This window comes from Halomicrobium sp. HArcel3 (genome assembly GCF_058933135.1).
In genome coordinates, this window is sequence record NZ_JBZYDN010000006.1 from 109,716 (window position 1) to 162,989 (window position 53,274).

The window sequence follows — 53,274 nt, forward strand, 5'->3', positions numbered from 1 at the left end:
GTCCTTCGTCTCGAACGTCTGGTAGGGCGCCAGGACGGGATCTTTCGTCCCCATCCGCCGGGGCTCCTCGCCGGCGAACACCATCCCCGCCTGTTTCGTGAGCCAGGGCAGCGTCGCCTCCAGCATCCCGAGGTCGATGTATTCGCCCTCGCCGGTCTGTTCCCGCCGATACAGGGCGGTCATCGTCCCGAAGGCGGCCCACATCGCGGTGATCAGGTCCGTCATCGGCAGGCCGACCTTGACCGGCTGGCGCCCCTCCTCACCGGTGACGCTCATGATCCCGCTCATCCCCTGGATGAGCAGGTCGTAGCCCGACCGTTCCCGCCAGGGGCCGGTCTGCCCGAACGCCGAGATGGCGAGGTAGACGAGGTCGTCGTTGTACTCCGAGAGCGTCTCGTAGTCGACGTCGAGGCGCTCGGCGGTCCCGGGCCGGAAGTTCTGAACGAACACGTCGGCTTCCGCGACGAGGTCGTAGAGGGCTTCCTTCGCCGCAGCGTTCTTCAGGTCCAGTTCGAGGCTCTGCTTCCCGTAGTTCAGCGACCAGTAGTACGGCGACTCGCCCTGGATGAACGGCGGGCCGGTGTGGCGAACGGCGTCGCCGTAGCCCGGCTGTTCGACCTTCACGACCTCGGCGCCCTGGTTCGCCAGCATCGCCGAACAGAACCCGCCGGTGACGAACGTCGAGAGGTCGACTACCTTCACGCCGTCCAGTATCTTGCCCTGGTCAGTCATCGTCGGTCCTCGACCCGTTCCTCCCGTGCCGCCCGCCCGTCTCCCGTGGCAGCGACGAACGGCCGCGTCTGTCGCCCGGTCGGCATTCCTCCATGATCGTTCATGGACTTACCATCTGGTAAAACTATCGCCGAATCGTCGGTACGGACTATTCGCTCACGCTCGTCTGTCGGTGCCCGTCAGGCGTCAAAACGGGTGCATGTACAGCCTCTACCCAGGAAAACTGCGAACCGGACGCGCTGGGACTCTTCGCGCGTGAACGGCTGGGGCCGCAAACCGCTTCATCGCTGGTCCAGTCTGGCGGGACGACGCCCGATCTCTCCCGACTATATAAATTATAAGTACCTGGGCGAACTGTCATGCCGTATGGGGTGTAGTAGATCGACGAAAACGGGACCAGCGGAATCCGAGCCGGGGGGTGGGGTGTCCATCGACCTCGCGCTACCAGTTCGGGAGTCCAGCTTGTTCAAACACAGTGCAAGCAAACACGTTCTCAACTTCCTCGGCGATAACCCCGACGTCAACGTATCCATTCGACAGCTCGCGCGAGTCACGCCCGTGAGCGAGCGCTCGACGCGCGAAGCCGTCGACGTCCTCGAGGCAAACGAACTCGTCGTCACGTTCCACGAGGGGAACGCCCGTCGCGTCCACATCAACAGGTCGAGACTCGACAAGCCTGACGACCCGATACGGAGTATCTCACAGACCGAGTTCCAGACTCCGACACGCGTCGCACGGCAGTACATCGAGGACGAACTCGACGACGTGAGGGGAATCATCCTGTTCGGTAGCGTCGCCCGTGGCGACGCAGACCGGCAGTCCGACATCGACCTCTGGGTACTCGTCGAGGGAGACCACGTGCGACAACGACACGAGGCCAACAAACTCGCACAGCACCTCGGTGGCATCCGGATTCCCTCCTCCATCGCCGTCGCGGACGCGCTGAACACCGATTTCGAGAGCGGCTGGGACAGTATCAGGGAGACGCTGGAGAGTGACGACCAGACCTGGTCCTCGGCCCAGCGCCACTCGTTCGAGATACTCGTCGAGACGCCACAGTCGATCCTCAATCAGGCCGACCGGGTCGACGCCGAAGCGTTGTTCGGCGAGGGAATCACGATCCTGTCGACCGAGCTCCTCGACCGAACCAAGCAGGAGGTGCTCGGAAATGAGTGATCCCAGCGAGTTGCTCGACGCGATCGCGGCGGCCGAAGACGCGTTCGGTCACGCACACGGGCAACCGACGTTCGAACCCGAGATCAACTCGGCCCCCGATGCGAGCGACGGTGAGGTGCAGATACAGAAGGCGTGCCGGCTCCTCGCACGGTCCGAGAACTCGACGACGTCGGCGACTACTACGGCGCAGTCCTCGAGCACTCGTTCATCGCTATCGAGCACACGCTCCAGGGGTATCTCCTGGCGATGACCGGGACGGACGCTGCCGACTTGCAAGACCACTCCTCACCGTACGAATTCGCGAAGGGGCACGTCCCGCTAGCAGTCGACACTGTCGAGACGCTACAGATGCTCTACGACGCCCGACGAACCGAACACTACTACGGGACGACCGTCACGACGCGGGAACAGGCCGAGCAGATGCACGCTGTCGCGACGCTGGTTCACGACCACGTCGTCTCGTTCGACCACGAGACCGAACGGTACTGTCTGTGCTCACATGACGCGTGATCCGTCTCGTATGGCGGTAGCACTGTCGGCGGCCGGTTCGTTCGCCGCCCGTTCCACCGGCTCCTGGCGGTGTGGCCCTGGTCTGTGGCGGGGAAATTGCGACTACGGGGGGCGATCCCAGTCCCCTTTCACAACCTGGTTTCTAGTAGTAACTCCTAACGTACCCAGGGTCGATCGACTGATATGGACGACGTAGCGGACGACCCCGTCGAGAAACTCGAGGTCTGGTGTGCGGGGAACGACTGGTGTCCGGTCACGACGACCGCCACGTTGATCGGGAAGAAGTGGCACCCCGTGATCGTCCACCGGTTGCTCGAACACGGCCCGAGCGGCTTCAACGAGCTCAAGGCAAACGTCGACGGCATCTCCAGCAAGGTCCTCTCGGACAGCCTGGACGACCTCGAAGCGAACCAGCTCGTCGACCGCGAGATCATCAGCGAGAAACCGTTCCGCGTCCACTACTCGCTGACCGACCACGGGGAGTCACTCCAGCCAGTCATCTACGCGATGCGCGACTGGGGGACGGAACACCTGAAGCGGCCCGGGCAGGCCGAGGACGCGGCCTCCGGTCGCTGACCGGCACAGTTCGCGAACGCACCGAGGGCGATCGGCCTCTCGGCCAGAAGGGGTTACGACGGGAGAGGGTGGTCTGCGACGGGAGGGCAGGCGTGTGCCCTACGCGGCACAGTTGTTCGGGCCCAGTTCGAGTTCCGTCGCCTCGCGCTCGCCGTCGACGGTGTCTCTACCGGTGTTGACGGCGATGACCGTCTCGTAGTTCGGGGGCTTCTCCGGGGCGTCTCCGGCCAATCGTTCGACGAACGCTTCGTGGTCCAGCCCGAGGAAGTCGAGTTCGTCGCGGAGGTCCTCGAGCCGGGCCTCGAGGGGGTCGCCCGGCGACCCGTTCTCGTAGCGTCCGTCGCTCGTGACGGTGAGGTGGCCCGGCAGGATGGTCGTGTCGTCCGGGAGGTCGAGGATCGTCTCGTGGAGCGAGTCGTACAGCAGTTCCGCGCCGCGCGAGGCGTCGTCTTCGCCGAACTGGAGTTCCGTCCGGCCGACGGAGTCGACGAACAGCGTATCGCCCGTCAACAGGAGTTCCCCGTCGACGAGGTAGTTCGTCATCTCCGAAGTGTGGCCAGGCGTGTGGAGCGCCTCGATCTCGACGTCGCCGACCTCGACGACGTCGCCGTCCCAGAGCGGTTCGTATTCGTACTCGACACCGCGTTCGCTGGCTGCCTCGCCGAGGTGGTAGGGCACGCCGACCTCGTCGGCGAGTGCCGGACTGCCGGAGATGTGGTCGGCGTGGACGTGCGTATCGAGCACGCGTGTGATGGAGAGCCCGGCGTCCTGGGCAGCGACTTTGAACTGGTCGGTCTGTCTGGTCGCGTCGACTACGGCTGCCTCTTCGGCGGCTTTCGAGCCGACGACGTAGCCGAGACAGCCCTTCGCCCGGCGCTGGACCTGCCGAACGACGAGGTCGTCGCTCGCCGTCTCGATGGGGACGACCTCGTAGCGCTTGCTCCACGCCTCCATCCCGCCAGTGACGACCGAGACGTCGTCGTAACCGTGTTCCTCGAGGTCGAACGCGAACGGCGTCGACGTCAGCCCCTTCCCGCAGATGGCGACGACCGGTCCGCCGTCGACCAGTGCGTCCACCTCGTTCAGTTGGTCCTCGCTCAATCCCTCGTCGGGGTCGTATGGAACGTTCGCCGCGTCGCGCACGTGCCAGGCCTCGAAGCTGTCCTCGGGACGCACGTCGATGAGCGTGAACTGTTCGCCGGCGTCGATCTCGTCCGCGAGTTGTTCCGCAGTGATGTTTGTGACCATCGTATCTCACCTGTGTGGTGTCGTTCGCCGTTCGTGGGATCTATCGGGGCCGCCGTCGCCGCCTAGCGCGTTCGATTACGCCCTTCGTCGGGAAACGTGTTCCTGCGTGGAATCATGGACGTCTCGCAGTACGCTTCGCCGGCCGCGTAGTCGACGCCGGGCTGGATGAACGGATACGCCCCGTCTGCGGGCGTGTTCTGGGCTCGGCCGCCGTCGTCGGCGGTCTCGACCAGTCCCATCACCTCGTAGTCGACGGGCGAGTGGTCTTCGAGATACTCGACGACGACGTCGACCGGGATGGTCCCGTCGTCGACCTCGACGTCCTGGAACGGGAACCCGCAGTTGCCGAGGTCGCGTTCGGGATCACCGGGCCGACGGAACGTCGCCACCGAGTACGTCTCCTCGGGGTCGATTGGTTCGCCGTCGATCCGCATCTCGACGAGGCGACGGCCGCGCTTGGCGGTCGGGTCGACGGTCACCGCGACGTTCGAGGAGAAGCTACGGACGCGACCGTCCTCCTGGTCGTAGGGGTACGGCGTGAAGTTGTCCTCGAGGAACGCCTCCACGTGGCTCGTGAGTTGCTGGCCGTAAGCGACGCCGCGGGCGACGGGCGCCGTCATCGGGAAGAACGTGTATAGATCGCCGAGCGTGATCTCGCCGGGCGGGATAGCGGTCCCGTACCGGAACCCGTGCGAGACGGCGAGGTCCGTATCGAAGTGTGCCCGCAGCGCGTCGTTGAACAGCGTGTTCCACGCACTCTCGAGGAACGACTGCCGGTAGAGTGGGTTTTCGGTCCGGCCGACGACCGTATCCAGCGGACGGTCGAGCGTCCCGGCCCCTCGCTCGAATCCTGGCTCGTCCTCGAGGAAGGGCGCACGCTCGGCTTCGACCGTCTCCGCCGCCTCGGCGTCCGGTTCCGGCGTGTGCTCGCCGTCCTCGGTCAGACAGTAGAGGTGGTGTCGGAACTGCACCTCGCCATCGCGAACGCGGAGGTCCACGCGGCCGAGCGCCTCGCCCATTCCTGACTCGACGACGACGGTTTCGGTCTCCGGGACGACGATGGGGTCGTAGGTGTACTCGTGGGTGTGCGCGCTGAACAGCACGTCCACGCTCGCACAGTCCTTGGCGGCCTGGACCATCCACGGGAGGCCGATCTCGGTGACCGCGACCACGACGTCCGCGCCGTCCTCGCGGGCGGCCTGTGCTGACGCTTCGAGGTGCGCGGGGTGCTTGCCGAAGCGGTACTTCCCCTCGGAGAACGCGGGCGCCATCCGGTCGACGTAGACGTTCGTCATGCCGACGACGCCCACAGAGAGTCCACCGACGTCGAGGATCCGGTACGCGTCGTACAGTCGCTCGTCGGTCTCCCAGTCGTAGAGGTTGTTCGCGAGAACCGGGGCGTCGAGTGCGTCCATCAGTTCCACGAAGTTGCCGTCCTCGGCGGCTTCGTTCGAGTAGTCCCAGTTCCCCGGGACGTAGACGTCGGGCGCGACGTGTTCGTTGATGGGGTCGAGCATCGCTCGCCCGTCGGTGTAGGTAGTCACGGCGGATCCGTGGAACGTGTCGCCACTCATGAGCGTACAGACGTCGTAGTCCTCGCGGAGTTCGTCGAGTTTGGCCGCCAGAATCGGTACGCCACCCGCACGTTCGATGACTCGGTCGCCTTCGCCGAAGTCGAACGCCGGACCCGACGTGGGGTTGTCGTAATAGACCTGGTGGCGCGGCGTCAACTGTCCGTGGAGGTCGCTCACGTGAGCGAAGACCACGTCGGCGTCCTCGTCGTCGTCGCCGCGACCGACGGGGGCGCCGTCGAGGGATCGCCACTCGCCGGTGACCCTTTCGTTCCCGTTCATGGTGGCACGACTGTCCCTACGGACGTCGAGCGTTCATGAGTTGTGGTTACAATTACAAATACTGCACACGACCGTCGAAGAACGCTTGAACGAGTACCTGGGACGCAACCGCGCCCCTCTGGACCGCGATCGGATAACGAAACAAATTCGAATCGACACGCTGTCTCGGATGCGAAACTCGATTCGGCGTTTCGCTTACGTTTCATAGTGGCAACTTCCCTAAGTGATGCGGTCGTAGTCTCGGCCAGACAGATGCGTCTGCTACCGTCGCAACGGAGGCGGTATCGATGACGACTAACTGGGTAACGACGGGGCTGTCTGCGGTCGTCATCCTCGTCGCGTCCGTCGTTCACGGGATCGCCGGATTCGGTTTCGCGCAGGTGTCGATGGGGCTGATGCCGCTGTTTCGGTCGCCCTCGAGTGCGTCGATCATCTTCACGGCGACGGCGGTCGTGAGCAACGCTCGCGTCTGGTGGAGCGTCCGGGACGCCTTCGACTGGGAGAAGTGGATCGTTCCCGTCGGCGGACTCGTCGTCGGGTTGCCGCTCGGTATCTACGTGTTCAGTCGGTTCGACGCGGCACAGATGCGCGTCGCCATCGGGGCAGTTCTCGTGCTGGCGGTCGTCGTCGTCGGTGCGACTCAGCAACTCGACGTCGTCACGGACTGGATCGAGGAAAAGGACTACAGGCCGGGGAAAATCGTCGGCGTGACGGCCGGGCTGCTCGCGGGGATTTTGGGCGGCGCCGTCGCCGTCCCCGGCCCGCCGATGATCGTCTACGGGGCGTTCATGTCGGCGAGCGGGTTCTGGAGCGACGAGGAGATGAAGGCTACGTTCACCGCCTTCTTCGGGACGCTCATGTTGTACCGTCTCGGGAGCCTCACCTATACGGGAGCCGTGACGACGCCGCTGATGATCGAGGCTGTCGTCGCCATGCCGATGGTGTTTCTCGGTGCCTGGTTCGGCGTGTACATCTTCGACCACATTCCCGAGCGTATCTTCCAGTGGCTCGTACTGGTACTCCTCGCCGTAAACGCGGCCGTCCTCCTGTTCACGGCGGTTCCGGAACTCTAACGCGTCGTGCTACCGACCGTAGCGCTCCGTAGAGATACGACGTCGGATGGCCGTGTCGTTCGTGGGTCACGAGATCGACGTATCGACCGCTCCGGGTCTGTTCGACCGCGTCGACGGCCTCAGCGACGGTCAATCGCCGGTCGGCCGCGTGGGCTTCGCTCTCGAGGTCGGTCGTTTCGCGCAGACTGTCGAGTGGTTTCGGCCGAATATATCCAGGTAGGGCTGGATAACGACGACGCGGTCGACGAGCGCCGCGTGTGAGTCGCCGGCCACCGCGCGTCTCCCCCGTCGCTTTTCGACGCCCGCTCCCGGGGAAGCGACGATGCCGTATCACTCCCCGCTCGGTTCGTACGTCGCCGTGAAGGCCTGTGCACGTTCTTTCGCGGCCTCCACGTCTTCGACGGAAACGCGAGTCCGTCGAATAGAACCTCAAATCTGGTAGACGGCTTCGCTTCAGAACGACACGTTCCGGTCGTCGCGCGGGAAGTCCCTGTCCATCTCTTCGAGGGTCCCGCCCCGGTCGTCGTAGTACTTCCGTCCGATGTAGCGCTCGTCGAGCGTCCCGTAGATCGACGCGAAGAGGTCGTCGAGGTTCTCGAACGTCTCGTCGTTGTCCCGTTCGAGCATCGTGGCGATCGCCGCCGAATCGTCGTCGTCCGGGGCGTCGATCGTGACGTCCCCGACGCGTTCGACGACCCCCGACCGGTCGACCGGAAACTCGAACTCCTCGTCTAGATAGCCGCGCAGGTGTGGTGGTCTCATTGTGTTCACTGGATCGTTGTATTCACTCGATCGCTGGGTTCGTCCGTCCACTGTTCGTGGAGCGGCGTCGGCCGGTATTCTCTCGTGGAAGGATTCGGCCGTCCCCGGCAAAAGCGTGCTTCTCAGTTCGTTCCCAGTCGGTGGTCGCGTTCGATGTCCTGATGTTGTGGAATCGACGCTGACCCTCTTGCAACGTGGATGATCCCCGCGTCTAGAGTCGCGGGAGGAGATCGCGCTCCATCGCGGATTCGACCACCGGGAGGTTTTGGTCCAGCCCCTACCTGGCGGACGTGTTCGGACGGCGATTGAAGGGCTCGGGGAACCAACACCGACGTGATGCTCGAACCCGGCGACACCGCACCGACGTTCACCGCGACGCTCGGCACGAGCGACCACGAACCGTTCGACTTCGACGACCACCTCGGGGACGGTCCCGTCGTACTCGCGTTCTTCCCGGGCGCGTTCACGCCCCCGTGTTCCAGCGAGATGGTCGCGCTGCAGGACCACCTCGACGAGTTCCACGAGGCCGGGGCGACCGTCCTCGGCGTCAGCGCCGACTCGGCGTTCTCCCAGGGCGCGTTCCGCGACGAACACGGGATCGAGTTCGACCTCGTGAGCGACACGGCGGGCGAGGTGATCGACGCCTACGACCTCGAGATCGACATCGAGCCGCTCGGCCTGTACGGGGTCGCCAACCGCGCGACGTTCGTCCTCGACGAGGACGGCACGATCACGGATAGCTGGGTCGCTGACGACCCGACGAACGAACCGGACTACGACGAACTACTCGAGGCGGTCGAGTCGGCGTAATCGTCGTCGACCCGTCCGGACACTGCGAACTACCTGAAAACCCCAGAGAAATCCCGCCGTAGTGGTGACTTCGTCGCTGGGTCGAAGACCGGATTGTCGATACCTGGCTCCTCTGGAGCAACGCCCGCTTCACGCAGAGGCTTTCCCGACCGGAATCTACTCGCGGAAGCCGAGCAACCGTAGCCCGTTCAGCGACACGAGGACCGTCGAGCCCTCGTGCCCGACCACGGCGAGGGGGAGCGGAATCCCCCGGAGCAAGATCGTGCCGACCATGAGCGCGATCGCACCGAAGGCGATCGCGAGGTTGACGGTGAGCGTCCGTCGGGTCTTCCGTCCGAGCCCGAGGACGTAGGGGATCTTGCTGAGGTCGTCGCCCATCAACACGACGTCGGCCGTCTCGAGCGCGACGTCGGTTCCGGCGCCGCCCATCGCGATCCCCAGCGTCGCCGTCGCCAGCGCCGGTGCGTCGTTGACGCCGTCGCCGACCATCGCCACGTTCTCGTGGCGTTCGACCAGTTCTTCGATAGTCGCGACTTTCTCCTCCGGCAGCAGTTCCGCCTGCACTTCGTCGATGCCGACCTCGTCGGCGATCCGCTCGGCGACGCGCTCGTTGTCGCCCGTCAGCATGACGACGTGCTCCACGCCGAGCGAGCGGAGGTCGGCGACCATCTCGGCGGCCCCGGGACGGACCGTGTCGGTGAACGCGAGCCACCCCAGCACGGTGACGGCGCCGTGGTCCTCCCGCGCGACGACGACGCTCGTTTTCCCCTCTGCCTCCAGGGACTGGAGCCGGTCGAGCCCGGCGTCGATCCCGTCGATCGCCGCGTCTTCGAGGACGGTCGCGAAGTAACTTCGATTCCCGATGTGGATCGTGGCGTCTTCGACGTCGGCGCGGACGCCTTTCCCCGCGGCCGACTGGAACCGCTGTGCGTCGGGGACGTCGAGTGATCGTTCTTCAGCCGCTGCCACCGTCGCACGCGCGAGGTGATGCTCCGAGCGGGCCTGCACCGCGGCCGCGAGCGAGAGCAGTCCGTCGTCGGTCACCGTCTCGTCGGCCGTCTCGCGGACGGAGACGTCGGTCAACTGCGTGTCGCCCCGCGTGAGCGTCCCCGTCTTGTCGAAGGCGACCGCGTCGATGTTCGCCGCCGTCTCGACGTGCTCGCCGCCCTTGAACAGGACGCCCTGCTTGCCGCCGGAGGCGATCGCCGACAGCACCGCTGCGGGCGTGGAGATGATGACCGCACACGGCGAGGCCGCGACCATGAGCGTCATCGCGCGGTAGAACGTACTGTCGAACTCGCTACCGAGCGCGAGCGGAAGCGCGATCGCTGCGATGGTGAGTGCGAACACGCCGAGGACGTACGGCTGTTCGAGGCGGTCGATGAGCCGCTGTGTCGGCGCCTTCTCGCTCTGTGCGCGTTCGACCATGTGGATGAGGCGGCTGATCGCCGACTCGTGGGCCTGTCGCGTGACCTCGATTTCGAGACTGCCGCTCTCGTTGATCGTCCCGCCGAACACCTCGTCGCCGGGTTCCTTCGGCACGGGGACGGACTCGCCGGTGAGCGAGGCCTGGTCGACCGTCCCCTCGCCGGCCGCGACGACGCCGTCCAGCGGGATGTTGTCGCCGGGACGGACGACGAACACGTCACCGACGGCGACGTCGTCGATGGGGACGGTGACCTCTTCCCCATCGCGGAGCACCTGGGCTTCGTCCGGCCGCATCTCGACGAGGGACTTGATCGCCCGGCGCGAGCGCCCGATGGCGTAGTGCTGGAGCGTGTTCGACAGCGAGAACAGGAAGAGCAGCATCGCCCCCTCGAACGGCGCACCGATGGAGAGCGCACCGAGCGCGGCGACGATCATCAACAGGTCGATGTCGACCGCGCGGTGGCGGAGCGTCTCGACTGCGCCTTTGAGCCCGTACCAGCCGCCGAAGGCGTACGCGACGCCGTAGCTGGTCCACGTGAGGAGTGCGGGGCCGTCGAGCCATCCCGATACCAGGCCAGTCACCATCCCGAGCAACGTGAGTCCGACGAACGTCGCCTCCCGTCTGAGGTCCGAACGGGTGCTCACGTCGTCCGTCGCCGTCTCCTCGTCGTCCTGGATCGAGACGTCCCGGTCGCGGACAGCGTCTCGAATCGTCGCTTCGGACGTGACCGCCCCGTCGTAGGTAACCCGGGCGCTCCCCGTTCGGAAGGAGACGTCGACGTCGTGGACGCCAGAGACGCTCTCGAGGTGGCGTTCGAGTGCCCGCGCCCCCGCTTTACCACGACCGCCTCGCCGCTCGATGGGGACAGTACACGTCGACAGTGGGGGAGACTCGGTAACGGCCACGTTCGTTCTCTCATTGGCGTCCTCGGATTTGACGTTTGAGGTATGCTCGTGCCCGTCGACTATCCGGAATCCAGTTAGAACAGCTCGTCGATCGGCCGGTCTGCGTCCCCTTCGGTTTCGGCATCGGGGTCCGCGTCGACCGGTGGTGCGTCGAACAGTTGACCGCCCTCGATGAGTGTGGAGTGCTCTGTTTCCAGCAGTTCGCGGTTCTCACCGTCCATCTCCTCGGGCAGGTCGAACGCCTCCGCCACACTCTCTGGCAGGTCCGGGCGTCGCGCATCACGGTGGCGCCGGATCTTCTCGGTCACGTAGAGGTGGTCCTGAACCACCCGCAGAACGGGCACGTAGCGGAGGTAGTCGAAGTCGTACAGTAGTTCGACACCGAACTCGGTGAAGCCCCAGAACTCCGTCGGCTCGTTCTGGGCGCTCTCGTCTCCCGTGTACTCGTACTTCGCGAGGAGCTGTTTCTCTTCTAGCCGGTCTAGATGCTCGTCGATCGGTTCTTGGGGACCAGGTACTCGAGCTCGTCGAACGAGGCCAGGTGGTGTGGATGGCCCAGAAGGGCCTGGATGATGTAGTAGCGCGTCTCCTGGGTGAGAAACCGATGTGCCTGGCGTTGCCGCTCGAACGACAGGGTGTCCTCGTCGCCAAACGGGTTGTCGGACACCGGGGTCCCGGGAGGCTTCGTGCGCTCGCTCATGGGCGGAGATACGAACGTCCCCGCTGTAACTGTTTCCTCGAGAAACGTCGACAGGGGATGGACGAACCGCCCGCGAGTTACAGCTGGTCCCACCTCTCCTTTTTCCGACGGTTCGACGCGATGGGACAGTGCTACCCGTGCGACTCGGAAGCAGAACTCTACGATCACGTCGACGAGTTACCGGGGCCGGGCCGACCCGAATGGGAACACGAGTACGACCCAGCTGACCTTCCGGAATAGTGGCTGGCTGGCCGCCACTCGGCCCTCCGTCCGTCCCGGTATCCGCCGGTTCCGCTAGTACCCGAACTGGTCGCGAATGAGGACGACGGTCGTCCGTCCCTCTTCGAGTTCCTGTCGGAAGATGAGCTGTTTGGCGATCGCGGAGTCGACGCCGTAGGCCTCCTGGGCGCGCTCGTTCTCGAGAGGGTAGGCGACGGACTCCAGCCGGTCGAGCGCGTCGTCGACTGTCGGCACGATCTTGTTCACACCGCTGACGATGACGACGTTCTCGGCGGCGAACGGATACGCGCCGATGCGACTGCCCGATCGGTCGGCAGCGACGAGTTCGCCGGACTGTGCGATCGCGTTGATGCCGCCGAGGAAGAACTCGGCCGTCTGCGATTCACGGCGAGCGGCCTGTCGCTCCGCGTCGTCTTCGATGCTCCAGATTTCGTCGGGAAGGCTCTCCCACTCGTGGTCTCCCTCGCTCAGGTACTCGGCGAATCCGATCTCTTCGAGGGTCGTCGAGTGGCCGTTCATCACGGACGAGCCCGCCGGGATGAGCGACTGCAGTTCCGCGAGCGCGGCGTCGGCGGAATCGACGACGACGACCTCGAACCCGTTCGCTTCGAGGTTCTCGACCGTCTCTTCGATCGCGTCCGCCGCGGGCAGGTCGTCGAGCGATTCGTCGATATCGGCGTCGTCTACGTAGTCGGGTTTGCGTTGGGACATTTCGGGTGGTGAGTCGTCACCCACAGGTCGTCGTCCGTCGGCCATAAATTGCTTCGAGACACCGGTGTCGGGAAGTAACACCGGTGTCACTGGTACCGCCCCTCGGGGCGGCCGAATGCGAGTATCCGACCGGCCACCGATTGCTCGATAACGGTGGGCGGAGCGCTGCTCACTCAGACGGGGAGAACTCGTCGAACAGTGCGACGACCCGCCGTTCGATTTCGTCACGGATCTCCCGCACCCGATCGAGGTCCTGGCCGTCGGGGTCGTCGAGCGCCCAGTCGCGGACGTCGACCGCGTCACCGACGTCGCCGACGTCGAGCGTCGAACAGCCCATCGTCGCGACGTAGTCACAGGAGCGCAGTTCCTCCAGGGAAATCTCTCTCGGCGTCCGGCCCGAGATGTCGAACCCCGCCTCGTCCATCACCTCGACGACTTCGTCGTGGACGTGGTCGGCCGGGTGGGTCCCCCCGGTCAGGATTTCGACGCGGTCGTCGAGTCCGCGTCGCTCACGTTCACGTTCGGCGAAGGCCGTGGACAGCTGGGAGCGGCCGGCGTTCTGGACGCACACGAAGGCGATACGGATCGGGTCGGCTGTCTCAGTGTTGGGTGACATGGTTCTGTGGTCAGTCGTCAGTTGCCGGGTCGGGCGGGGACGAATCGAGACTCCCGGTATCGAAGCCGCCCCAGTCGTACCGTCGCTGGAAGTACAGCGCGACGTGGACCAGCGCGAGCAACACGGGCACCTCGATGAGCGGGCCGACGACGGTGGCGAAGGCGACGCCGGAGCCGACGCCGAACACCGCGACGGCGACGGCGATCGCGAGTTCGAAGTTGTTCGACGCCGCGGTGAAGCCGATGGCCGTCGTCGTCGAGTAGTCGGCGCCGATGCCCCGTCCCATCCCGAAGCTGACGAGGAACATCACGACGAAGTATATCGTGAGTGGGATCGCGATGAGCAGGACGTCGCCCGGCGCGGCGACGATGTTGCCGCCCTGCGTGGCGAACATCACGACGATGGTGAAGAGCAACGCGACGAGCGTCAGCGGGTCGATCGTCGGGACGAACTCGTCGTCGTACCACTGCTCGCTCTTCGCGCGCGTGCCGACGTAGCGGGAGAGAAAGCCCGCTGCGAAGGGAATCCCGAGGAAGACGACGATGGCCTCGAACACCTGCATCGGGGTGACGTCGAAGGTCGTGATCCCGGCGACGAGTGTCTCCATGCCCAGCAGCGGCGGGAGGAAGAGCGCGAAGAACCAGACGTACACCCCATAGGTGACGATCTGGAAGAGGCTGTTGAACGCGACGAGGCCGGTGACGTACTCCGTCGACCCGTCGGCCAGTTCGTTCCAGACGAGTACCATCGCGATGCACCGGGCCATCCCGATGAACACCAGCCCGAGGAAGTACTCGGGGCGTGCCGGCAGTCCCGGGACCAGGCCGCTGAAGAATATCACCGCGAGCCCGAACATCAGCGTCGGGCCGATGAGCCAGTTCTGGACGAGACTCAATCCGAGCACGCGCCAGTTACTGAAGACGGTCCGAAGTTGCGAGTAATCGGCCTTCGCCAGCGGCGGATACATCATCAGGACGAGGCCGATTTCGACGAGGTGGAGCTCCTGGATCGGCCGGGTCACCGACGGCGCGACGAAGCCGAGGCCGACGCCGATGGCCATCGCACCGAAGATCCAGACGGTGAGGTACTTGTCGAGGAAGTCCATCGACCGCGGGTCGCCACAGCTCTCACACTCGCAGTCGGGGCCGTGGTCGTGGGCGTCGCCGTTACGCATCGCTCACGCTCCCCTCGAGCACGGTGACGAGTGCGACCGCGCGATTGGTGGCGCGGTACATCTTCCAGCGCCCGTCCTTCCGGGCGTCGACGAGGCCGGCGTCGACGAGCGCCGAGAGTGCGTGACTGAGCCCGCTCTCGCTCACGTCGACGACCGCGTGCAGCTCGCAGACGCAGAGTTCCTCCTCGGCCGCGACGAGGACGCGGACGAGCGTGTACCGCGTCTCGCTGGAGAGCGCCGAGAGCACGCCGAGTTCGGCGTCGACCTGCGCCGTCCCGAGGGCCGCTTCGAGGGTGCCGAGTTCGTCGAGTCGGCGCTCGACGTCCTCGTTTCGACACTCCCCGAGTTCGTCGTCGAGATATCGCCGCAGTCGGTCCGTCGCTTGTGCCATCGACGAATAGTTGAATAGAACCTGAATTAATGGTTTCGATGTGGTTGGAGAGTAACGGTAGAATTCCGGATTATCGCCGACAGATTCGATATTTGGGAATAGGTCGGTGGGATATGGTTGAGCGTATTCTAAATCAATCTCCGGTGAGACACGCGACGAACGACGTCCATCTAGTCCGAGCCAGCGAACGCAGACTTCCAGAGGATGGCGACCGGTTCGGCTGCGCTGTCCAGGCGGCGCGGACTACTCCGCCGTGGCGACGAGGTAGAACGTCTCCGGACGGACCGCCTCGTGTTCGATGCGGAACCCGTTCGTCCGGAGCGTCTCCGCCGCCTCGGCAGCCGTGAACCGCTCGTCGAGCGGCGGCCCGTGCTCGCCGCTGCCGGTGGCGGCCCAGTCCACGACGACGAGGCGCCCGTCCGCCCGGAGTACCCGGTGCACCTCGGCGAGTGCCTCGTCGGTCGCGAACTCGTGGTAGGTCATCGTCGAGAACGCGGCGTCGAGGGCACCAGTCTCGAGGGGCAGGTCACCCACACCGGTCGTCAGCAGCTCGACGTTCTGCGGGACGCCTTTCTCGCGGTAGTAGTCGTGCATCTCGGCCTGGACGTCGACGGCGTACACCGTGTCCGCGTGCGGGGCGACGTCGTCGGTGTAAAAGCCCGTGCCGCTGCCGAGGTCGGCGACGGTCGCGGCCGGGGAGAGGTCGAGGCCCCAGACCAGCTCTTCGGCGGAGAGGAACCGATACCGCTGGCCAGCCTGTTCGAGTTTGTCGGCCCGGGACGCGTCGAACGTGTGGTATCCCATGTGGGGAGTATTGGGTCCACCAAGAATACTCCTTTCGACCGATTGGCGCCGGGACGGCGGCGATGGCGCGGACGGCCGGCTATCCATTCGGCGACGAAACAGCGGTGAAAACTGGATATCACACTCTACTGTGCACTCTATCCGGCAGAGAGTGGACCCACCTCGACGAGTGACCGTTCGGACAGTATTGTGGGGTTCGAGAACAACCTTATCGGCACCGGGCTGGAAACGATCGATCGGGATGACCGACGTGGTGACCGAGGACCTGCGACGAGAGCTCCGGTGTGTCGAGCTCCTGGCGTGTTTCCACGGGCTGAACGAGCGTGACGTGACGGTCTTCGCGATGCTCGCCGACGCCGGGGAACCGGTGACGGTCGACCGGATCGCCGACGGCCTTGACTGCGAGCGCTCGACAGCGTACCGGTCGGTCTCGCGCTTGCTGGACGCCGACGTGGTCGTGCAGACCCAGGTCAACAACGACCGCGGCGGCTACTACCACGAGTACGAGCCCCGGGACGCGGCGGCCCTGGCCGACCAGCTGCGACGACGTCTCAACGACAGGTACGCGCGCCTGGGCCGGATGATCGCGGCGTTCAGGGAACGCCACGTCGCGGACCGGGACTGTCAGTCCGCGGTGAGATGCGATCGGGGAGCGGGACGTGACCGTTCGAATGGGTAGCCCCGCGTTTCTTCCCACCGTGTTGCCCCGCGCATCTCCTCCGAGTGTATTGTACAAATCGTGCAAAACAACTAAGGGTGCCCGCGCCGAATTGACTGCCGATGACCGAGGACGAAGCCCTCGAGGAGATCCGCCAACAGAAGATCGAAGAACTCCGCGACCAGACCGGTGACGCGGACGGGGAGTCGACCGCGGAGTCGGCCCCGGCAGAACCCGTCCCGGTAAACGGGGCCGCGGAGCTGAACGACGTCGTCGGGAACCACGACGTGGTTCTGGCCGACTTCTACGCGGACTGGTGTGGCCCGTGTCAGATGCTCGAACCCGTCGTCGAGTCCATCGCCGCCGAGACGGCCGCGACGGTCGTGAAGGTCGACGTCGACGCGAACCAGCGACTCGCTTCGGAGTACGGTGTCCGCGGCGTCCCGACGCTCGTCCTCTTCGCCGACGGAGAGCCCGCCGAGCGACTCGTCGGGATGCAGGACGAGGCGCAACTGCGCACCACGGTCGAGAACTACGCCTGAGTAGGCGTCACCGGTCGGACTGGACGCTCGCGGTCGGACTGGCCGCTCCCGGCCGCCGTCTCTCGATCGGACCGAAAAACCCTTCGGTGGAGCGGGAATAGGATTGTCCATCGATGGACGAAGGGAGCAATATTACGCGGCGTCGAGCGCTCCTCGCGGGCGGTGGAACGCTCCTGTTCGGTGGCGGCGTCGCGTACGCCGCTTCGCGCTCCGGGTCGAACGAGCAGGCGTACGTTCCCTCGAACTTCCACACGAGCGAGGAGACGACCGGCTTCGGGGTCGAACTCGCCGGGCGACCGATCGTCGGTGAGCCCGACGCGCCCGTGGACGTCTACTACTGGACGGACTACCTGTGCCCGTTCTGCAAGGAATTCGAGCGGGAGACGCTCCCCGACATCGGGACGGACTACGTCGAGACGGGCGACGTCAGAGTCGTCTTTCTCTCCTATCCCAACATCGGGGAGTACTCGCTGCCGGCCGCCGTCTGGAGTCGCTGCGTGTGGGACCAGGTCGCCGAGACGCAGCCGGCGGCGTACTGGCACTGGCACGAGTCGGCGTTCGACGCCCAGTCCGAGTCCGGACACGACTGGGCCGACGAGGAGACGTTCGCCGGGATCACGGAGGAGACCGAGAACGTCGAGCGGTCGGCGGTGGACGACTGCCGCGAGAACCGCGGCGACGCCGTCCAGGAGAGCATCGACGTCGACCTCCAGACCGGCCGCTCGGCGGGACTTCAGGGAACCCCGGGATTCGTCCTCTACAACCGCGAGGCCGACGTCGCCGGGAAGATGGTCGGTGCCCATCCGTACGAGAACTTCGCGAACGCTATCGACCAGATCCGAGACGCATGAACGGACGGGCTGATACGGACGGACGGGCTGACCCTGAGGGGCGGACTGACCCTGAGGGACGCGCTGGTGCGGACGGACGCGCTGGTGCTGACGGGCGCCGCTGGCTCCGGGCGGTCGGCGACGCGGTCGCCTACCCACTCACCTCGAACGGTCGGTTACTCGTCGCCGGCGTCGCCACGGCGGTGACCTACGCCGTCCTCGTCCTGAGCAGTTTCCCCCAGTTCTCGCTGCAGCTCCTGACGAACGACCCCACGGACCTCCCGTACGCGCTGGTGACGCTCACGCGAGAGGCCTACCTGACGACCGGCTGGCTGGGCCTCGCGCTCCTCACGGCGTACGCGCTCCTGACGGGCGTCGCGGTGACGAACGCCGTCACCCTCGTCCGTCGTGCTCGGCGGCGGAGCGCCTCGACGCTCGTCGGGGTCGTCCCCGGTCTGCTGGCCGCTGGCTGTGCGAGTTGCGGTGCGGGCGTCCTCGGTGCGCTGGGCTTCGTCGGCGCGATGGCCGCGCTGCCGTTCGACGGCAATCTCCTTCGAGTCGGCGGTATTCTCCTGCTCCTGTTCTTCCTGGGCCGGACGGGGGACCCGCGGACCTGCGCGATACAGTGAGTCGAATCCATGTATGGAACACACCGACGAGATGACTGGGTGGTGACTCACTGATGTCCCTGCCCTATCCAGCCCTGCTCAAGAGCGTCGGCGCCGGCGTCGGTGCCTTCCTGCTGTTCGGGACGGTGACCGGCCTCGTGCCGAACCCGGTGTACGTTCGGATGGTCCCGAGTACGCCCGCCGACTACCTGTTTCTGGTCGCGACGTCGGCCTTCGCCGCGGCGTTCGTCTACCAGCGCTCCATCGTCGACCAGCCGGTCGGGGACCGGTTCGCGACCGGCGGGATCGTCGGTGGCTTCCTGGCCTTCGGCTGCCCCATCTGTAACGCCGTCTTGCTCGCGCTGTTCAGTTCCTCCGCGCTCATGACCTATTTCGACCCGTACCGGCCGCTGCTCGGCGTCCTCAGCGTCGCCGCCTTCGGCGCGATACTGTACTACCAGCGGAAGAAGGGGTGTGAGACGTGCTGAGTCCGTCTCGGAACGGCCTGTGCTGGGATGGACCGACGCCTCGGTCCCCGGTGCGACCCGAAGATAGATGGAACGTTCCCTCGTCAGGTGATCGTACAGATGCGTGACTCGGAGCCCAGTGAAACGGCCGAGCCCAGCGAAACAGTCGAGCCAGGTCAAACGACCGAGTCCGACGACGGGTCGCGGTGGTCGCTGCTCGGCGTCGGCGGTGCACTGAGTCTCTGCTGTCTCTTCACGGCGCCCGCCGTGACCGGTGCCGCGAGCGGCGTGACCGCGGGCGGCGCGACGGCCGCGCTCGGCGCGACGCTCCTCCAGATCGCGGTTGCGGCGCTGGCCGTCGGCGTCGCCGGCGCCGCCGTCCGGTGGCGGTCCGGTTCGCGCAGTTGCGACACCTAGCTTTCGTCCGAATCTCGCGGGCCTGAGCACTTACCACTGGCATCGGCCCGGTGTGGTCCCAGGAAGTTGGCGAACAGAGACACACCACATCTTCAAGTGAAGCTGAAAATTGCGCCTCTCCAACTCACAGACAGGAACCGTATGAAATTCCGAACATCACGAGAAGGTCAGCTAGACCGTCTTTTACGGTTAGATTGACGTCCAGGACCGATCGTAACATGTCACAGCTTTAGATGAAACAGTGGACTGTTGTCCGATCTAGTATCGCTGTTCTCACGCTTCACTTGCAAGAGTGGTGTCTGTCTGTACATTTCACTTGAAACAGTTGAGTTAATTATTTCAAATTCGAATATTACAGAACACATGTGTGAGGTGGAAGTTCGATCGGAAGCGGCGGATCTTCCGTAACAATGACGCTATGGGGTGAATCTTGCCGACCGGAGACGATCGAAGAGCGTGATTCACGAGCGGGATTCAGCACACTCGACGAGGTCGTCCTCGGTCGTCCACCGGCAGAGACGCCCGACGTCGTCGAGCATTTCGAAGATCGCCGTCTGCATTCCGCTGTAGGGATTGTCGACGTCGACGCTCGTGTCGATCGTGTCCGCATCCGCCGTGTCGTACTCGCGTTTGAACACGTGGGTCTTCGTGAAGTACTCCTCGAGGGCCGTGAAGTAGCCCTGCTCGACGAGGAAGCCGCCCTGAGAGTGTTCGGCGACGCCCACGATACAGTCCGTGTAATCCGCGAGTAGCCGGAATTTGAGGTAGGTGTTGGTCCACTCGCTCCGAATGTCGACCATCAGGAACGCGTACGCACCGGGCTGTCGGTTGAGACGGTCTTTCACGAGCTGGAGATGCCGGATTTCGTGTTTCCCGTAGCTGCCGAGAACGAAGTACGAGTTCTCAGCCGCGAAGATCGGTGTGAGCTCCGCCACACTCTGTTTCAGCGCTTCGTACTCCGCCGGCGTGAGTGAGGCCTCGTGCAGATACTCGTCGGCCTTCTCCGCGAGTTCGTCCACAGTGACCGGATCCCCGCTCATCTAGTCCGGCATTCTCCTGACCCTCGCTTCAATGTGGCGAACACATTGCCGACCGAATCGTATCTACACGCATCGCTTTCAACCGATTCGCATTTTAGCGAAACGCATTTGTACGTACTAAACGAACTGTAGTGTAATGAGTACCTCCGACCACACGCCGAGCGACCTGGAGTCCGTCCGGGAGCGGCTCAACGTCGTCACACAGGAGACGCGATTCGCGCTCCTCCAGGACATTATCGGGCATCCGTCGGAACTGCCGACGCTGAAGGAACTCGATTACGTCAACCCGAGCAAGAGCCAGACGACGATTCGGCAGCACCTCCAGCAACTCGTCGACGCAGGTGTCGTCGAGGAGGTGCTGCTCCCGGAGGACCGCCGGCAGAACGACTTGCCGTACAAGTTCTACGGAATCAGCGAGAGCGGGCGGCCGTTCCTCGAGGAGCACAACCTTCTCCGAGCACGGGAGACACTCCGAGAGGTGTACGGCCGGGTGGAGAAGACCGACGAGATCGAACGATACGAGACCGCTCCGCGACCTGAGCGCTAACAGGTCCTCTCTTTCGAATCGTGAAGCGTGAAAACCGTCGCTTCGATATTTGATCGTCGATGGTCGGTCGTCTCGATCCGACCCGAACTCTGGCGGCGTCGATACCGGTCGACTCGGACACGCCGAAGCCGCTGTTTCCGTCCCGATGCGTGTGTATAGTAGTGGGAATTTCCGGGAATACTTTTGGCGCTACTGCCCCTATCCCCACGTATGAGCGACACCCTCGTCGTCGTGGGCGGTGACGCAGCGGGACTGAGCGCCGCGAGCAAGGCCAGGCGCGAGGACCCGGAGATGGACGTCGTCGTCTTCGAGAAGGGCCAGTGGGTCTCCTACGCGGCCTGCGGGATGCCCTACTACGTGAAAGGCGACGTCCCCGAACTCGAGGACCTCGTCGCGCTGACGCCCGAGGAGATCCGCGAGGAACGGGGTATCGACCTCCGGACGGGCCACGAGGTCGTCGCCGTCGACACCGGGGGCCAGACGGTCACGGTCGCGGCCGACGGCGAGACGTTCGACCAGGCCTACGACCACCTCCTCGTCGGGACCGGCGCGAGTGCGGTCGTTCCGCCGTTCGACGGGACGGATCTGGACGGCGTGTTCACCATCCACGACATGGACGAGGCCGACGCCATCGAGCGCTACGTCACCGAGGAGACGCCTGAGAGCGCCGCTATCGTCGGCGGTGGCTACGTCGGTATCGAGATGGCCGAGGCGCTGTCGGCGCGCGGCCTCGACGTCAGTCTCTACGAGATGCTGCCCAGCGTCCTGCAACCGTTCGGGGACGCGGTCGCGGAGGTGGTCGAGGACCACCTGCGGGAACAGGGGGTCGACCTGCACCTCGAGACGGCCGTCTCGGGGTTCGCCGGCGAGGGCCGCGTCGACGAAGTCCACCTCGACGGCGGTGAGAGCCATTCCGCAGATATCGCCGTCGTCGGCGTCGGCGTGAAGCCGAACGTCGCGCTCGCCGAAGACGCGGGGATAGAACTCGGACCGACCGGCGCCATCGCGACGGACGAATACGGCCGGACGAGCGCGGCGAACGTCTACGCCGCGGGCGACTGCGCGGAGAACGTCCACGTCGTCACCGGCGAACCCGACCACGTCCCGCTGGCGCTGACCGCGAACCGCGCCGGCCGGGCCATCGGCCAGACTCTCACCGGATCGCCAACGGCGGTCGGCGAGACCGCCGGCACGGCCATCGTGAAGGCCTTCGACCTCGGCGCGGCCCGGACCGGCATCCTCGACGAGGCGCGGGCCGGCGACGCCGGCTTCGACCCAGTGTCGGTCACGATCACCGACGCGACGCGGCCCCACTACTACCCCGGGAGCGAGGAGATACAGGTCACGCTCGTCGCGGACCGCGAGACGGGAGCCGTCTTGGGCGGGAGCGTCGTCGGTCGCGACGGCGCGAAGCGGATCGACACCGTCGCGACGGCGCTACACGGCGGGCTGACCGTCACCGAGTTGCAGAACGCGGACCTGGCGTACGCGCCGCCGTTCAGCCCGGTCTGGGACCCGGTCCTCACCGCGGCGAAGGTGCTCGCCGGGAAACTGGAGCGATGACGACCGACGCGTCCCCCGTCGAGAACGGGGACGATGACGCCGGAGAAACCAGCGACGCCGGAGAGGCCGGGGGCGGGCGCCCGCCGGTCGATAGCGACGCGCTGGTCGACCTGGCACTCGATCTGCTCGCGATCGACACGTCGAACCCGCCAGGCGAAACCGGGGAAATCGTCGACCTGATCGAGCAGTACCTGTCTGCCCTGTCGGTCGACGTCGAACGGATCACGGTCGATCCGGCGAAGCCGAACCTTCTCGCGACGATACCGGGCGAGCGCGACCGGACGCTGCTGTACGTCGGCCACCTCGACACGGTGCCGTTCGACGCCGACGAGTGGTCGTTCGATCCGCTGGGCGAACGCGAGGGAGACCGAATCTACGGCCGCGGTGCGACCGACATGAAGGGCGCCGTCGCCGCGATGCTCTCGGCGATCCGCGTGTTCGCCGAGGCCGACGACGCCCCGCCCGTCGACCTCCAGTTCGCGTTCGTCAGCGACGAGGAGGTCGGCGGCGACGCGGGCCTCCCCGCACTGCTCGAGACCGACCGACTCGACGCCGACGCCTGCGTCATCGGCGAACCGACCTGCGAGGAGGGACGTCACTCGGTGACCGTCGCCGACCGGGGGAGCATCTGGCTGACGATGACGGCCACTGGCGAGGCCGCACACGGCTCCCGGCCGGTGCTGGGCGACAACGCCATCGATCGGCTCTACGGGGCGATCACGACCCTCCGGGAGCGGTTCGGGACGCGCGAACTCGACGTCGACCCGGTCCTGGAACCGGTACTCGCGGAGTCGGTCGAGTACTACGCGCCGACGATGGGCGCGGACGTCGCCCGGGAGCTCTTCGCGTCCCCGTCGATCAACCTCGGGACCATCGAGGGCGGCGAGGTGATCAACAGCGTCCCCCAGTCAGCCCGCGCCGAGGTCGACGTCCGGCTGACGGCCGGGGTGGACACGTCCAGGGTGCTCTCGGACGTCCGGGACTGCGTCGCAGACTGCGAGGGCATCACGCTGGCCGACGTCTCCTGGAGCGTCGGGACCGCCGAACCGATCGACAGCCCGCTCGTCGAGGCGGTGGCGTCCACGGCCGAGACGGTGACGGACGAGCGCGTCTACCGCCGGAGTGCGACGGGCGGCGGTGACGCGAAGAAGCTCCGGAACGCCGGAATCCCGACCGTCGAGTTCGCGCTCGGCACCGACACCGTCCACGCCGTCGACGAGTACACGACCGTCGGCGCGCTCACCGGGAACGCGACGGTGTACGCGCGGCTCCCCGGCGTCTGGGCAGACGCGTCCTCCGGCGCGTAACTCGGTCGCCGTTCGCCGCGAAAGAGTAATACGACGAACAGATACTATTGTGCGGTATGGAATTTACTATGAAAACACGAGCCGGCGAACGGTTCGAGCGCGTGCTCGGGTCCCCGTGAGCTCGCCGTCAACTTCCACCAGACGGCGCTTCCTGCAGGCGCTGGCTGGAACGGGCGCGAGTGGACTCGCCGGGTGTCTGGCGACCGAAGGGACGGGCCCAGGTGATTCGTCCCGTCCGACCCCCCGCAGTCCGCCGTCCGGCTCCGCCGACGTACGGGCCGCACTGGATGCGGCACCGGGCGAGGTCCAGCCCGGCGCGGACGCGACGACCGAGAACTGGCTGTACGACGGCGAGTTCCCGGGGCCCGAACTCCGCGCGAGCGAGGGGGACGTGGTCGAGGTCGAACTGGACAACGAGCTCGCAGACGGAACGACGATCCACTGGCACGGCGTCCCCGTGGCCAACGAGATGGACGGCGTCCCGGACGTCACGCAGGATCCGGTCGAGTCCGGCGGTTCGTTCACGTACCGGTTCCGGGCGGAACCCGCGGGAACGTTCTTCTTCCACAGCCACGTCGGGCTCCAGCTCGACCGCGGTCTCCTCGCCCCGCTGATCGTCGAGGAGGACGACCCGCACGTGGAGTACGACCGCGAGTACACCGTCGTCGTCGACGACTACCTCGCCGGAGAGCCCCGCCCGCTCTCCGAACTCGAGTCGGGGAGCGGGCCGATGGGCGGTGGCCCGGGCGGGAGCGGCGGCGGTGGTCCCGGTGGCCCCAGCGGCGGCGGTCCCGGTGGAGGCGGCGGGCCGATGGGCGGTGGCCCGGGCGGGAGCGGCGGCGGTGGCCCGATGGCCGACCGACGACCGCCGTACGCCGGCCTCCTGATGGGGGGACGCTTGCCGGACGACCCCCGGACGTATTCGGTCCGGGAGGGCGAGCGCGTCCGGTTTCGGTTCGTGAACGCGAGCAGTGCGACGGCGTTCCGGGTGCGCGCCGGTGGTCACCCCCTGACCGTGACCCACGCCGACGGACGCCCGGTCGATCCGGTGACCGTCGACTCGTTCGTCTTCGGCTCTGGCGAGCGATACGACGCGGTCGTCGAGGCCGATAACCCGGGCACGTGGGAGGTCCGTGCCGAGGCCGTCAACGGGGACGAACCCCCGGCGCGAGCCCTCGTGACGTACGAAGGGGTCGACGACTCCGCGGCACCGGGGGCGCCGTCGAACGGCGGACGAGCGCTCGCGTACGGCGACCTCCAGGCGCGCTCGCCGCTGGCGGGCATCGACGGGAGTCCGGACAGGTCGTTCGATCTGACGCTGTCGGGGCGCCAGGGCGGGACCGAGTGGCTCATCGACGGACAGGCCTACCCCGACGCCGACCCGCTCGACGTCCGACAGGGGGAGCACGTCCGGATCAGGATGGTGAACCGCAGTCCCGTGCTCCACCCGATGCACCTCCACGGCCACTTCTTCCAGGTCGGGGACGCGGTCAAGGACACCGTCCTCGTCCCCGGGCACATGGGCGAGGTCACGCTCGACTTCGTCGCCGACAATCCGGGCGACTGGCTGTTCCACTGCCACAACCTCTACCACCTGGAGTCCGGCATGGCCCGGGTGGTGCGATACGTCGGGTGACGCGCCACATCGACGAACCGCTCGGGACGGCCCACCGGGTCGGGGAACGCTTAACTCGTTATAGTGTGTTAAATTGGGCATGAAATACAATATCGGGGGAGCGGATCGCACCGTTCGACTGGCTGTCGGTGGACTGCTGGCGGCGATAGGCGGTGGCTCACTAGCGGGCGCACTGGAGACCGGGCCACTCGTCGGCGTGCTCGCGCTCCTGGTGGGCGCCGTTCTGATCGGGACGGGCCTGACCCGCGTCTGCCTGGTGTACCGGGTACTCGGGATCGACACCGCGGACGCCCGGTGACCATGAATCCCTTCGAGAACACCGGGCAACCGGACTGGGACTGGTGGGGACGGCTGTGGCCGGCGCCCGGGGAGACGCTACGCAAACTGGGCCTCGAGTCGGGGGACGCGCTCGCGGAAGTCGGCTGCGGGAACGGCTACTTCGCGCTGCCCGCCGCACGGATCGTCGATCCGGCGCCGGTGTACGCCTGCGACCTCGACGAGTCGCTCCTCGCGGAGTGCTCGACCCTCGCCGACCGACAGGGCGTCGACAACGTCGCGCCCGTCCACGGTGACGCCCGCCGCCTGTCCGATCACCTGCCGGAGCGGGTCGACGTCGTCCTGCTGGCCAACGCCTTCCACGGCGTCGACGACAGGGACGCGCTCGTCCGGGAAGTGGAGGCGTCGCTCCGTCCGGGTGGCCGGTTCATCGTCGTCAACTGGGAGGACCGCCCGCGGGAGGAGACGACCGTCGGAGGCGAACCGCGGGGACCGCCGACCGACCTCCGCGTGTCGGCCGAAGAGACCGAGGCGGCCGTTCGCGCGGCGGGCGACCTGTCCCTCGAGCGGCGGGTCGACCTCCCGCCGTACCACTACGGGCTCGCGTTCGAGCGATAGGATTCGGGTCGCCGGTCACCCGACCCGTCGATCGCGATGGACCGTCACCACACCGCGTCGAGCACCTATACTGCACGGTGATTTTCAGAATCTTGGAATTGGTATACAATACTAAAGTGATCCGGCCCGGAGGTTCACCTGTGACGATGACCGAAATTGACGTGGAAGCCGACGAGACCGTGGACGCCCGTGGGGCAGCGTGCCCCGGGCCGCTGATGGACCTCATCGGCAAGATGCGGAGCGTCGAGCCGGGAACCGTGGTCCGCCTGTTGAGCGACAACGACCAGTCGCTCACCGACGTCCCCGAGTGGACGGAGGAGGCCGGCAACGAACTCCACGGGGTCGAGGAGCGCGAGGACCACCACGCGTTCTACGTGGAGAAAGCATGACCGAGCACGTCGTGATCGTCGGCGGGGGCACCGGCGGGGCCGTCCTCGCCAACAACCTGGCCGAGCGACTGGCCGGTGAAATCGACGCCGGCGACGTCCGGGTCACGCTGGTCAACGACGACCCGGACCACGTCTACAAGCCGGTGTGGCTGTACGTCCCGTTCGGTCAGCGCGAACCCGGGGACGCCCGCCGGCCGCTGACCGAACTCGTCGACGACCGGGTCGACGTGCGTATCGACCGCGTGACCGCTATCGACACCGACGCACAGCGCATGCAGAGCATGGAGGGCCCCGATCCGATCGAGTACGACACCCTCGTCCTCGCGACGGGGTCGACGCTCGCGCCCGAGGAGATTCCGGGACTGGCCGACGCCGGCCACGACTACTACAGTGAGGCCGGCGCGACCGACCTCCGGGACGACCTGCTCTCGTTCACCGAGGGGCACCTGGTGCTCAGCGTCGTCGGGACGCCGCACATGTGCCCGGCGGCGCCCCTGGAGTTCGTGTTCATGGTCGACGACTGGCTCCGCGAGCGGGGCCTCCGCGAGGACGTCGACGTCACGTACACGTACCCGATCCAGCGGGTCCACGGCAACCCCCACATCGCCGAGTGGGCGCGGCCGATCATGGACGAGCGCGACATCGGGGTCGAGACGTTCTTCAACGCCGAGGAGGTCGACGCCGACGAGCAGGTCCTCCGGTCGATGGAGGGGACTGACATCGACTACGACCTCCTCGTCACGATCCCGCCCCACCGCGGCGTCGACCTGGTCGAGGAGGCCGGCCTCGGCGACCGGGGCTGGGTCGAGGTCGACAAGCACACGCTGGAAGCCGAGGCGGCGGAGCACGTCTACGCGCTGGGTGACACGGCCGATACCGGCATGCCCAACGCCGGGAGCGTCGCCCACTACCAGGCCGGCGTCGTCGCCCAGCGCATCGCGAGCGAGGTCCGCGGCCAGCCGGCGACGGCGACCTACGACGGCAAGACGCTCTGCTTCATCGAGACGGGGATGGACGCCGCCTCGTTCGTGGAGTTCGACTTCGAGCGACCGCCGTCGCCGGCACCGCCGTCCCGGAAGCTCCACTGGTCGAAACTGGCGTACAACGAGGCCTACTGGCTCACCGCACGGGGGCTGCTCTGACGATGGCCAGCGAAATCGACGCCGACGGCGACCCCGACGCCGAGGCCGACCCGCTCGCGGACGCCATCGCCGAGAACCCCGAAGCGGTCGCGACGTTCGTCCGGCGCCTCGACGGCGTCAACGAACTGCTCGACGTGCTCGCGCTCGGCGAGGGCGCGCTCACCGACGAGATGGTCGTCGAACTCGCCGACACGACGTCGACGCTCGCGGAGTCGGCCGACGGCATCGCGACGGACGAGACCGTCGCGCTGGCGGAGACGGTGGGACAGAACGGCACCGAACTGCAGGAAGCCCTGGAGACGCTGGTCCGCCTCCAGCGGACCGGGACGCTGGACGAACTCGCCGAACTGGCCGACGTCGTCTCGCTCGGTACGGCCGCGCTCGACGACGAGATGGTCACGTCGCTCGCGGGGACCGGCGCCGCGCTGGGCGAGATCGCGGACACGGCCGCGGACGAGGATACCCGCGACGGCCTGGAGACGATGCTCGAGGGCGTCGGCGCGGCCGAAAGCGGCGACACGGAACCGGTCGGTCCCGTCGGACTGGTCAGGGGGATCCGGGATCCCGAGATCCAGCACGGACTCGGCTACCTGTTCGCCGTGGCGCGGGCGATCGGACAACAGCAGTCCCCGCCGAAGTCAGACTGAACAGGGACGCGCCCGAACGGGACAGCACCCGAGCGGGACAGCACCCGAGCGGGACAGCACCCGAACGGGACAGCACCCGAACAGGGACCGTACCCGAACGGGGCCTTCCCGGACCTGCCGCTGTCGCCGACCAGTATTGTTTGGATGTCACAAAACTATTAACGCGACCGGCCGTACACTAACCACTACCACACTTTCGCTCATGAACCCCACAGAACTCCGCGCGGACGTTCCCGCGCTCCAGGACGACGTCTACCTCAACTTCGGGGCCCACGGCCCCAGTCCGCGGTACGTCGTCGACGCCGCCGACGAGTTCGTCCAGCGTCACGAGTACCACTCGCCGGTCCGGGACGACCCCTACGAGACGGCCTTCGACGCGTTCGACCGGACGCGCGAGACCGTCGCCTCGTTCGTCGGGGCCGACCCGGACGAAATCGCACTCACCGAGAGCACTACCGGCGGCATCAACGCGCTGGCGAACGCTATCGACTGGGAGCCCGGCGACGTCGTCGTGCGGACCGACGTCGAGCACCCGGCGGGGATACTCCCCTGGCAACGGCTCGAGCGGGAGGGCGTCGAGGTGCGCGTCGTCGAGACGGCTGCGGGACGAGTCGACCGGGACGCGTTCGCGGACGCCGTCGCCGACGCGCGGCTGGTCTGTTTCAGCGCCGTCACGTGGACGCACGGAACCAGGCTCCCCGTCGCGGACCTGGTCGACGTCGCCCACGACGCCGGCGCGCTCGCGCTCGTCGACGCCGTCCAGGTGCCTGGCCAGCTGTCGATGGACGTCGGCGAGTGGGGCGCCGACGCCGTCGCGGCCGCCGGACACAAGTGGCTCCTCGGGCTCTGGGGCGGCGGGTTCCTCTACGTCGACCGCGAGGTCGCCGAGGGGCTCGCACCCCGGGCCGTCGGCTACCGGAGCGTCGAGACGCCGACGGCGGACCCCTTCGAGTACGCGGCCGGCGCCCGTCGCTTCGAGGTCGGGTCGGCCAACCCCGCGCCGCACGTCGCACTGGGCGAGGCGGTGAACGCCATCGAGGAGGTCGGTCTCGGCCGTATCGAGGACCGCATTCACCGGCTGGCCTCCCGGCTGGTCGACGGCGTTCCGGCAGAGAGGGTTCTCAGCCCGTCGACGCCGGAGTCGGGACTCGTGACCATCGACGTCGACGACCCGGCGGCGACGGTCGAACGGCTGGCCGCCGACGGGATCGTCGTGCGCGACCTCCCGTGGCCGAACGCGGTCCGGGCGTCGGTCCACGCCGTCAACACCGAGGGGGACGTCGACCGGCTGCTCGACGGGCTGGCGCCGGAGCTGTAGGGCATTCGTACCTTTGTCGGGGACTCGTGTCTTTGTCGGGGGCTCGTGCCTTTGGCGGAGGCGCGTGCCTTCGGTGGAGACTTTGGGTGAGAAAGGAGTTACCGCAGGTCCACGTCGTCCGGACCGGTTGTGACGTCGCCGTCTGGGCCGATCGTGACGTCACCGTCCGGGCCGACCGTGACGTCGTGGCCGCGGTAGGTGAACTGGACCGTGACGTCGGCGCCAGACCGGTCCTGGCTGCCGGTCACGAGCGCGTTCAATGCGTCGGCGTCGACGACCTCACCGAGGGGGGGCTGCAGCGAGAGCGGGTCGGTCTCCTCGGCCGCGGCGACCGCAGCGAGGACGCGATCTACGGGCCGTTCCGTCGTTTGGGTGTGTAACATGGGCAAACTTGTTCGTCGGGGGTGATCAGATGAGGAGCTGGACGTCCGACTCGGCCATGTGCTGGAGCGCGGTGGCCGCGCCGACGCCGACGGTAACCTCGTCGTAGAACTCGGACTCGTCGTAGTCCATCAGTTCGATGGTCATCTGGCAGGCCTGGAGTTCGACGCCCTGGTCGAGGGACAGTTCGATGAGTTCGTCGATGCTGGCCGTGCCGTTCTCGTCGATCTTCTTCTGCATCATCTTCGTCGCCATGCGGTCCATCCCCGGGAGCGCGGCGAGCGCGTTCGGCATCGGCATGCTCGGGTTGCCGACCGCCGAGAGCTGGAGGTTCTTGGAGTTCTCCTCGTGGAGGATGTCGAGCCCCCAGAAGGTGTGGAAGACGACGACCTCCCAGCCGAACGCCGCGGCCGTGCTGGCGAGGATAAGCGGGGGGTAGGCCATGTCGAAGCTCCCCTTCGTGGCGACGATGGTCATCTTCTTCTGGTCGTCGCCGACGTCGGTCTCGAGCGTGGCGACCTTGTCCTCCAGTTCCTCGACGCGGGCCTGGAGCTGTGCCTCGGTCAGGGGCTCGTCGCCGTCCGACGACTGTGTGTCCGTGCTCATCTTACGCCGTCTTCTCCACGTAGTGTCTGTAGACGTCGCCGTCCTCGACCTGGTCGAGGAGTTCGACGCCGTTCGTTCCCTGGGCCCAGCCGTCGATGTCGCTCATGCTGCCGGAGTCTGTCGCCAGTACCTCGAGGACCTCGCCTTCCGCGAGCTCGTCGATGGCGGACTTCGTCTTGACGACCGGCATGGGACACGATGCACCTTTGACGTCGAGCGTCTCCGTGATGTCGAATTCTGCACTCATGATCTGTAATCTCTGTTGCTCTGTATTGGAGCTACCTCACAATATTATTGTCGGAGGTAAAAGGATGTCGATTCTTGTGGGATGTGCGAATTACTACGATGGGGGCGATCCCGGATCTACCCTCCATATTGTGGGGGGATGCGGTGTATTCGCCCATCCCGACTGGGTACGGCCCGACGGTATTGTACAGAATCCGAATTACTATGAAAACCCTTTTGTATGCCCGTCCGATAGAAGGCAGTGTACGAAATGAATCCAGAAGACTTCCCGACGCCGGACGCAGACGTCGAGACGGTCCAACCGGAAACGCTGAAGGAACGCATCGACGCGGGCGAGGACGTCACGCTCCTCGACGCACGGATGCAATCCGATTACGAGGAGTGGCGCATCGACGGCGACACCGTCGAGTCGATCAACGCCCCCTACTTCCACTTCCTCGAGGACGAGATCGACGACGAGGTACTCGAACAGATCCCCGACGACCGCCAGGTCACCGTCCTCTGTGCGAAGGGCGGCGCCAGCGAGTACGTCGCGGGCACGCTCGCGGAACGCGGGTACGACGTAAACCACCTCGAAGACGGCATGAACGGCTGGGCGCGCATCTACGAGGCCGTCGAGGTCGACGGATACGACGGCGCCGGCACGTTGCTCCAGTACCAGCGCCCCTCCTCGGGCTGTCTGGGCTACCTGCTCTACGACGACGGTGAGGCCGCAATCGTCGACCCGCTCCGTGCGTTCACCGACCGCTACCTCGCCGACGCCGACGACCTCGGTGTCGAACTGAAATACGCGTTCGACACGCACGTGCACGCGGATCACATCTCAGGTGTTCGTGACCTGGACGCCGAGGGCGTCGAGGGCGTCATCCCCGAGGCCGCCGTCGACCGCGGCGTCACCTACGCTGACGAGGTCACGACGGCCGCCGACGGCGACACCTTCCAGGTCGGCGACGCGACCGTCGAGGCCGTCTACACGCCCGGCCACACGACCGGGATGACCTCCTACCTCCTCGACGACAGCCTCCTCGCAACCGGTGACGGGCTGTTCGTCGAGAGCGTCGCCCGCCCCGACCTCGAAGAGGGCGACGACGGCGCGCCCGAGGCGGCACGGATGCTCTACGAGTCCCTGCAGGAGCGCGTCCTCTCGCTCCCCGACGACACGCTCGTCGGCGGCGCCCACTTCAGCGACTCGGCCGAACCCGCCGACGACGGCACCTTCACCGCGCCCATCGGCGACCTCGTCGAGGACATGGCCGCGCTCACGATGGACGAACAGGAGTTCGTCGACCTGATCCTCTCGGACATGCCGCCACGGCCGGCCAACTACGAGGACATCATCGCGACGAACCTCGGCCAGAACGCCGTCGACGACGAGGAAGCGTTCACGCTCGAACTCGGACCGAACAACTGTGCCGCGAGCCAGGAGTCGCTCGCCGGTGACTAACGCGGGTATCTACTAGTGATCGAACCAGTCCCACTGCAACTGACCGCCGAGCTGTTCCCGAACGGGATCAGTCGCTACGCCGTCGGTGGGTTACTCGTCGGCCTCGGTGCCGTCGTCATCTACCTCGGGACGGGGATCGCCGCCGGGGCGAGCACCTTCCTCGAGTCGACGCTGTCGTACGTCTCGAGCCAGTCCCGGTTCCAGCAGTACGTCTCCTCGCGTGACTGGCGAGTCGTCTTCACGCTCGGCATCATCCTCGGCGCGGCGGTGTTCGCGGCGACGGTCCAGTCCGGCGTGATCACGACCTCGCTCTACGAGGCCGGGACGACCGGACAGCTCTACGACGTCGCTGGCGTCACGCTCTGGATGACCGAGGTCCAGCCCTGGCGCCTGTTCCTGGGCGGCATCCTCGTCGGCATCGGTACCCGGGTCGGCAAGGGCTGTACGTCCGGCCACGGCGTCTGCGGCGTCGGGTCGGCCTCGAAGACGTCCATCGTCGGCGTGATCACGTTCCTGACGGTGGCCATCGGGACGGCTCAGGTCGTCTCGGCACTGGGGGTGAGTCCCTAGTATGGCACAGGATCGTCATCCCCTGTTCATGCCGCTGATACTCGTCGGCGGCCTGATCTTCGGCTTCGGGCTCGGCTTCAGCCAGATGGCCCGGCCGGAGGTCGTGCTGGACTTCCTCCAGTTCGAAGACTTCGGCCTGCTGTTCGTCATGTTCGGCGCGGCCATCGTCTCCGGCATCGCCTTCGCAGTGATGCCCCGGATACGCGACAGCGCCCCGCTGACCGGCGACCGCTACGAACGCCGGCTGAAGCCCTTCGACCGGAACGTCCTCGTCGGCGGCGCCATCTTCGGCGTCGGCTGGGGGCTGTCGGGCATCTGTCCCGGCGCCGCCTACGCCAGCCTCGGCACCGGCAACGTCGCGATCCTCTGGGCGCTCGCCGGGATGTTCGTCGGCGCGTACCTCCAGGGCCGCTGGCGGAGCCGGGCCACGACTGGTGAGCCCGCGACGGCCGGCGCGGACTGACCGACTGACTGACTCGAATTCTTTGAGGCTACACCAGTAATGGAACTCGCTATCGTCGGCCTGTTCGTCGTCGCCGCACTCGCAAGTCTGTTCATGGCGTGGGTCATCGGCGCCGGGTCGAGCGGTGCGACGCCGTTCGCGCCCGCCGTCGGGGCGAACGCCATCACGACGATGCGGGCCGCCTTCGTCGTCGGCATCTTCGGCTTCGCCGGCGCCGTCACGCAGGGTGCGAACGTCTCGGAGGCGGTCGGCCGCGGCCTCGTCGGCGGCGTCAGCCTCCCCGCGACGGGCGTCATCGTCGCGCTGGCCATCGGCGCCGGGCTGATGGCCGTCGGGATCAAGACCGGCTACCCCATCGCGACGGCGTTCACGGTGACCGGCGCGGTCGTCGGCGTCGGCCTCGCGCTCGGCGGCACACCGGTCTGGGCGAAGTACCAGCAGATCGGCGCCGTCTGGGCGCTGACGCCGTTCGTCGGCGGCGGTATCGCCTACGCTATCGCCAGCGTCCTCCCCCGGGCGGACGTCCCCGAACGGTTCAGCGTCGCCGCCCTGGCCGGCCTCGTCGGCGCCGTGATGGCGAACGTCGGGTTCTCGTTTCTGGGCACGAACGGGTCGGCGGGGTCGCTCGTCGACGCCAGCAAGCGCCTGCTGGGCGCCGACGGCGTGTTCGTCGCCGTTGGCCTGTCGGTGCTGGCGGCCGTCGCGGTCGCCACGCTCGTCTACGCGGACATCCGACGGGACGAAGCCGGCGGCCTGCGACGAGTACTGCTCAGTCTCGGCTCGCTGGTCGCCTTCTCCGCGGGCGGGAGCCAGGTCGGACTGGCCGTCGGGCCGCTGCTCCCCATCCTCGACGACGTCGGCGCGATATCGCCGTTCGTCGTCCTCGTCGGCGGCGGCGCCGGCATCCTGGTCGGCTCCTGGACCGGCGCGCCGCGGATGATCAAATCGCTCTCGCAGGACTACTCCTCGCTGGGACCGCGACGGTCTATCTCGGCACTCGTCCCGGCCTTTCTCATCGCTCAGCTGGCCGTCTTCCTGGGCGTCCCCGTCTCGTTCAACGAGATCATCGTCAGCGCGATCATCGGGAGCGGCGCCGCGGTCGGCGGCAGCGACGCGGTCAGCGCGCGAAAGATCCTCGTGACCGTCGGCGCGTGGGTCGGCTCGTTCGCCCTGGCGTTCGCGCTCGGCTACGGGTCGATGGCCGTCCTGCACGTCGCCTGACGTGTTCGAAGTGAAGGAACTGTGTAACGTCGCACGAAACTCGCTTATAAATATGTTTCCTGCAGTGTTACAGACAGCGACGTTGGGAACCATCGTCCCCCCGGTGAACCTCCCCATGGAGATAATCTTCGTGAAGTGAGGGAGGCGATGCCAATGTCGAGAAAGATCAGACGACCTCCCGGATGAAGTCTCGGCGAATGCCACAATCGAGACGATCAACGACAATTGATATTATTGCCAGTGGCGGGATTGGAATCTGGTGACGTCGAAGCCCGAGAGACCCACCTGAAGGAATGACTCGACCCGAGACAGGGAGACACCCACCCCACGTTTCCGTCGTATCAGAGAATGGATGGGGAGGGGGAGAGGCTATCAGCCGGAACCTCGCTCTCCCCATTTCCCACACCCCCCGAGTTTCCGTCGTTTCCGTTGTTTCTCCACGTCAGTTGATGAGCATAGCACGGGAATCGAACTGGAATAGAATCCAATGTAAAAACCCGCGATATAGTATGTCGTACTCAGACCATTATATTAAATATAGTGGGGTGTGAAATGACCACTAAACTTACTTCGTGAAGTGAGTGACGAGAGCGGTATTCGTTCACTCGGCTGAAATGTACCTTGACCGAGAAAATCGTTATAGCTTGTGCTTAGCCGATACATCGGCTTTCGTACGCGGTTTCGTCCCCGGACCGTTTCTTCACGTAGACTCCCTCCACCGTGACGGATTACGACGGAAACGTGGGGTGTGTGGGCTCGCCGTCCGAAAAGTCGGTCGCCGAGCCGTCCCTAACTCATATCTCGTTCGTCGGAAACACGGCTAAACCATCTAGAAAGTTACATTGGCGTTATACACCGTTTGCCGTCTGAATTTGGAGGACAATACGTCGGAAATGTGGGGTTGAAATTTCACAAGGCTTTTATTACTGACTTGTGAGGATGTAATATATGGCGCCGTCCGATTCTTCATCAGGTTCTGTGGACGACCCACTCTTCGAATCCGGCCATCGCATCTTCGCGAACAAGGATCTCCTCAAAATCGGTCACGTGCCCGATGCTGACCGGATCGTCGGTCGGGACCAGGAAATCTCGAAACTTGCGAAGCGTCTAAACGGCGCGGTCCACGGATACTCCCCGGAGAACGTCATGATCTACGGGAAGACGGGAACTGGAAAATCGCTCGTCTCGAAACACGTCTGTCAACGCGCTCAAAATGCAGCGCAGGAGGGCGTCGATATCGGGACCGCTTACGTCGACTGCGCCGAGGATAATACCGAGACCCAGGCTATCTCTTCACTCGCCGCGAAACTGAACGACGAATCGGCAACCGGTATCTCCGTTCCCCACACCGGACTCAGTACGTCGAAATATTACAAACTTCTCTGGAAGACACTCGACGCCCGATTCGATTCTGTGATCGTCATCTTGGACGAAATCGACTTGATGAACGACGACAGCGTGCTCATGAAGCTCTCGCGTGCCGAGGAGGCGGGGAAAATCGACTGTAGCGTCGGTCTCATCGCGATCAGCAACAAGATCCAGTACGTCGACAGCGTCGACGAACGGGTAAAAAGCAGCTTCCAGCACAAGGAGCTTTTCTTCAAGCCGTACGATGCCAACCAACTCCGGGAGATCATGTCCAACCGCGACGATGCCTTCCAGGACGGCGTTCTTTCCGAGGACGTGATCCCGTTATCCGCGGCTTTCGCAGCGCAAGAACACGGTGATGCTCGAAAAGCGATCGATATTCTTCGACATGCCGGGGAAGTCGCCTACGAGGCGGATACGGAACGGGTGACGGAGGATCACGTCCGTCAGGCGCAGCAACAGGCGGAAAAGGACCGGTTCAGGGAGCTCGTCAACGGCGCGCCCACACAGGCAAAAGCGGCCCTGCTCGCGATAACGGAACTGAGCGTCAACACCAACGACGATGCCTTCCTGACGAGCCGCGTCTACGATCAGTACAAACAGATCTGCGATCACCTAGAGATAGACTCTCTCTCCGTGCGACGGTTCCGTGACATCCTGAAAGAACAGGCCTTCCTGGGTATTGTCGAAATCGAGAAGATCAACAAGGGGAGTGCAGGCGGCATCCACCTCCAGAACCGGCTCATTGAAAATCCTCAGATCGTTCGTGAAACGGTACTCGAGGATACTCGGATGCACGACTGGACTCGCAAGTAAGAGCTCCTGCTATCAAGTGGGTGGGGACGACGGAACTTTGGAACGGGGCGTGAGGAGCTCTTTCAGCGTGTGGGGCGGGACCGAGACCGAGTTCACGAGACGCGTAACGAAATGTTCCCTCTCGGCTGATAGATCCGGAACCGGCGAGGGACACACCCCTCTATCGATGTGTTCGGGGCAACCGGTAACGGTCCACGACGAGGACGAACGGGCATGTGGGGGTGTATGCGTAGTGCGCATACGTATAATCGCTCGATTTCGCCTTCGGCTCCCTCTCGACCCGGTTGTTTCGGGTTATGGCAAACACATCGATAGAGGGGTGTCTTTCTCACCGAGGACTCACCGATCGATTTTCTCACGTGTTGGATACGCCTCGGGTTCTCTCATCCTGGACCAGTTTGCCGGAACACTTCGATAGAGGGGTGTCTCTGGATCACTTCTGGGCTGGTATATCCCTGTTTTCCACTTTCCCACCATCGAAGCGTAACCAACCCACCACGAGACCCCTCCTGTGTTGGTAAAGCTACTAGCAGTGGCGGGATGGAGATCCGTTGATATCGAAGTTGGAGTGCCCTACCTGAAGGAATGACTCGACCCGAGACAGGGAGACACCCACCCCACGTTTCCGTCGTATCAGAGAACGGATGGGGAGGGGGAGAGACGATCAGCCGGAACCACGATTTCCCCATTTCCCCACCCCCCACGTTTCCGTCGTTTCTCCACGACAGTTGACGATCATAGCGCGGGAATCGGGCTGGGGATAGACTGTAGTATATCCTTTCGAAGTGAGAAAATTCTGCTTAATATTGATATTTATTCACGTTGGATATGGTGGATCGATAGCCTTCAGCTCAGATACCTCCGAGAGGTGAGATCTTCGTAGCGTAGCGGGAGACACACCCGGACACGTCCACGACACCGTCGGCGAAACGCCGTTCAAACGAGGAGAAGAGATCCGACAGCGTTTCGCTCTGCGATAAGTGCCGAAGAGATCAGGCCGTCCGCGGCGGCGGCACCAGGTAGACGTTCCCGTCGGCGCGCGTGACGATCTCCTCGGAGACGCTCCCGAGCATCAGCCGGCGGAGGCGGCTTCGACCTCGTGACCCGACCAGCGTCGTGGTGGGCGTCACCTCCTCCTCGACGGCGAGGATTTCGTCGGCGGGGTCACCCTGGCGGACCCGGGTCTCGGTCTCGATGTCCCAGTCTTCGAGCGTCGACGCGAGGTCGGCGAGCTGGTCCTCGGGGTCTTCGGCGCCCTGGTCCTTCGGCGACTGGACGTGGACGAGCGTCGCCTCCTGGGTCGCGTGCCGGAGATACGAGAACGCGCCGAAGGCCCGCTCGGCGTTCTCGGAGAAGTCGGTGGCGTAGAGGACGCGCTGGAACAGGTGCTCGCGAAGCACCTCGGGTTCGTCCTCGGCGCGCTCGATGCGGTTGACCAGCAGCGGCACGACGGTCGACCTGGCGAGGTTCCGCGCCGTCGACCCGATGACGCGGTTCTCGAGCGGACTCTGGCCGCGCGACCCGACGATGGTCAGGTCGGCGCGGACGGTCTCGGCGATGCCGTTGATCCGGCGGTGTGGCGTCCCCCTGACGACGTGGGTCTCGACGTCGAAGCCGGCGTTCTCCATGACGTTCGCGTACTGCCGTAGCCCGCGCTCGCGTCGTTCCTCGAGGTTCATCCCGGGCATCCCGGCGTGTACGTTCGACGGGACGACCGTGACCAGGTGAACCGTCTCGACGCCGATGCGCTGGAGGCACTCGAGACAGGTCTCGTTCTCGATGGCCGCTTCGCTCGCCGCCGAGAGGTCGGTCGCGTAAATCGCTCTCATGATCGAACAGTCGCGCCCGCCGTATAATATTGTTTTGTTTCCACAATACCTGGGGCCGTCACTGGCGCCGCGCAGCCGGCCGACGTCACGCTCTCCACTCGCGTTCGACCACAACCCACACACCCTCGGCCGGCGTGCGGCGCGCGTTTCGAATCGCTCCTGGACGGCGCGCGTGACGAATTTTCGGTCTATTTCGCCCTCGTTTCGACGGGCCGAGAATCGGGCGTATTCACGTAACGTACGAGAATATCTCCGTGGGTTTCCCGTGCCATCCGTTGCAGTAATATTGTACGACTCTTCCAAAACTCCTATTACCACCCTCCGGCTAGCATCGAGCGAGCAGAACGGTATGATATTCACAAAACCACTCACATTCGGAGGTCGACAGCAATGATCGAGATCGGAACGCTCTCACCGGCGGTACAGGCCGGTGTCCTCATTGGGGCGGTCCTCTTCGAGGCGATGATCCTCTACGTCGGCTACGGCTTCGTGGAACAGGTAGTCGGAAATCGACTGATCGAGCGTATAGAGAACAAATAACATGGACGTATTCGGAATCAGCCTGGCCATGCTCGTGCTGTTCGTCGGGTTCGGCCTTCTGATCGGCGTTCTGTTCGGGTTCTTCGGGATGGGCGGGTCGTTCCTCGTGACGCCCGCGCTCCTCGTCATGGGGTACCCCTCGCGCGTCGCGGTCGGGAGCGGACTCGCGTTCGTCTTCGGGACGTCCGTCATCGCGACGCTGAAACACCGCGACCTCGGGCAGGTCGACTACAAGCTCGGCGTGTTGATGATCGCCGGGACGACCGCCGGTATCGAGGTCGGCAAGGAGATCGTGCTCCACCTCGAAGAGCTCGGCATGGCGGGAAGCATCATCAGCGTCACGTACGTATTCCTGCTGGGCGGAATCGGGCTCTTCGTGACCTACGAAGCGCTGAAGGGTGACGGCGACGGCGGCGTCGACCACGACGCGGCCGACGCAGACATCGACGCCGACGACATCCCCGACATCGCGAAGAAAATCCAGTCCTATCGCGTGCCGCCGATGATCTCACTCCGCGGCGGGATCTCGGTCTCGCTGTGGATGATCCTCGGCGTCGCGTTCGCGACCGGGCTCCTGTCGGGCTTCCTCGGCGTGGGCGGCGGCTTCATCCGCATGCCCGCGCTGTTCTACCTGATCGGCGTCCCGGTGCCCATCGCGGTCGGGACCGACCTGTTCGAGATCGTCTTCTCGGGCGGGATCGGCAGTTTCCTCTACGCGATGGACGGTGGCGTCGACCTCTCCATCGTGCTGCCGCTGCTGGCGGGCAGCGCACTCGGTGCCCGGGTCGGCTCCGCCGCGACGAGCATCGTCGACGAGGGCGAGATCAAGGTGTACTTCGGCCTGATGCTGCTCGGTGGCTCGCTCGCCGTGGCCGTGCGTGAAATCGGAAACGTCTACGGCATCGGCGTCTTCGACACCGTCAGCCTGGTGTTGATCCTGGGATCGGCGCTCCTGGTCAGCGGGGCCGTGGTGTACAGCAGTATCACGGCGCTTCGCGAGGAGTCCGGGTCACCCTCACACGCGCTAGACTAGCCAGGCGCAGCATTCTGGCGCAGCATTGTGCGATCCATACACAAGTCTTTTAACCGTATACCGGCTACCTAGGTTCGATACAGATGTCAGATTCGATGTCGGAACAACTCCAGCAGGATATGGAATGCGAGGGACTCCTCGAGTGTTTCCACGGGCTCAAGCAGCTCGACAGGGAGTGCTTCCAGGCGCTCGTCGGCTCCGAGGAACCGCTTACGGTCGACGAAATCGCCGAAGCGGTCGATCGCGAACGGTCGACGGCCTACCGCGCCGTCCAGCGCCTGCTCCAGACGGGGTTCATCCAGAAAGAACAGATCAACTACGAACAGGGCGGCTACTACCACGTCTACCTCCCGACCGACCCCTCGAACATCGCCGACGACATGCAGCGGATGCTCAACGACTGGTACGCCAAGATGGGCCAGCTCATCCAGGAGTTCGAGGACAAGTACGACCAGGCCGAGGCGACTGCGACCGTCGAAGGGTGAGGCTCCGCCACCCGGTCGGCCCCTGATCCGCCGCGCGTCGACGGCGTTACTTTTCGCAACCAGCGCGATATCGCGACAGAGACATTCCAGTGAGGCAGCGATGCCGTCGTGAGCCTCAAGAGGTGACCGGCAGCGGTGACGACGAACGGGGCCAACGACCCCGATTGACTTCAAGGAATAAAACGTGTTCGGCTGATCTTACTTCCCGGGATTCGTCGCGGCGGGTTACCTATGGGGGTGCCGTAAAAACTACCGATCGAGTCCGCCGGTTCGAACGTTCGTCCTGACTTCCCCAGCCATGATCGACCCAGTAATCGCGAGTCGACTCCAGTTCGCACTGACCACGATCGTCCACATCATCTTCCCTGTGATGAGTATGGGGCTCGCGCCGTTTCTCGTGTACTTCACGTGGCGGGAGGTCCGTGGAGGGCCGCCGGTGTACGAACAGCTCCGGCGGTTCTGGACGAAGGTGTTCGCCGTCTCCTTCGTCGTGGGGACGGTGACCGGCATCGTCCTCGAGTTCGAGTTCGGGACGAACTTCGCGGCGTTCTCGGCGGTCGCGGGGGAACTGTTCGGCGGGCCGCTCGCGCTGGAAGGGATGATGGCGTTCATGCTGGAGGCGACGTTCCTCGGCGTGTTCGTCTTCGGGCGGGAACGCGTGAGCGACGCTCTCTACTTCATATCCTCCGTGGCGGTCGGGCTGGGGACGTGGCTCTCGGCGGTGTGGATCCTCGTCGCCAACTCGTGGATGCAGACGCCGCGGGGCTACGAACTCGTCGAGCGTGGCGGCCGGGAGATCGTCACGCTCACCGACCCGGCGGCGGCGTACCTGAACCCGCGGTTCCCGTACATGTTCGTCCACATGCAGAACGCCGCCGTCCTCTCGGTCGCGCTGTTCATGGCGGGCGTCGCCGCCTACTACGTGTTCCGCCACCACGTCTGGGGATACCCGGTGGAGGGCGTCTCGTTCTGGGAGACGACCCTGAAGATCGCCCTGATCGCGCTCGTGATCACAGCGCCGCTCCAGGCGGTCCACGGCGACCTGTACGCCCGCCACGTCTACGAGACCCAGCCCCAGAAGTTCGCTGCGATGGAGGCGGTCTGGGAGACGGACTCGTACGTCCCCGAGTACATCGTCGCTTTCCCGACGAACCTGGGCGACCTGACCGACCCGCAGGCCAAGGAACTGTTCGGCATCGGCATCCCCGGCGGTGCCTCGTGGCTGGCCAGCGGTGGCGACCCCGGGGCGACCATCACGGGACTGAACGAGTACGACGACGCGCCCCCGGTCGCCATCGTGTTCTGGTCGTTCCGGATAATGGTGGCGCTGGGGTTCTGGTTCATCCTGCTGGGGTTCTGGGGCGTCTATCGCTGGTGGCGTGGTGAACTCTACGAGGACGACCTCCTCCACAAGGCGCTGATGCTGTCGTCACTTCTGGGCATCCTCGCCGTGGAACTGGGCTGGATCGTCACCGAGGTCGGTCGCCAGCCGTGGGTCATCCAGGACGTCCTCCGCACGGCCGACGGCGTCTCCCCCGGGTTGACGGGAGGTGAGGCGACCCTGACGCTCGCCGGGTTCGCGGTGGTCTACCTCGGCTTGCTCTCCCTGTACACCTACGTGATCGCCCGGATCATCCGCGCCGGCCCACCGAAGCGGGCGGAACTGCGAACGAGCGAGGCCGCCCCGGCGACGCCGGCGGAGGGGACCGCCGATGACTGAGTTCCGACCCCTGCTGGCCGACACGCTCGCGGCCCTGCCGCTCCCGGAGATCTGGTTCGGGCTCGTGTTCTTCATCCTCGCGACGTTCCTGCTGCTGGACGGGTTCGACTTCGGCGTCGGCGCGCTGTTCGCGACGCGCGCGGACGACGGCGAACGGGAGCAACTGATCGCGAGCATCGGGCCGTTCTGGGACGGGAACGAGGTGTGGCTGGTGGTCTTCGGCGGCGCGCTGTTCGCCGCGTTCCCCCGGGTCTACGCGGCGCTGTTCAGCCGGCACTACCTGCTGATGTTCGCCATCCTCGGGGCACTCATCCTGCGTGGGCTGGCCCCGGAACTGTACGAGCAACGCCACGACGAGGCCTGGCAACGGTGGTGGGGTCGCGCCTTCGTGGTCGGGAGCGTGGCCGCTCCCTTCCTGCTGGGCCTGTTCACGGCGAACTGGGTGCTCGGGGCCACGCGGACGCTGACGCTCCCGGGGGTCGTCGTGGGACTCGCCGTCGTCGCCCTGACGGTCGTCGACGGCGTGGCGTTCCTCCGACTGAAGACCAGGGGCGACCTGCGGGCCGACCTCCGACGGAGCGGGCGACGGGCCGTGATCGCGTACGTCGCGCTCGCGGTGGCGTCGCTCGGCGTCATCTACGCGACCACACCCGCCGTCCGGCCCGAACTCACGTCACCGCTCGCGCTCGCCCTGGTCGCCCTGACGGTCCTGTTCGCCGTCGGGTACGCCGTCGCCCTGGAGCGGGACCGCCACTACCTCGCGTTCGCGGCGACGGGCGGGCTCGTCTACGGCCTCGTCGCCCTCGTCGCGGCACTCTCCTTCCCGTACGTGGACCGGGCGACCGGGCTGACCATCCAGGAGGGCATCGTCTCGCCCCTGTCGTTACAGATACTGTCCGTCGGCGCCCTCGTCCTGCTCCCGCTGGTATTCGGGTACTTCGTCGTCCTCTACTCGGCGTTCAGCGGTCCCGTGGACCCGGAGGAGTCCTACTGATGACCGGGTTGCTCTCCCGGGTACTCGTCACGTGGATCGAGTTGACGGTCGTCGGGACGGTCGGTGGGCTGGTCGGGACGACGCTCGGTGGCCCGCCCGGCTTCATCGTCTATCTCGCGACGACGCTGCTCTCGGTCGGCGTCCTCCTCTACAACGTCGACCGGCTGGTGGCCGCCCGCGTCGACGGAACCCAGCGCACGGAGCGGTCGGGGACGCCCGAAGACCGGTCTCAGTGACCCGATCGTCTGCCCCCAGTGGCACGGACCGGCTGACAAACAGTATTGCACGGATTGCCCAAAACCCTTAACTACTACTGGCCCCTAACGTAGAGTGATGACAGTAGAGAACGCAACCGAGGCAAGTGCGGGCACCACAGACGAACCGGTCCACGTCGACGGCCAGTCCCAGCTCGACGAACTCGTCGACACCGGGGAGGTCGTCCTCGCGGACTTCTACGCCGACTGGTGTGGGCCGTGCCAGATGATCGAGCCCGTCGTCGAGAAACTCGCCGCCGAGACGGACGCGACGGTCGCGAAGGTGGACGTCGACGCCAACCAGCGACTCGCCTCCGCCTATGGCGTCCGGGGCGTCCCGACGCTCGTCCTCTTCGCCGACGGCGAGCAGGTCGAGGAGATCGTCGGCCTCCAGGGCGAAGACCAGCTCCGTGCGATGATCGAAAACTACACCGAGTAAATGGATCGGGACACACGCGACCTCGTGATCGCTGGATCGGGCGTCGCCGGCCTCTCGGCGGCCGTCTACGCCGCCCGCGCCGACCTCGACCCCCTCGTCCTCGAGGGCGACGAGCCCGGCGGCCAGCTGACGCTCACGACCGACGTCGAGAACTACCTCGGCTTCCCCGAGGGCGTCGGCGGCATGGAGCTGATCCAGCGCGGGAAAGAACAGGCCGAGGCGTTCGGCGCCGAGTTCCAGCACGGGGCCATCGAGTCGGCCGACGTCGACGGGCGACCGATCGAGCTCTCGCTGTCGAACGGCGAGACGCTGCGGACCCGTTCGCTGATCGTCGCCACCGGCGCGAGCGCGCGCTGGGTCGGCGCCGACGGCGAGGACGACCTGATGGGCTACGGCCTCTCGACGTGTGCGACCTGCGACGGCGCGTTCCACCGCGGCGACGACGTCCTCGTCGTCGGGGGCGGCGACAGCGCGATGGAGGAAGCGACCTTCCTCGCGAAGTTCGCCGACAGCGTGACCGTCGTCCACCGTCGCGACGAGCTCCGGGCCTCGGAGATCATGGCCGAGCGCGCCCGCGAGAACGACGACGTCGAATTCGCCTGGAACACGGAACTCCTGTCCATCGACGGGTCCCAGTCGGAGGGCGTCACCGGCGCGACGCTGGTCTCCCACCCGAACGGCTATCCGGTGGACCGGTACGAGTCGGGCGACGAGGACGTCACCGTCCGCGAGGTCGACGTCGGCGGCGTGTTCTACGCCATCGGCCACGAGCCCAACACCGGCTTCCTCCGTGACACGCCGGTCGAACTGGACGACGACGGCTACGTCGAGACGCTCGACTCCGACGAGGCGTGGGCGACGACGGCCACGGCGGCCGACGGCGTCTTCGCCGCGGGCGACGTGATGGACACCGAGTACCAGCAGGCGGTCACCGCCGCCGGGATGGGGAGCATGGCTGCCCTCGACGCCGAGGAGTACTTCGAATCCGCGCCCGACGCCGCGGCGACGACCACTGCCGCCACGGCCGTCTCGGAGGCCGACGACTGATGCCGTCGGCCACCAGCGCTACCGACGACGGTACCGACGACAGGGCCGACCAACGACCCGAGGACCGGATCGACCCGTCGACGGTCGAGGACCAGGCCGACCGCGTCGTCGTCTCGTTTCGGGCGCCGGAGGCGGACCCCGACGAGAACGACAGCTGGTGGATCGCCGACAGCGCCTGGCTCCGGGACGGCATGACCGACCCGACCTATCTTCGATACCTGCGCTACGCCCACGCCGGCCCGGCCGCGGTCGGCGACGAGTGGGCGGAGTTCGTCAACTGCGGCTGTGCGAGCCCGGAAGACGTGATCCTCCGCGTCGAAGCGGTCGACGGCGGGACGGCCATCGGGGCCGACACGACCATCGAGGTCGTCGCCCGGAAGGACGTCGTCGAGGCCGGTGACGGGCGGGCAGCCGAGATGGACCTGTGAGCGGCGTCGGACCGGCCGACTTCTTCGAAATTACTCCGACCGTTCGAGTCGTTCGCGGCGAGTCTCGAACTCTTCGTCGGTGAGTTCCCCGCGAGCGTACGCGACGCGGAGTTCTTCCAGAGCGGGATCCGTGGACGTTCGGTCACCGGCCAGGCGCCGGGCGAGGACGTAGCCCCCGCCGAGGAGAACCAGGAGGAAGAGCAGTGGCACGAGCATGCCGAACAGCGGCCACCATCCACTCCCGCCGCCCATCGCTCCGCCACCCATCATCCCGCCGTACCCCATCATGCCGCCGAATCCGAGTGCCATCACGATCATCGGGAGCGCGACGACCGCTCCGACGACGAGGAGCACGGCCGTCGTCGCGTCGAGTTCGGTCGCTGAGGACATCCCTCAGGCCTCCGCCGGGGATTCGAATTCGTCGTCGATCGCATCAAGTACGCGCTCGAACCGACCACTGACGTCGGTCGCGATGGAGTCGAGCGCGGGATTGTCGGCGATTCCGACCAGCTGTGCCGGATCGACGGCGCTCACGGTGACTGCGCCGTCTTCGCCCTCGTCTTCGTAGACGATCACGTTACACGGCAGCAGCGCACCGAGTTCGATCTCGTCGTCTAATCCTTCGCGGGCGAGGCCGGGGTTGCACGCGCCGAGGATGCGGTACTGGCGGAACTCCTCGTCGAGTTTCTCCGCGAACGTCGCCTGCACGTCGATATCACAGAGGACGCCGAACCCCTCGTCCCCGAGGGCGTCGACCGTCGCGTCGACGACGTCGTCGAACGAGCCTGCGACACGCTGTTGTGTTGTATATCCCATACTGCACATTTCGGACGCCCCGATCATTACTGTTGTGGACCCACGGGCGGCTTCCGAGAGCCCTGCCCGCTGAGCGGGTTCCACGGGCTCCGTCCGCTACGGTTCTCCACCGGGACGATAGCTGTCGTCTCTCGCACCGACCGGGTCGGATCGACTACCGGACGAACCGATTACCGGACGAACCGACTACCGGTCGAACCGACTACCGGACGAACCGACTACCGAACGACGAGCACGGGGACCGGAGCCCGTCGAACGACGGTTTCGGCGACGCTGCCGAGGAGGATTCTGGCGGGTACCGACCGGCCGTGGCTTCCCATGACGACGAGATCGACGTCGTGGTCTTCGGCGTAGGACACGATGCTCTGGGCGTCTTCACCGACCGTCGTCTCGGTGGTTATCTCGACGTCGTACTCCGCCGCGATGTCCCGGGCTTCCTCGAAGAGTCCGTCCGCGTGCTCGTGGGCCTCTTCGAGCCAGTCGTCCCAGTCGTGGGGCGTCGACCCCCACCCGCCCGGGCCCATGTCGCTCGCGTGCCAGTCGAGGACGTGCAGGACGACCACCTCGGCGTCGGGGTGCAGCGAGAGCGTCGTCCGCAGCGCCTCTTTCGACAGCTCCGAGTAGTCCATCGGGACGAGAATCGTCTGTGTCATCCGTGATCAGGCCCCTCGAACGCTAACTCCGGGATTCGATCCGCCGGTCGATTCGCGGGCTACTCGACGCCACTCGACGGCGTCTTCCACCCGCGGAGACGGCGTCCCTGGGCTGTGTGCCATACAGGTGGTTGAACCGCTGCTCCCAAATACTATCACTCCAACAACAGTTCAGGTAGTTTCCACCGCCTGGAACCGGCGAAGACGGCGGTGGAGACGGGCGCCTCACTGGGCCAGGTAGCCGCCGTCGACGGGGTAGGCGTTCCCGGTGACGAACGACGCCTCCCCGGAGCAGAGCCAGACGATGGCGCTGGCCACCTCCTCGGGGGTCCCCTTGCGGCCGAGCGGTTGCATCCCGACGAACTGGTCGATGGACTCGGGGTCGGCCTCGCCCGCGCGGTCGACCATCGGCGTGTCGATGACGCCCGGACAGACCGCGTTGACGCGGACGTCGTCGCCCGCGTACTGCGTCGCGGCGACGCGCGTGAGCCCGATCACGCCGTGCTTGCTGGCGACGTACGGCGCGCCCCCCGCGGAGACGAGCCCCGCGATCGACGAGACGTTCACTATGGCACCGCCGTCGCCGGCCACCAGTTCCGGGAGTTCGTGCTTCATGCACAGCCAGAGGCCTTTCAGGTTGACGTCGAGGACGCGGTCAAAGGCGTCTTCGGACAGGTCGGCCAGCGGCTCGGTCTCGCCCTCGATCCCCGCGTTGTTGACGGCGACGTCCACGCCGCCGTACGCGGCGACCGCTTCCTGCACCATCGCCTCGACGTCGTCGGCGTCGCTCACGTCCGTCTCGACGAAGGTGGCCGTCCCGCCCGCAGCCTCGATCCGTTCGACGGTCTCTGCGCCGCCCTCGGTGTCGACGTCGGTGACGACGACGTTCGCGCCGCCCGCCGCGAACTGTTCGGCGGTTGCTCGGCCGATGCCCGACGCGGCGCCGGTGACAATCGCGGTCTGCGCTTCGAAATCGTACGCCATGCTTCGAAATGTCTCCGTAGCGTAAACTATCTATGGGAGATTCTCACGAACGGGGAAATCCCGGTCGCTTTCGCTTCCCCGATTGGACGGGTGAGCCGGTCAGGATTCGAAGTACGCGAGGATGTCCCGGTGATAGCGGTAGGCGACCAGCGAGACCGAGACGACGAGCGCTGCCACTGCGAGACCGGCCGCGAGACGCCCGGCGCCCAGGAACTCGCCGACGACGTTGACGAGGAAGAACGCGGGCGCCCGGCCGACGGCCGCGATCACCACGAGTTGCCAGAGCGGGAGCCTGGTGAGGCCGCCGACGAAACAGAGCGCGTCGTCGGGCAACCCGGGGAGGAGGAAGAAGACGAACAGCGCCGCCCGGGTCCGGTCGTCGTCGATGGCGTCGAACCTGTCGAGCGTGTCCGGGTGGACGATGCGCTCGACGTACGGGCGACCGTAGCGACGCGAGAACCAGAACGCGGCCGTGCTGCCGAGCGTGATCCCGACCAGGTTGTACAGCGTCCCCCACCACGCGCCGTACAGGTATCCGGCGACGAGACCCAGGACCTGGCCGGGAATCGGTGCGGCGACGACCTGTACCGCCTGCAGCAGCACTAGCACCAGCGGCCCCAGGGCGCCGAACCCACGTATCACCGTCCTGAGCGCGCTCGCGTCCGTCAGGATCGGCACGTACCGACGGACGAGCAAGACGGTCGCGGCGAGGACGGCGAGCGCAATCGCGGCGTGGACCAGGAACCGGCGCCGGGTACGGGACGACCTGAACAGCCGAACGTTACCGACGAGCGACTGTACCTGTTCGAGGCCGAGATCCATCGATCTGTCTACCGACGTGACGTGGCCGCGCTGTATAGCAGTGCGGGGTTCTCCGGTACCGTCTCGGCGCCATTCCGGCGCGTCAGGCCGAAGCGCCTCCCCAGTGGATCTCCGTGGCCGAGAACGCTCATTACCACTTATCAGGCCATCTCTCGTAGGCATTTCCATGGACGGACGGTTGACCTGCGCCGGACCTTCGTAATCCCCGCGAGTCGCCGCCCCCGCAGCACTGGGCCTGCCGACAACTCCACGTCACTCTACTCTCTTCACCATGCTCGATCCAGCGACCGACCCGCTCGTCGACGTCCTCCTGCACCTGCTCGTCGCGTTCGGAATCGGTGCGCTGATCGGGCTGGAGCGGGAACAGAGCGAGTCGGCCGGGACGTTCGCGGGGAGCCGTACCTTCCCGCTGTTCGCGCTCTACGGCGCGCTCGTCGCGCTCTTTTTCCCGGCGGCGCTCCCGGTCGCCCTCGGCGTCCTCGTCGTGCCGCTGACGGCGGCCTACGTCGCGAAAGTCTGGTACCAGCGTGACATCGGCCTGACGACGCTGCTGGCTGCCCTCCTCACCACGGTCCTGGGCGCCGTGGCGATGCACTCGCCGGTCGGGGCCACGGTCGCCGTCGTCGTCGGCGGTGTGGTGACGGTCCTCCTCTCGGTCAAGGACCCCATCCACGAGTTCGCCGACCGGATCGACGAGACCGAGCGCCGCGCGTCCGCGAAGTTCATCCTCGTCGTGCTGGTCGTGCTCCCGTCGCTCCCGGACCGCTCGATGGACGTCCTCCTCGGACTCAATCCCCGATTCGTCTGGCTCATGGTCGTCTTCGTCACCGGACTGGGCTTCGTCGCGTACCTGCTCGGACAGTTCCTCGGTCCCGAACAGAGCATCGCGCTGACCGGCATCGTCGGCGGGTTCGTCTCCTCGACCGCCACCACCGTCTCGATGGCCGAGAAGTCCGTCGCGAACGAGACGCTATATCACGTCTGTGCCTTCGCCGTCGTCGTCGCATCTATCATCATGTTTCCGCGCGCGCTCATCGAAGTCGCGGTCGTCAACCCCGACCTGCTGGCGAGCGCGGCGCCGCCGCTGCTGGGGATGACTGCCGTCGGCGTCGCCGCCGCCGGCGTGCTGTACTGGCGGACGGCCGCCGAGGAGAGCGTCGAACCGGAGGCGCTCGAGAACCCGTTCCGGTTGCGGCCGGCGCTCGCGTTCGGCCTGATATTCGCGGTCGTCCTGCTCGTCTCCGAGTACGCGAACGAGTGGCTCGGGACGTCGGGCCTGTACGCGACCGCGTTCCTCTCGGGACTCGCGGACGTCGACGCGATGACTATCACGCTGAGCAGGCTCGCGGCCGAGGGGACGGTCTCGACGGACGTCGCGACCACTGGGATAGTCATCGCGGCCATCGCGAACACGCTGGTCAAGGCCGGCCTGGCGTGGGTCCTCGGTAGCTCTCGACTGGGGCGGCTGGTCGCCGTCGTGCTGGGCGTCGTCGTCGTGACCGGTCTGGTCGTGCTGGCGGTCTAACTGGTACCGAATCCCGACACTCGCTGACTGACACCGAATCACGACCCTCGGACTGACGGGCGGTGGCACGCACGTCCACCGCCAGGCAGCGCGCACCGTCGCGTGCACCACGTTCATTCTTGCGGGGCCCCAAACGGTGAACCGATGACGCGCCGCATCCTCGTCCCTTACGACGGGTCGCCGCTCTCCGAGCGCGCGCTCGAACACACGATCGAACAGTTTTCGGACGCGTCCGTCACCACGATCTACGTCATCGACCCGGTGAGCTCCGTCTACGACGTCGAAACGGGTGGCCTGCCGGTGGCCGAGGGCTGGTACGACGACGCCCAGGAGCGAGCCAGCGAGATCCACGGGGCAGCCGAGCAGCTGGCCGGGTCCCACGACGTCGAACTCACGACGATTACGGTCGTCGGCCAGCCGGCACGCGAGATACTCGACTACGTGTCGGACCACGACGTCGACCAGGTGGTCATGGGCAGCCACGGGCGGAAGGGGATCGGACGGGCGTTCCTGGGCAGCGTCGCGGAGACGGTGACCCGCCGCGCCCCCGTTCCGGTGACGGTCGTCAAGTGAGCGGTTCTATGCCGACGAGGGAACCCGGTCACGACGACGGGAGACGGGCCGGGTCTGTCGGGTCTGTCGGGTCTGTCGGGTCTGTCGGACCGTAGCGGCCCGTAAACAGAACTATACCGTCGCTCTCCCACGTTTCACACGAGACCGTTCCATGTACGAGCGCATCCTCGTTCCGACCGACGGTAGCGAACACGCCGCCCGCGCGGCAGCACACGCGCTCGCGCTCTCGCGGGCCTTCGACGCGGAACTGCACGTCGTCACCGTGATAAACGTCGCCGAGGCGGCCGGCCCGTTCAGCGCCGGGGGCCTCGACAAGGAGTTCGTCGAGCGCCTCGAAGACAGGGGCGAGGAGACGATCCGGTCACTCGACGCCGTGCTCGACGAGGCGGACGACGTCCAGACCGACGTCGTCAGGGGCACGCCGTCCGACGCGATCCTCGACTACGCGGGCGACCACGAGATCGACCTGATCGCGATGGGGACCCACGGCCGGTCCGGGATACGGCGGTACATCGCCGGGAGCGTCGCCGAACGCGTCGTCCGCCGCTCTGACGTGCCGGTGCTGACGGTCAGGAAGACCGAGCGAAGCCGCGTCGACGACGGATACGACGACGTGCTCGTCCCGGTCGACGGGAGCGACCACGCGCTCGCCGCCGCCGACCACGCGATCGCCATCGCGAAGCTGTTCGACGCCCGGATCCACGCGGTCCACGTCGTCGACGTCGGTGCCGCGTCGACGACGCCGCGCGTCACGCCCCCGACGACGCTGGTCGAGCAACTCAGGACGGCGGGCGAGGAGGCGGTCGACGCCGTCACGACCCGCGCGAACGACGCGGGCGTCGACGTGACGACGACGGTTCGCGAGGGATTCCCGGCGCGTACTCTCCTGGCGTACGCGGACGACCACGAGATCGACCTCGTCGCGATGGGGACCGCGGGACGGACCGGACTCGACCGGGTCCTCCTCGGGAGCACGACCGAGAAGTTGATCTCGCGCGCGGAGATGCCCGTCCTCTCCGTCTCCGCGGACGAGCAGTCGCCGGACGAGTAACGCGACCGACGGCCGACTGGCGACGGCCGACCACGGACTTAACATCTGTCTGGCCGTTGTCTCTAGCATGAGCGCTGACAGCCCTGTCGAGATGGACGACCCGGAGCGCGAGAAGTTCCTCGGCACCGGTGGCACCGGCGTCATCTCCCTGTCGTCGGCGGCAGACGACCCACCACACTCCGTGCCGGTGTCGTACGGCTACGACGCGACCGAAGCGACGTTCTACTTCCGGCTGGCGACGGGCGCGGACGGATCGAAGGGGGAACTCGACGACCGTCCCGTCTCGTTCGTGACCACCGGCGAGACCGATGGGTGGCGCAGCGTCGTCGCGCGCGGCCGGCTGGAGGACGTCGAGAGTGAGGGCATCGCCACCGAGACGCTCGCGGGGCTCGACCGGGTCGACATCCCCCTCGTCGACGTGTTCCACCGCCCGCTCCGGGAGGTCGAGTTCGATTTCTACCGGCTCGTCCCCGACGAGTTGACGGCCAGGGTCGAATCGAAGACGGACAGTTAACTCGACAGTCCGGCCTCACCCGGGTAGGAAGACGTTGATGACGGCGACGACGAGCCCCGCGAGCGCCATCCGACCCGCCGCGACGTACCAGCGCTGACCGGAGATAGAGCCCATGTAGGCGCCGAAAGCGCCGAGTATCGAGATGCCGAGTGCGACCGAGATCAGGGCGGCCTCGACCATCGTGAGGACGGTCGCTTCGAACAGGAAGGGGATCAGCGGGACGAGGACGCCGATGAGCGGCCCGAGCCCGCTCATCGTGGCGTGGACGAGCCGGGCTCCCTGCTGGTCGCGCTGGACGCGCGTGTCGTCGAGGTCGGTCAGCATCGCCCGTTCGAGGCGCAGGATCTCCGCGCGCGTCTCGGCGCGTTCGATCTCCCAGACGCTCCACACCGCCGAGGTCCCCAGACCGACCGCCGCGCCGAGGCCGATCTTGACGACAGTGAACCCGTCCGGGATGCCAGAGAGGACGGCGCCGACGACGACGCCGATGCAGGTGAGCGTGCCGTCGAACCCGTTCGAGACGAAGTATCGCCGCGAAATCGACCTGACGTCCTCGTCGCCGAGCAGCCGACGGAGCTCCGAGAGCGGTGACGCCACGGGTATCAGGGGTCCTGGAGCGTCGGGTGGTCCCGGACGACGTGCTCGCCGCAGGCGACCTGGTCGACGGAGTGGACGGTGCCGCCCAGTTCCTCGACGGCCGCTTCGACGGCGTCGACGTCGAGCGATTCCCCCTCGAA

General features: G+C 66.1%; 63 protein-coding genes and 2 pseudogenes (2 of these 65 running past the window's edge). 40 read left to right on the forward strand and 25 right to left on the reverse strand.

The annotated features are described in order from the left end of the window. A protein-coding gene (locus AC5FRV_RS15380) for a CaiB/BaiF CoA transferase family protein (RefSeq protein WP_493561974.1) crosses the window boundary here: on the reverse strand, nt 1-732 show its 5' portion. Its footprint begins 507 nt before the window's first position; 732 of the gene's 1,239 nt are visible here — the first part of the coding sequence; the start codon lies at nt 730-732; its stop codon lies off the left edge, out of view. Nucleotides 733-1,155: 423 nt separating this feature from the next. Between AC5FRV_RS15380 and AC5FRV_RS15385 the strand changes: the two genes are divergently transcribed. The 3 genes and pseudogenes from AC5FRV_RS15385 (at nt 1,156) to AC5FRV_RS15395 (ending at nt 2,994) form a co-directional block, all read left to right on the forward strand. Next, entirely contained in the window at nt 1,156-1,908 is a 753-nt protein-coding gene (locus tag AC5FRV_RS15385) for a nucleotidyltransferase domain-containing protein (RefSeq protein WP_493561975.1), read from the forward strand. Further along, nucleotides 1,901-2,418: pseudogene (locus AC5FRV_RS15390) on the forward strand (DUF8154 family protein). The gene AC5FRV_RS15385 and the pseudogene AC5FRV_RS15390 overlap by 8 nt, the downstream one beginning before the upstream one ends. 183 nt (nt 2,419-2,601) lie before the next feature. Beyond that, nucleotides 2,602-2,994: a winged helix-turn-helix transcriptional regulator gene (locus AC5FRV_RS15395; protein ID WP_493561976.1), complete on the forward strand. Its 393-nt coding sequence runs from the start codon at nt 2,602-2,604 to the stop codon at nt 2,992-2,994. Nucleotides 2,995-3,093: 99 nt separating this feature from the next. Here AC5FRV_RS15395 and AC5FRV_RS15400 read toward each other — a convergent pair whose 3' ends face one another. Continuing rightward, nucleotides 3,094-4,242, reverse strand: a complete 1,149-nt coding sequence (locus AC5FRV_RS15400; RefSeq protein ID WP_493561977.1) for an MBL fold metallo-hydrolase — start codon at nt 4,240-4,242, stop codon at nt 3,094-3,096. 62 nt (nt 4,243-4,304) lie between these two features. Next, the gene (locus AC5FRV_RS15405) at nt 4,305-6,095 is read right to left on the reverse strand and encodes a bifunctional metallophosphatase/5'-nucleotidase (RefSeq protein WP_493561978.1); all 1,791 of its coding nucleotides are present in this window, start codon (nt 6,093-6,095) and stop codon (nt 4,305-4,307) included. A gap of 287 nt (nt 6,096-6,382) precedes the next feature. Between AC5FRV_RS15405 and AC5FRV_RS15410 the strand changes: the two genes are divergently transcribed. Further along, a complete protein-coding gene (locus AC5FRV_RS15410; RefSeq protein WP_493561979.1) occupies nt 6,383-7,168 on the forward strand; it encodes a sulfite exporter TauE/SafE family protein in 786 nt (261 codons plus the stop codon). Here the strand turns inward: AC5FRV_RS15410 and AC5FRV_RS15415 are convergent. After that, nucleotides 7,146-7,334, reverse strand: a pseudogene (locus tag AC5FRV_RS15415) (CGCGG family putative rSAM-modified RiPP protein); the annotation flags it as partial. The gene AC5FRV_RS15410 and the pseudogene AC5FRV_RS15415 sit on opposite strands and share 23 nt — an antisense overlap. Before the next feature lie 287 nt (nt 7,335-7,621). Continuing rightward, the gene (locus AC5FRV_RS15420; RefSeq protein WP_493561980.1) at nt 7,622-7,930 is read right to left on the reverse strand and encodes a DUF5789 family protein; all 309 of its coding nucleotides are present in this window, start codon (nt 7,928-7,930) and stop codon (nt 7,622-7,624) included. Nucleotides 7,931-8,266: 336 nt separating this feature from the next. On the opposite strand from AC5FRV_RS15420, the gene AC5FRV_RS15425 reads away from it, so the two are divergent. Further along, on the forward strand, nt 8,267-8,740 hold the full coding sequence (locus AC5FRV_RS15425; protein WP_493562075.1) for a redoxin domain-containing protein: 474 nt from the start codon (nt 8,267-8,269) through the stop codon (nt 8,738-8,740). Between the two features lie 156 nt (nt 8,741-8,896). On the opposite strand, the gene AC5FRV_RS15430 is transcribed toward AC5FRV_RS15425, so the two are convergent. The 3 genes from AC5FRV_RS15430 to AC5FRV_RS15440 form a co-directional block, all read right to left on the reverse strand. Further along, complete coding sequence (locus AC5FRV_RS15430; RefSeq protein WP_493561981.1) at nt 8,897-11,074, reverse strand: heavy metal translocating P-type ATPase; 2,178 nt, start codon at nt 11,072-11,074, stop codon at nt 8,897-8,899. Nucleotides 11,075-11,148: 74 nt separating this feature from the next. Then, on the reverse strand, nt 11,149-11,418 hold the full coding sequence (locus AC5FRV_RS15435) for a hypothetical protein (protein WP_493561982.1): 270 nt from the start codon (nt 11,416-11,418) through the stop codon (nt 11,149-11,151). Between the two features lie 137 nt (nt 11,419-11,555). Beyond that, entirely contained in the window at nt 11,556-11,774 is a 219-nt protein-coding gene (locus AC5FRV_RS15440) for a hypothetical protein (protein ID WP_493562079.1), read from the reverse strand. Here AC5FRV_RS15440 and AC5FRV_RS15445 point away from each other — a divergent pair. Continuing rightward, nucleotides 11,679-12,014 carry a DUF8170 family protein gene (locus AC5FRV_RS15445; RefSeq protein ID WP_493562076.1) on the forward strand — a complete coding sequence of 112 codons (336 nt, stop codon included), beginning with the start codon at nt 11,679-11,681 and terminating at the stop codon, nt 12,012-12,014. The genes AC5FRV_RS15440 and AC5FRV_RS15445 overlap by 96 nt on opposite strands. 54 nt (nt 12,015-12,068) lie before the next feature. Here AC5FRV_RS15445 and AC5FRV_RS15450 read toward each other — a convergent pair whose 3' ends face one another. The 5 genes from AC5FRV_RS15450 to AC5FRV_RS15470 form a co-directional block, all read right to left on the reverse strand. Beyond that, on the reverse strand, nt 12,069-12,725 hold the full coding sequence (locus tag AC5FRV_RS15450) for a lactate utilization protein (protein ID WP_493561983.1): 657 nt from the start codon (nt 12,723-12,725) through the stop codon (nt 12,069-12,071). 169 nt (nt 12,726-12,894) lie between these two features. Then, nucleotides 12,895-13,341 carry a low molecular weight phosphatase family protein gene (locus AC5FRV_RS15455; protein WP_493561984.1) on the reverse strand — a complete coding sequence of 149 codons (447 nt, stop codon included), beginning with the start codon at nt 13,339-13,341 and terminating at the stop codon, nt 12,895-12,897. A 10-nt stretch (nt 13,342-13,351) separates the two neighbouring features. Beyond that, nucleotides 13,352-14,515 (reverse strand): ACR3 family arsenite efflux transporter, encoded by a 1,164-nt coding sequence (gene arsB / locus AC5FRV_RS15460; RefSeq protein ID WP_493561985.1) that lies wholly within the window; start codon nt 14,513-14,515, stop codon nt 13,352-13,354. Then, nucleotides 14,508-14,906, reverse strand: coding sequence for an ArsR/SmtB family transcription factor (locus AC5FRV_RS15465; protein ID WP_493561986.1), 399 nt, complete (start codon nt 14,904-14,906; stop codon nt 14,508-14,510). The genes arsB and AC5FRV_RS15465 overlap by 8 nt, the downstream gene beginning before the upstream one ends. 243 nt (nt 14,907-15,149) lie before the next feature. Then, nucleotides 15,150-15,710: a class I SAM-dependent methyltransferase gene (locus tag AC5FRV_RS15470; protein ID WP_493561987.1), complete on the reverse strand. Its 561-nt coding sequence runs from the start codon at nt 15,708-15,710 to the stop codon at nt 15,150-15,152. Nucleotides 15,711-15,951: 241 nt separating this feature from the next. Here AC5FRV_RS15470 and AC5FRV_RS15475 point away from each other — a divergent pair, with 241 nt between their 5' ends. The 6 genes from AC5FRV_RS15475 to AC5FRV_RS15500 all read left to right on the forward strand — a co-directional run bounded on the left by AC5FRV_RS15475 (nt 15,952) and on the right by AC5FRV_RS15500 (nt 19,232). Continuing rightward, complete coding sequence (locus AC5FRV_RS15475; RefSeq protein WP_493561988.1) at nt 15,952-16,389, forward strand: helix-turn-helix domain-containing protein; 438 nt, start codon at nt 15,952-15,954, stop codon at nt 16,387-16,389. A 101-nt stretch (nt 16,390-16,490) separates the two neighbouring features. After that, nucleotides 16,491-16,910: a thioredoxin gene (gene trxA / locus AC5FRV_RS15480; RefSeq protein ID WP_493561989.1), complete on the forward strand. Its 420-nt coding sequence runs from the start codon at nt 16,491-16,493 to the stop codon at nt 16,908-16,910. 113 nt (nt 16,911-17,023) lie between these two features. Then, entirely contained in the window at nt 17,024-17,761 is a 738-nt protein-coding gene (locus tag AC5FRV_RS15485; protein WP_493561990.1) for a DsbA family protein, read from the forward strand. Then, complete coding sequence (locus tag AC5FRV_RS15490) at nt 17,758-18,369, forward strand: hypothetical protein (RefSeq protein ID WP_493561991.1); 612 nt, start codon at nt 17,758-17,760, stop codon at nt 18,367-18,369. The genes AC5FRV_RS15485 and AC5FRV_RS15490 overlap by 4 nt, the downstream gene beginning before the upstream one ends. 53 nt (nt 18,370-18,422) lie before the next feature. Beyond that, the gene (locus tag AC5FRV_RS15495; RefSeq protein WP_493561992.1) at nt 18,423-18,836 is read left to right on the forward strand and encodes a hypothetical protein; all 414 of its coding nucleotides are present in this window, start codon (nt 18,423-18,425) and stop codon (nt 18,834-18,836) included. Between the two features lie 99 nt (nt 18,837-18,935). Next, nucleotides 18,936-19,232: a hypothetical protein gene (locus AC5FRV_RS15500; protein ID WP_493561993.1), complete on the forward strand. Its 297-nt coding sequence runs from the start codon at nt 18,936-18,938 to the stop codon at nt 19,230-19,232. A gap of 461 nt (nt 19,233-19,693) precedes the next feature. On the opposite strand, the gene AC5FRV_RS15505 is transcribed toward AC5FRV_RS15500, so the two are convergent. Next, on the reverse strand, nt 19,694-20,272 hold the full coding sequence (locus AC5FRV_RS15505; protein WP_493561994.1) for a DUF8170 family protein: 579 nt from the start codon (nt 20,270-20,272) through the stop codon (nt 19,694-19,696). 136 nt (nt 20,273-20,408) lie between these two features. Here AC5FRV_RS15505 and AC5FRV_RS15510 point away from each other — a divergent pair, with 136 nt between their 5' ends. From AC5FRV_RS15510 to AC5FRV_RS15555, 10 genes are all read left to right on the forward strand, one after another. Next, the gene (locus tag AC5FRV_RS15510) at nt 20,409-20,819 is read left to right on the forward strand and encodes a helix-turn-helix domain-containing protein (RefSeq protein ID WP_493561995.1); all 411 of its coding nucleotides are present in this window, start codon (nt 20,409-20,411) and stop codon (nt 20,817-20,819) included. Between the two features lie 210 nt (nt 20,820-21,029). Beyond that, complete coding sequence (locus tag AC5FRV_RS15515; protein WP_493561996.1) at nt 21,030-22,382, forward strand: FAD-dependent oxidoreductase; 1,353 nt, start codon at nt 21,030-21,032, stop codon at nt 22,380-22,382. Then, nucleotides 22,379-23,689 (forward strand): M20 family metallopeptidase, encoded by a 1,311-nt coding sequence (locus AC5FRV_RS15520; RefSeq protein WP_493561997.1) that lies wholly within the window; start codon nt 22,379-22,381, stop codon nt 23,687-23,689. Before AC5FRV_RS15515 ends, AC5FRV_RS15520 begins: the two co-directional genes overlap by 4 nt. Before the next feature lie 115 nt (nt 23,690-23,804). After that, entirely contained in the window at nt 23,805-25,325 is a 1,521-nt protein-coding gene (locus tag AC5FRV_RS15525; protein WP_493561998.1) for a multicopper oxidase family protein, read from the forward strand. A gap of 79 nt (nt 25,326-25,404) precedes the next feature. After that, a complete protein-coding gene (locus tag AC5FRV_RS15530) occupies nt 25,405-25,623 on the forward strand; it encodes a YgaP family membrane protein (RefSeq protein ID WP_493561999.1) in 219 nt (72 codons plus the stop codon). Nucleotides 25,624-25,625: 2 nt separating this feature from the next. Continuing rightward, on the forward strand, nt 25,626-26,219 hold the full coding sequence (locus AC5FRV_RS15535; protein WP_493562000.1) for a class I SAM-dependent methyltransferase: 594 nt from the start codon (nt 25,626-25,628) through the stop codon (nt 26,217-26,219). Between the two features lie 146 nt (nt 26,220-26,365). Beyond that, nucleotides 26,366-26,608 carry a sulfurtransferase TusA family protein gene (locus AC5FRV_RS15540; protein WP_493562001.1) on the forward strand — a complete coding sequence of 81 codons (243 nt, stop codon included), beginning with the start codon at nt 26,366-26,368 and terminating at the stop codon, nt 26,606-26,608. Continuing rightward, nucleotides 26,605-27,750: an NAD(P)/FAD-dependent oxidoreductase gene (locus tag AC5FRV_RS15545; RefSeq protein WP_493562002.1), complete on the forward strand. Its 1,146-nt coding sequence runs from the start codon at nt 26,605-26,607 to the stop codon at nt 27,748-27,750. Before AC5FRV_RS15540 ends, AC5FRV_RS15545 begins: the two co-directional genes overlap by 4 nt. 2 nt (nt 27,751-27,752) lie before the next feature. Further along, a complete protein-coding gene (locus AC5FRV_RS15550; protein WP_493562003.1) occupies nt 27,753-28,397 on the forward strand; it encodes a helical membrane plugin domain-containing protein in 645 nt (214 codons plus the stop codon). A gap of 202 nt (nt 28,398-28,599) precedes the next feature. Next, nucleotides 28,600-29,715, forward strand: coding sequence for an aminotransferase class V-fold PLP-dependent enzyme (locus tag AC5FRV_RS15555; protein WP_493562004.1), 1,116 nt, complete (start codon nt 28,600-28,602; stop codon nt 29,713-29,715). A 98-nt stretch (nt 29,716-29,813) separates the two neighbouring features. Here the strand turns inward: AC5FRV_RS15555 and AC5FRV_RS15560 are convergent, their stop codons facing one another. Genes AC5FRV_RS15560 through AC5FRV_RS15570 form a run of 3 tightly spaced genes read right to left on the reverse strand, consistent with a single transcriptional unit; the run spans nt 29,814 to nt 30,949 of the window. Continuing rightward, nucleotides 29,814-30,098, reverse strand: coding sequence for a HalOD1 output domain-containing protein (locus AC5FRV_RS15560; RefSeq protein WP_493562005.1), 285 nt, complete (start codon nt 30,096-30,098; stop codon nt 29,814-29,816). 25 nt (nt 30,099-30,123) lie between these two features. Beyond that, the gene (locus AC5FRV_RS15565; RefSeq protein WP_493562006.1) at nt 30,124-30,702 is read right to left on the reverse strand and encodes a DsrE/DsrF/DrsH-like family protein; all 579 of its coding nucleotides are present in this window, start codon (nt 30,700-30,702) and stop codon (nt 30,124-30,126) included. A 1-nt stretch (nt 30,703) separates the two neighbouring features. Continuing rightward, nucleotides 30,704-30,949 carry a sulfurtransferase TusA family protein gene (locus AC5FRV_RS15570; RefSeq protein ID WP_089818462.1) on the reverse strand — a complete coding sequence of 82 codons (246 nt, stop codon included), beginning with the start codon at nt 30,947-30,949 and terminating at the stop codon, nt 30,704-30,706. A gap of 249 nt (nt 30,950-31,198) precedes the next feature. Between AC5FRV_RS15570 and AC5FRV_RS15575 the strand changes: the two genes are divergently transcribed. The 5 genes from AC5FRV_RS15575 (at nt 31,199) to AC5FRV_RS15595 (ending at nt 36,830) form a co-directional block, all read left to right on the forward strand. Further along, nucleotides 31,199-32,392, forward strand: a complete 1,194-nt coding sequence (locus AC5FRV_RS15575; RefSeq protein ID WP_493562007.1) for an MBL fold metallo-hydrolase — start codon at nt 31,199-31,201, stop codon at nt 32,390-32,392. 15 nt (nt 32,393-32,407) lie between these two features. Then, nucleotides 32,408-32,962 carry a YeeE/YedE family protein gene (locus AC5FRV_RS15580; protein ID WP_493562008.1) on the forward strand — a complete coding sequence of 185 codons (555 nt, stop codon included), beginning with the start codon at nt 32,408-32,410 and terminating at the stop codon, nt 32,960-32,962. A gap of 1 nt (nt 32,963) precedes the next feature. Then, a complete protein-coding gene (locus tag AC5FRV_RS15585) occupies nt 32,964-33,425 on the forward strand; it encodes a YeeE/YedE family protein (protein WP_493562009.1) in 462 nt (153 codons plus the stop codon). Between the two features lie 39 nt (nt 33,426-33,464). Next, nucleotides 33,465-34,646 (forward strand): inorganic phosphate transporter, encoded by a 1,182-nt coding sequence (locus AC5FRV_RS15590; RefSeq protein WP_493562010.1) that lies wholly within the window; start codon nt 33,465-33,467, stop codon nt 34,644-34,646. 948 nt (nt 34,647-35,594) lie between these two features. Then, complete coding sequence (locus AC5FRV_RS15595; RefSeq protein ID WP_493562011.1) at nt 35,595-36,830, forward strand: orc1/cdc6 family replication initiation protein; 1,236 nt, start codon at nt 35,595-35,597, stop codon at nt 36,828-36,830. A 992-nt stretch (nt 36,831-37,822) separates the two neighbouring features. On the opposite strand, the gene AC5FRV_RS15600 is transcribed toward AC5FRV_RS15595, so the two are convergent. Then, nucleotides 37,823-38,659: a universal stress protein gene (locus AC5FRV_RS15600; RefSeq protein WP_493562012.1), complete on the reverse strand. Its 837-nt coding sequence runs from the start codon at nt 38,657-38,659 to the stop codon at nt 37,823-37,825. Nucleotides 38,660-39,049: 390 nt separating this feature from the next. On the opposite strand from AC5FRV_RS15600, the gene AC5FRV_RS15605 reads away from it, so the two are divergent. The 9 genes from AC5FRV_RS15605 (at nt 39,050) to AC5FRV_RS15645 (ending at nt 45,599) form a co-directional block, all read left to right on the forward strand. Further along, nucleotides 39,050-39,199, forward strand: coding sequence for a DUF7512 family protein (locus AC5FRV_RS15605; protein WP_493562013.1), 150 nt, complete (start codon nt 39,050-39,052; stop codon nt 39,197-39,199). A 1-nt stretch (nt 39,200) separates the two neighbouring features. Further along, nucleotides 39,201-40,232 carry a sulfite exporter TauE/SafE family protein gene (locus AC5FRV_RS15610; RefSeq protein ID WP_493562014.1) on the forward strand — a complete coding sequence of 344 codons (1,032 nt, stop codon included), beginning with the start codon at nt 39,201-39,203 and terminating at the stop codon, nt 40,230-40,232. A gap of 83 nt (nt 40,233-40,315) precedes the next feature. Beyond that, nucleotides 40,316-40,717: a helix-turn-helix domain-containing protein gene (locus tag AC5FRV_RS15615; RefSeq protein ID WP_493562015.1), complete on the forward strand. Its 402-nt coding sequence runs from the start codon at nt 40,316-40,318 to the stop codon at nt 40,715-40,717. A 298-nt stretch (nt 40,718-41,015) separates the two neighbouring features. After that, a complete protein-coding gene (locus AC5FRV_RS15620; protein ID WP_493562016.1) occupies nt 41,016-42,437 on the forward strand; it encodes a cytochrome ubiquinol oxidase subunit I in 1,422 nt (473 codons plus the stop codon). After that, on the forward strand, nt 42,430-43,431 hold the full coding sequence (gene cydB / locus AC5FRV_RS15625) for a cytochrome d ubiquinol oxidase subunit II (protein WP_493562017.1): 1,002 nt from the start codon (nt 42,430-42,432) through the stop codon (nt 43,429-43,431). Before AC5FRV_RS15620 ends, cydB begins: the two co-directional genes overlap by 8 nt. After that, the gene (locus AC5FRV_RS15630) at nt 43,431-43,667 is read left to right on the forward strand and encodes a hypothetical protein (protein WP_493562018.1); all 237 of its coding nucleotides are present in this window, start codon (nt 43,431-43,433) and stop codon (nt 43,665-43,667) included. Before cydB ends, AC5FRV_RS15630 begins: the two co-directional genes overlap by 1 nt. Before the next feature lie 97 nt (nt 43,668-43,764). Then, nucleotides 43,765-44,124, forward strand: a complete 360-nt coding sequence (gene trxA / locus AC5FRV_RS15635) for a thioredoxin (RefSeq protein ID WP_493562019.1) — start codon at nt 43,765-43,767, stop codon at nt 44,122-44,124. Next, on the forward strand, nt 44,125-45,171 hold the full coding sequence (locus tag AC5FRV_RS15640; protein ID WP_493562020.1) for an NAD(P)/FAD-dependent oxidoreductase: 1,047 nt from the start codon (nt 44,125-44,127) through the stop codon (nt 45,169-45,171). After that, on the forward strand, nt 45,171-45,599 hold the full coding sequence (locus AC5FRV_RS15645) for a DUF7968 family protein (protein ID WP_493562021.1): 429 nt from the start codon (nt 45,171-45,173) through the stop codon (nt 45,597-45,599). The genes AC5FRV_RS15640 and AC5FRV_RS15645 overlap by 1 nt, the downstream gene beginning before the upstream one ends. A 30-nt stretch (nt 45,600-45,629) precedes the next feature. Here AC5FRV_RS15645 and AC5FRV_RS15650 read toward each other — a convergent pair whose 3' ends face one another. The 5 genes from AC5FRV_RS15650 to AC5FRV_RS15670 all read right to left on the reverse strand — a co-directional run bounded on the left by AC5FRV_RS15650 (nt 45,630) and on the right by AC5FRV_RS15670 (nt 48,874). Further along, the gene (locus AC5FRV_RS15650; protein WP_493562022.1) at nt 45,630-45,989 is read right to left on the reverse strand and encodes an SHOCT domain-containing protein; all 360 of its coding nucleotides are present in this window, start codon (nt 45,987-45,989) and stop codon (nt 45,630-45,632) included. A 3-nt stretch (nt 45,990-45,992) separates the two neighbouring features. Continuing rightward, nucleotides 45,993-46,415, reverse strand: a complete 423-nt coding sequence (locus AC5FRV_RS15655) for a DUF302 domain-containing protein (RefSeq protein WP_493562023.1) — start codon at nt 46,413-46,415, stop codon at nt 45,993-45,995. Between the two features lie 218 nt (nt 46,416-46,633). Beyond that, a complete protein-coding gene (locus AC5FRV_RS15660) occupies nt 46,634-47,068 on the reverse strand; it encodes a universal stress protein (RefSeq protein ID WP_493562024.1) in 435 nt (144 codons plus the stop codon). A 225-nt stretch (nt 47,069-47,293) separates the two neighbouring features. After that, nucleotides 47,294-48,052, reverse strand: coding sequence for a glucose 1-dehydrogenase (locus AC5FRV_RS15665; protein WP_493562025.1), 759 nt, complete (start codon nt 48,050-48,052; stop codon nt 47,294-47,296). A 99-nt stretch (nt 48,053-48,151) separates the two neighbouring features. Next, nucleotides 48,152-48,874, reverse strand: a complete 723-nt coding sequence (locus tag AC5FRV_RS15670; protein WP_493562026.1) for a TVP38/TMEM64 family protein — start codon at nt 48,872-48,874, stop codon at nt 48,152-48,154. A gap of 271 nt (nt 48,875-49,145) precedes the next feature. Between AC5FRV_RS15670 and AC5FRV_RS15675 the strand changes: the two genes are divergently transcribed. From AC5FRV_RS15675 to AC5FRV_RS15690, 4 genes are all read left to right on the forward strand, one after another. Then, a complete protein-coding gene (locus AC5FRV_RS15675; RefSeq protein ID WP_493562027.1) occupies nt 49,146-50,399 on the forward strand; it encodes an MgtC/SapB family protein in 1,254 nt (417 codons plus the stop codon). A 144-nt stretch (nt 50,400-50,543) separates the two neighbouring features. After that, nucleotides 50,544-50,972, forward strand: a complete 429-nt coding sequence (locus AC5FRV_RS15680) for a universal stress protein (protein ID WP_493562028.1) — start codon at nt 50,544-50,546, stop codon at nt 50,970-50,972. 151 nt (nt 50,973-51,123) lie between these two features. Next, nucleotides 51,124-52,023 carry a universal stress protein gene (locus AC5FRV_RS15685; RefSeq protein WP_493562029.1) on the forward strand — a complete coding sequence of 300 codons (900 nt, stop codon included), beginning with the start codon at nt 51,124-51,126 and terminating at the stop codon, nt 52,021-52,023. Between the two features lie 67 nt (nt 52,024-52,090). Continuing rightward, complete coding sequence (locus AC5FRV_RS15690) at nt 52,091-52,537, forward strand: pyridoxamine 5'-phosphate oxidase family protein (protein ID WP_493562030.1); 447 nt, start codon at nt 52,091-52,093, stop codon at nt 52,535-52,537. A gap of 15 nt (nt 52,538-52,552) precedes the next feature. Here the strand turns inward: AC5FRV_RS15690 and AC5FRV_RS15695 are convergent, their stop codons facing one another. Together AC5FRV_RS15695 and AC5FRV_RS15700 are read right to left on the reverse strand one after the other, a co-directional pair. After that, nucleotides 52,553-53,134 (reverse strand): VIT1/CCC1 transporter family protein, encoded by a 582-nt coding sequence (locus tag AC5FRV_RS15695; RefSeq protein WP_089818416.1) that lies wholly within the window; start codon nt 53,132-53,134, stop codon nt 52,553-52,555. 5 nt (nt 53,135-53,139) lie between these two features. Continuing rightward, nucleotides 53,140-53,274, reverse strand: the 3' end of a protein-coding gene (locus AC5FRV_RS15700) for a DUF211 domain-containing protein (RefSeq protein WP_493562031.1). It continues 156 nt past the right edge of the window; 135 of the gene's 291 nt are visible here — the last part of the coding sequence; its start codon lies off the right edge, out of view; the stop codon is at nt 53,140-53,142.

Bases quoted from the DNA above. Each gene is read 5' to 3' on its own strand.
- AC5FRV_RS15395 (WP_493561976.1), top strand. From the start codon at position 2,602: ATGGACGACGTAGCGGACGACCCCGTCGAGAAACTCGAGGTCTGGTGT.
- AC5FRV_RS15400 (WP_493561977.1), bottom strand. From the start codon at position 4,242: ATGGTCACAAACATCACTGCGGAACAACTCGCGGACGAGATCGACGCC.
- AC5FRV_RS15405 (WP_493561978.1), bottom strand. From the start codon at position 6,095: ATGAACGGGAACGAAAGGGTCACCGGCGAGTGGCGATCCCTCGACGGC.
- AC5FRV_RS15410 (WP_493561979.1), top strand. From the start codon at position 6,383: ATGACGACTAACTGGGTAACGACGGGGCTGTCTGCGGTCGTCATCCTC.
- AC5FRV_RS15420 (WP_493561980.1), bottom strand. From the start codon at position 7,930: ATGAGACCACCACACCTGCGCGGCTATCTAGACGAGGAGTTCGAGTTT.
- AC5FRV_RS15425 (WP_493562075.1), top strand. From the start codon at position 8,267: ATGCTCGAACCCGGCGACACCGCACCGACGTTCACCGCGACGCTCGGC.
- AC5FRV_RS15445 (WP_493562076.1), top strand. From the start codon at position 11,679: ATGTGCCTGGCGTTGCCGCTCGAACGACAGGGTGTCCTCGTCGCCAAA.
- AC5FRV_RS15440 (WP_493562079.1), bottom strand. From the start codon at position 11,774: ATGAGCGAGCGCACGAAGCCTCCCGGGACCCCGGTGTCCGACAACCCG.
- AC5FRV_RS15450 (WP_493561983.1), bottom strand. From the start codon at position 12,725: ATGTCCCAACGCAAACCCGACTACGTAGACGACGCCGATATCGACGAA.
- AC5FRV_RS15455 (WP_493561984.1), bottom strand. From the start codon at position 13,341: ATGTCACCCAACACTGAGACAGCCGACCCGATCCGTATCGCCTTCGTG.
- arsB (WP_493561985.1), bottom strand. From the start codon at position 14,515: ATGCGTAACGGCGACGCCCACGACCACGGCCCCGACTGCGAGTGTGAG.
- AC5FRV_RS15465 (WP_493561986.1), bottom strand. From the start codon at position 14,906: ATGGCACAAGCGACGGACCGACTGCGGCGATATCTCGACGACGAACTC.
- AC5FRV_RS15470 (WP_493561987.1), bottom strand. From the start codon at position 15,710: ATGGGATACCACACGTTCGACGCGTCCCGGGCCGACAAACTCGAACAG.
- AC5FRV_RS15475 (WP_493561988.1), top strand. From the start codon at position 15,952: ATGACCGACGTGGTGACCGAGGACCTGCGACGAGAGCTCCGGTGTGTC.
- trxA (WP_493561989.1), top strand. From the start codon at position 16,491: ATGACCGAGGACGAAGCCCTCGAGGAGATCCGCCAACAGAAGATCGAA.
- AC5FRV_RS15485 (WP_493561990.1), top strand. From the start codon at position 17,024: ATGGACGAAGGGAGCAATATTACGCGGCGTCGAGCGCTCCTCGCGGGC.
- AC5FRV_RS15490 (WP_493561991.1), top strand. From the start codon at position 17,758: ATGAACGGACGGGCTGATACGGACGGACGGGCTGACCCTGAGGGGCGG.
- AC5FRV_RS15495 (WP_493561992.1), top strand. From the start codon at position 18,423: ATGTCCCTGCCCTATCCAGCCCTGCTCAAGAGCGTCGGCGCCGGCGTC.
- AC5FRV_RS15500 (WP_493561993.1), top strand. From the start codon at position 18,936: ATGCGTGACTCGGAGCCCAGTGAAACGGCCGAGCCCAGCGAAACAGTC.
- AC5FRV_RS15505 (WP_493561994.1), bottom strand. From the start codon at position 20,272: ATGAGCGGGGATCCGGTCACTGTGGACGAACTCGCGGAGAAGGCCGAC.
- AC5FRV_RS15510 (WP_493561995.1), top strand. From the start codon at position 20,409: ATGAGTACCTCCGACCACACGCCGAGCGACCTGGAGTCCGTCCGGGAG.
- AC5FRV_RS15515 (WP_493561996.1), top strand. From the start codon at position 21,030: ATGAGCGACACCCTCGTCGTCGTGGGCGGTGACGCAGCGGGACTGAGC.
- AC5FRV_RS15520 (WP_493561997.1), top strand. From the start codon at position 22,379: ATGACGACCGACGCGTCCCCCGTCGAGAACGGGGACGATGACGCCGGA.
- AC5FRV_RS15530 (WP_493561999.1), top strand. From the start codon at position 25,405: ATGAAATACAATATCGGGGGAGCGGATCGCACCGTTCGACTGGCTGTC.
- AC5FRV_RS15535 (WP_493562000.1), top strand. From the start codon at position 25,626: ATGAATCCCTTCGAGAACACCGGGCAACCGGACTGGGACTGGTGGGGA.
- AC5FRV_RS15540 (WP_493562001.1), top strand. From the start codon at position 26,366: ATGACCGAAATTGACGTGGAAGCCGACGAGACCGTGGACGCCCGTGGG.
- AC5FRV_RS15545 (WP_493562002.1), top strand. From the start codon at position 26,605: ATGACCGAGCACGTCGTGATCGTCGGCGGGGGCACCGGCGGGGCCGTC.
- AC5FRV_RS15550 (WP_493562003.1), top strand. From the start codon at position 27,753: ATGGCCAGCGAAATCGACGCCGACGGCGACCCCGACGCCGAGGCCGAC.
- AC5FRV_RS15555 (WP_493562004.1), top strand. From the start codon at position 28,600: ATGAACCCCACAGAACTCCGCGCGGACGTTCCCGCGCTCCAGGACGAC.
- AC5FRV_RS15560 (WP_493562005.1), bottom strand. From the start codon at position 30,098: ATGTTACACACCCAAACGACGGAACGGCCCGTAGATCGCGTCCTCGCT.
- AC5FRV_RS15565 (WP_493562006.1), bottom strand. From the start codon at position 30,702: ATGAGCACGGACACACAGTCGTCGGACGGCGACGAGCCCCTGACCGAG.
- AC5FRV_RS15570 (WP_089818462.1), bottom strand. From the start codon at position 30,949: ATGAGTGCAGAATTCGACATCACGGAGACGCTCGACGTCAAAGGTGCA.
- AC5FRV_RS15575 (WP_493562007.1), top strand. From the start codon at position 31,199: ATGAATCCAGAAGACTTCCCGACGCCGGACGCAGACGTCGAGACGGTC.
- AC5FRV_RS15585 (WP_493562009.1), top strand. From the start codon at position 32,964: ATGGCACAGGATCGTCATCCCCTGTTCATGCCGCTGATACTCGTCGGC.
- AC5FRV_RS15590 (WP_493562010.1), top strand. From the start codon at position 33,465: ATGGAACTCGCTATCGTCGGCCTGTTCGTCGTCGCCGCACTCGCAAGT.
- AC5FRV_RS15595 (WP_493562011.1), top strand. From the start codon at position 35,595: ATGGCGCCGTCCGATTCTTCATCAGGTTCTGTGGACGACCCACTCTTC.
- AC5FRV_RS15600 (WP_493562012.1), bottom strand. From the start codon at position 38,659: ATGAGAGCGATTTACGCGACCGACCTCTCGGCGGCGAGCGAAGCGGCC.
- AC5FRV_RS15605 (WP_493562013.1), top strand. From the start codon at position 39,050: ATGATCGAGATCGGAACGCTCTCACCGGCGGTACAGGCCGGTGTCCTC.
- AC5FRV_RS15610 (WP_493562014.1), top strand. From the start codon at position 39,201: ATGGACGTATTCGGAATCAGCCTGGCCATGCTCGTGCTGTTCGTCGGG.
- AC5FRV_RS15615 (WP_493562015.1), top strand. From the start codon at position 40,316: ATGTCAGATTCGATGTCGGAACAACTCCAGCAGGATATGGAATGCGAG.
- AC5FRV_RS15620 (WP_493562016.1), top strand. From the start codon at position 41,016: ATGATCGACCCAGTAATCGCGAGTCGACTCCAGTTCGCACTGACCACG.
- cydB (WP_493562017.1), top strand. From the start codon at position 42,430: ATGACTGAGTTCCGACCCCTGCTGGCCGACACGCTCGCGGCCCTGCCG.
- AC5FRV_RS15630 (WP_493562018.1), top strand. From the start codon at position 43,431: ATGACCGGGTTGCTCTCCCGGGTACTCGTCACGTGGATCGAGTTGACG.
- trxA (WP_493562019.1), top strand. From the start codon at position 43,765: ATGACAGTAGAGAACGCAACCGAGGCAAGTGCGGGCACCACAGACGAA.
- AC5FRV_RS15640 (WP_493562020.1), top strand. From the start codon at position 44,125: ATGGATCGGGACACACGCGACCTCGTGATCGCTGGATCGGGCGTCGCC.
- AC5FRV_RS15645 (WP_493562021.1), top strand. From the start codon at position 45,171: ATGCCGTCGGCCACCAGCGCTACCGACGACGGTACCGACGACAGGGCC.
- AC5FRV_RS15650 (WP_493562022.1), bottom strand. From the start codon at position 45,989: ATGTCCTCAGCGACCGAACTCGACGCGACGACGGCCGTGCTCCTCGTC.
- AC5FRV_RS15655 (WP_493562023.1), bottom strand. From the start codon at position 46,415: ATGGGATATACAACACAACAGCGTGTCGCAGGCTCGTTCGACGACGTC.
- AC5FRV_RS15660 (WP_493562024.1), bottom strand. From the start codon at position 47,068: ATGACACAGACGATTCTCGTCCCGATGGACTACTCGGAGCTGTCGAAA.
- AC5FRV_RS15665 (WP_493562025.1), bottom strand. From the start codon at position 48,052: ATGGCGTACGATTTCGAAGCGCAGACCGCGATTGTCACCGGCGCCGCG.
- AC5FRV_RS15670 (WP_493562026.1), bottom strand. From the start codon at position 48,874: ATGGATCTCGGCCTCGAACAGGTACAGTCGCTCGTCGGTAACGTTCGG.
- AC5FRV_RS15675 (WP_493562027.1), top strand. From the start codon at position 49,146: ATGCTCGATCCAGCGACCGACCCGCTCGTCGACGTCCTCCTGCACCTG.
- AC5FRV_RS15680 (WP_493562028.1), top strand. From the start codon at position 50,544: ATGACGCGCCGCATCCTCGTCCCTTACGACGGGTCGCCGCTCTCCGAG.
- AC5FRV_RS15685 (WP_493562029.1), top strand. From the start codon at position 51,124: ATGTACGAGCGCATCCTCGTTCCGACCGACGGTAGCGAACACGCCGCC.
- AC5FRV_RS15690 (WP_493562030.1), top strand. From the start codon at position 52,091: ATGAGCGCTGACAGCCCTGTCGAGATGGACGACCCGGAGCGCGAGAAG.